This window comes from Paraburkholderia sp. (genome assembly GCF_050742655.1).
GTDB lineage: Bacteria > Pseudomonadota > Gammaproteobacteria > Burkholderiales > Burkholderiaceae > Paraburkholderia.
Genome location: NZ_JBOIGG010000021.1, coordinates 55,372 through 111,263 on the forward strand (window position 1 = coordinate 55,372; position 55,892 = coordinate 111,263).

The following is a 55,892-nucleotide window of genomic DNA, read 5'->3' on the forward strand; positions in this document are numbered from 1 at the left end:
CGGATCGTCGAGCATGTACGCGAGGTCGTCGGACTCGACGGTCAGCGTGAAACTCATCGGGCTCGACTCGGTCCCGTCAGCCGGCGTGTACGTGCCGACCATCGTTTCGGTGAAGCGCAAGCCGATCTTCGGTGCGGGCGGCGGCGCCGTGTGTCCCGCCGACTCATAGTCGATCTGCCAGCCGTGTGCTGCTGCGAGCAGCGCGCAGTTGCGCTCGGCGAGCGCGGAGATCGTCAGCAGCGGATTCACGCCGAGCGAGATCGGCATCACCGCGCCGTCCATCACGTAGAGACCCGGATGGACTGCGTTGCCCGATGTGCCCGAGAACACGCGGCCCGCCTGATCGACGACGCCTTGCGCCGCATCGTCGGCCATCGCGCAGCCGCCGAGCGGATGCACGGTGACGAGGCCGTCGCCGAGCAGGTCGGTGGACATCGGGTTGCGCACGTAGGTGCCGCCGAGCGCGCTCGATGCAGCGTCGAGCACCTTCTCGACGGTCGCGTAGATCGGCTGCCTGCTCGCATTCGGCCAGCGGATCCGCGGTCGCTCGTTTTCGACGACGATCTGTCCGCTCTCGTCGTCATGCGCCATCACGAGGTAGGTCTGCGTGTTGCGCATTGCGCCGCGATACGGGCCGCGCAGCACGCTATCGACGATGCGTGCTTCGGGTACAGGCGCAGCGTCGTCGGCGTCGGTGTTGGAAGCGGCCGTACGCAGTGCCGGAATCGCGATGCCTTCGGCCGGCGCGGCGATACCGAGCACGGCCATCATCGCAGCTCCGATCGGCGCCGCGAGCGTGCCTTCCTCGATCACGAAGCCGTCGCGTACGTTGGGCGTGTTGCGATGGTCGATGATGCCGGCGATGGTCGGCCCGACCGCCGGAATGTCGGTCTCCTTGCCCCAGCCGATGCCGTTGATGTCGTGGTCGGTGTTGACCGCGAACGCGAGCACGTCGCCGTTGCCGGTGAGGTGCTGGCCGACCTGCGTCGACACCGGCAGACCGGCTTCCTGCGAGCGCAGCAGGATCGCGGTCGAACCGAGCGTGCCGGCCGACAGGATCACGATGTCGGCGGTGACGAACAGATCGGGCGCATCGTAGATGTCGCGGCCGAGCCCGACCGGCTGATAGCGCACGCACCAGCGCTGCGTGGCTTCGTCGCGCACGACCGAATGCACGGTGACGGCCGTGAAAATCTGCGCGCCGTGTGCGACGGCGTCGGGCAGATAGTTCATGTGAGTGGAGTTCTTTGCGTCGTGATTGCAGCCGGAATTGCAGTCGCCGCATCCGGTGCAGGCCTTCTGCACGACGCCGGCCGCATTCGGGCCATCCTTGAAGGTGACGGTGACGGGCGGCCGGTAGAAGCGGTCTTCCATGCCGAGCCGTGCGGCCGCGAATTCGAGCGCGTCGAGCTTCGGTAGACGCGGAAAGTCCGCGGGTACCGGCGACGGCTGCAGCATCGCGGTCGCGCGTACGTAGCCGGCATCGCGGCCGGCCTGGTCGGCGCGCAGCGCGGCCGGCCAGCGCGGATCGTCCCATAGCCGCGAGTCGGGCGGCAGCGCGACGTTCGCATTGATCAGCGACGTGCCGCCGAGACCGCAGCCCACCACGACGTTCACTTCCGGATTGACGTGCACTTCGAGCAGCGCGAGCGGCGAGCCGATTTGCCCGACGCCGGTGTTGTACTGCACCTGCGTCAAGCCTTCGAGCGGCGTCGCCGGGTATTCGCCGGCCATGAATTCGCGGCCGCGTTCGAGCAGACACACGTCGCGCCCCGCGCGTGCCATCCGGCTCGCAGCGATGGCGCCCCCGTACCCCGAGCCGATCACGACGATTTCGTAGTGCGATTTCATCGTGTCGACGGCACTGGACAAGCGGTTCATTCGACCACCTTTGTAGTAAGTCAGGGCGGGGGAAACCCTGATAGTCCCGGAGTGGGGCAGGCGCGACGCTCCGCGGCCTGTCTAACCTGCTTGACGTAGCTATCGTGACGTGCGCAGCGAGGCAAAAGCAAGCGCCACCTGCGCCATTTACGCGGCAGCTTCGATCATTTCATCTTCGCTGGATTCGGCCGCGAGCAGGTTCAGCGCGACGAGGATCGCTCTGCGATTGTCGCTGTCGATGTCGATGCCGAGCACGTCGATGAGCCAGCGGCCGATCTTGGTATTCGAAAAATCGTGGGCGTCGGCCGTCTTCTTCATCGTAACGCCGAGTTTCACCGCGCGGTAATGATATGAGGGCACCCGATGCCGAGCCGCCACTGCCGACAGTCCGCCCTTGCAGCCCGAGCACCAGCCGAGGCTGCCCGCCAGCACGATCCGCTCCGGCTCGTCGAGCCCGGCGATGAACGTGCGCGCGGCTTGCCGCACGCGCCGTTCGTCGAGGCCGTACTGCATCAGCACGCTTTCGACCGGATCTTCGAGCGCATGGGCCTGCAGGTCGATCTCCTGCTCCATGCCTTCGTCTTCCATCGATACGTTGCGCTGATGGCTCGCGCTGCGCAGGCAGTCGATCAGATAACGTCTGAAGTATGCGCACAGCGCGTAGCTGTTGGACGGCGCGCTTTCGGCGCAGGCGTTCGATTCGGTATGGCCCGGCGCGAGCCGCAGCACCTTGGTATAGATGAACTGCGCAACCAGTTCGTCCTTGTCCTCGCCGAGCGCCGACAGCTCCTGCGGGTGGTACGCACGCAGCGCACGCTGCACGAGTTCGACCATCGACACCATCTCGTTGTCCGACAGGCGGGTGCGGCGTCGCCATAGTTCGGGCAGGATCGCGTCGTCGAGATTGCGCGCGAACTCGCGGCTCGGAACTGCGCCCATAAAAGCCTCCGTATTGGTCAGGGCAAAGAGCGCGGTGAGCGGGAAGTCCGCCTGGGAGCCGGTCGCCGGGAAGCAGGCGAGGGTGGCAGGAAACCGGTCCGCAAAGACCGTATGCCGCGCTGAAAGTGGAGCCAGTATGGTTTTTGGTTGCGCCCGCGCCTATATGGATTAAGTGATAGCTGACGGGTAAACTGTCGGGTAAACCGTCGCCCCGCCGTCGCCCCGCACCGGCGCTCGCCGTCCCCACGGCTGGTGCCCTGGCGCCTGCGGGCACGCTGCCGCGCAGCCCGGCGCCAGCCCGATCAACAATGAACATTGCCGGACCCGACAAGGAGACCGCATGATGCGGGCCGATCCTATCCAGCGTGCGGTCGACGAAGATCTTGTCCGCGTGCTGTACGCGCAGGACCCGATCGCCTTTTTCAGTCACTGGTTTTCGATCGTCGTGCTGGTCGCCGTCTACTGGCACCAGATGCCCGAGCCGCGTCTGTTCGCCGCGTGCTTCACCTTCTACGGCCTGGCGAACTGCGCGGGTCTCGGGATGTGGATATGGAACCGGCGCCGGCCGCTTGCGCTCAGTTCGCGCGGCTGGATCCGGCTGCATGCGCTGCGCAGCGTGCTGCTGTACAGCGCGCCGGGTCTCGCGATCTGGTTCGCGTTCCAGACCCACCAGCCCGAACTGCCGCTGCTGCACACCGTGCTGATCGTGACGCTCGCGGCGGGCGTGTTCATGTCGAACGGCTTCGACCGGCTCAACTTCACGACGTCGGTGCCGTTGCTGCTGGTGCCTGCGATCGTCCTGCACTTCGGCAGCCACACGTTCGACCGTACCGTGCTCGCGATCGTCCTCGCGTTCTTCTTCTGCGCGATCAACGTGTACGCGATCAGCTACCGCAAGCTGTTTCATCAGGTGGTCGAGGCGCGCGTGGACCAGCAGTACCTCGCCGAATCGCTCGCCGAGCAGAAGCACGTCGCCGAGGAAGCGAGCCTCGCGAAAACACGCTTCTTCGCGGCCGCGAGCCATGACTTGCGTCAGCCGTTGCACGCGATCGGCCTGCTCGCCGCGTCGCTGAACGACCCGGCCGCGTCGCGCGAACAGCACGAGAAGACGGCCGCGCACATCGTCAACAACGTCGACGCACTGAACCAGCTGTTCAACCAGGTGCTGGACCTCGCGCGTATCGAGAGCGGCGTCACCCAGGTGATCCGTATGCACTTCCGGCTCTCCGAGCTGTTCGAGCGGGTCGGCAACCAGTACTGGCCGCAGGCCGCCGCGAAGGGGCTGGCGCTGCGGATCGCGCCGACCTCGATCGTGCTGCACGACGACCCGGTGCTGCTGGAGCGCGTGCTGAGCAACCTGCTGTCGAACGCGGTGCGCTACACCGAGCAGGGCGCGATCTGGATGGGGTTCCGCCGCGCCGGCCGGCGCGCGGGCGGCGTGATCGAAGTGCGCGATTCGGGTATCGGCATTCCGCCGGACGAGCAGGAGCACATCTTCGAGGAGTTCTATCAGGTTGCCAATCCGCAGCGCGACGCGCGCCAGGGGCACGGGCTCGGCCTGCCGACCGTGAAGCGGCTGATCGGCCTGCTCGGTAGCGAGCTGCAGCTGCGCTCGCTGCCGGGACGCGGCTCGGTGTTCCGCTTCGGCGTGCCGCTGGGCGACGCGGCGCGGATCGTCGCGGGACTCGGCGATGTAGCGCCGGTGGTGTCGTCGACGCAGGGGCGGCGCATGCTGTGCATCGACGACGAACCGTCGATTCTCGATGGCCTCGCGAGCCTGCTCGGCCGCTGGGGCTGCATCGTGCGCGGCGTGCGCGACGAGGCCGAGGCGCTGCGCGTGCTCGCGTCCGGCTTCGAGCCCGACGCGGTGCTGTGCGATTACCAGCTGGCGAACCATCGTACCGGCGCGCAGGCGCTCGCCGCGGTGCACGATGCGCTGGTTCAACGAGGGCGTCCGGAAGTCGTCAGGCTGCTGATTACCGGCGACATGTCGTCGCTCGAACTGGAAGCCCTGTCGGCGCAGGGCATTCCGGTGCTGCACAAGCCGGTTACGCCGGCGCGGCTGCGGCGCACGCTCGAGTTGTTGTGGCAGCAGGCCGACACGATGGCGGATGTGGAACCGGCGGGGGCGAGCGCATCCGCTGACATGCCGCTCTTACCGCAGACCGGTGCAGCGCAGCCGGTCGACCTGGGCCGGCCGGGCTACGCGTCTTGACGGATGAGTCCGTTGGGATGAAGGCCGCCAAACGCGGCGGCGACCTTAAAGCGTTCTGCCCGCTTCGAGCCAGCCGTTGATCACCGCGATCGCGGTCGAGCGGTTGTGCACGCCGAGCGCGCGGAAGATCACCGACAGATGCACCTTCACGGTCCCCTCGGCGACACCGAGTTCGCGCGCGATCATCTTGTTGGTCCAGCCGCGGTGCACGAGGCGCATGATGTCCTGCTGCCGCGGCGACAGGTTTTCCAGTAGATGTTGCTGATGCGGCTGCAATGCCGGGACGGGTGCCGTCAGCGGTTCGGTGAGCGACGGCGGCACTTCGACGGCCGCAGCGGTCGTGCTTTCGCGGCTGCCGAGCAGGCTGAGCGCCTCCATCGGCACATACGCGCCGCCGGACAGCACGAGTTCGATCGCCTTCAGCATCACACTGGCGGGCTGGCGTTTCGGCACGAAGCCGAGCGCGCCAGCGGCGAGCACGGCGCGCATTTCGTCGGGCGATTCTTCGGCGGACAGTACGACGACCGGCAGCGCCGGGTTCGCCTTCAGCAGAATGGCGAGCGACGGTGCGCCGCCCATGCCGGGCATGTTCAGGTCGACGATCGCCAGATCGTGGTCCGCGTCGGGCCGCGCCGCGGCGGCGAGCGTTTCCCAGCTGTCGGCTTCGTCGAACTGTGCGTCCGGGTCGAGGCCGCGCAAAAGGCCTTTGACACCCTGGCGGATCAGTTCATGATCGTCGGCCACTAGAAACTTCATGATGTCTCCGCGAGTCGGCGTTACCGGGTTATGTACGACTGTTGTTGTGCCGTTGCTGCCCGCTTTCTGTCTTGCGACCGCGACGCTGTCGATGCAGCGCACGCGTTGCGCACGGCATCGTCGCTCCGGCTTGGCACCGGTGCTCCGCGCCTCGCGTCGCGGTACAGCCCCTCGCGGTACAGCCCGTTTCCTTCACTACATGTGCGACGACGTGCATCGATTGCATGCCCGCCGCCTATCCGGCCCCGGGAGCCGGCCTCCCCTTTGGACCGGCTCCCGGCCTGGCGGCGCGGATACTCCCAGATACCCGGTCAAGCGGTCTTGCGATCCGCTTCCGGACGGCGGTCCCCGGTATTGTTGGCGTTCCCCGGTTTGACTGCAACAGTTTCCGATCGTACGGTGGTCTCCTCACGCGGTCGGTCCGATGCGTTGTCGTTCCATGCGGTGCGGTGCCGTTCGTGCCGTCGCTCGTCGCGCTTACCCCCGTCCCCCTTCGGCGGGTCCCGTCGACCGGCGGCTGCCGTTCGCAAGAACCTGTCTTCTAGACGAATCGCAAACGGCGATTTTTCAAGCAGGTTGCTTCGGACGCGAAGAAAATGGATGAAGAGCGGGCGACGCGGCTCGCGATTGCGGTGCCGGTTACCCGACCGCGAACAGCGTCGCGTTCATCAGCACCTTGAACGCGAGGCCGAGCAGCATCGCCGCGCCCACGCCGCCGCACCACAGCGCGACGAACCACACCCAGCGCGGCAACTTCAACGTGGCGACTGTAGCAATCGCGGCGACCGGCGCCGCGAACTTAGTGATAATGCGCGTCGCCATGGCGCACCTTCCCGCGAAATACCCAGTAGCCGAGTGCCGTGTAGGTGAGGATCACCGGCAGGATCACCGCCGCGCCGACGAGCGTGAACAGCTGGCTCGAGCGCGGCGCGGCTGCTTCCCACAGCGTCACGCTCGATGGAATCGCGTACGGCCACAACGACACCAGCAACCCCAGGTAGCCGAGCAGCACGAGCCCGAGCGCGGCGAAGAACGGCGTCATGTGATGCCGGCCGCGCACCGCGCGATGCATGATGAACACGCAGCCCGCGACGAGGAACGGCACCGGCAACAGACGATGCAGCAGTCCGTCGTGGAACCAGCGCGCGGCGATCTGCGGGTCCTGCAGTGGTGTCCACAGACTGACGAGCGCGATGAAGCCGAGCAGCACAATGGTCAGCGGCCACACCACGCGATGCAGTCGCCGTTGCAGATCGCCTTCGGTCTTCGCGATCAGCCAGCAGCAGCCGAGCAGTGCGTAGGTCGCGACGAGTCCGAGGCCGGTCAGCAGGCTGAACGGCGTGAGCCAGTCGAACGCGTTGCCCGCAAAGCTGCCGTCGACGACCGGGATGCCCTGCAGGAACGCGCCCAGTGCGACACCTTGAAAGAACGCCGCGCCGGTCGATCCACCGATGAACGCGAGATCCCACAGATGCCGCGTGCGGTTCGCTTTCGAGCGGATCTCGAACGACACGCCGCGAAAGATCAGACATGCGAGCATGAAGATGAGCGGCAGATACAGCGCGGACAGCACGGTCGAGTAGACCGTTGGGAACACGGCGAACAGTCCCGCGCCGCCGAGCACGAGCCAGGTTTCGTTGCCGTCCCACACGGGCGCGACCGTGTTCATCATCAGCGTGCGTTCTTTCTCATCGGGAAAGAACGGAAACAGAATGCCGATACCGAGGTCGAAACCGTCCAGCACGACGTACATAAAAAGGCCGAGCGCGATGATCGCGGCCCAGACTACGGTGATATCCATGGCAATCTCCAGAAGCGGGCGAGGTCAGGCGGCGGACAGCGGGCGGCGCGCGGTTTGTGCGGTATCCCCAACCCGCGGATCGTGCGGGCCGTGCTGTTCTGCACCGGGCAGTGCAGGGCCGCCGCGCATCAGCTTGAGCATGTAGTAGATGCCGGTGCCGAACACGAGGAAGTAGACGACCACGAACGCCATCAGCGAAATGCCGACCTGTTGCGCGGTGAGTGGCGACACGGCTTGCGACGTGCGCATCACGCCGTACACGACCCACGGCTGACGGCCGACTTCGGTCGTGATCCAGCCGGCGAGCAGTGTGACGAAACCGCTCGGGCCCATCGCCACTGTCAGCCGCTGAAACCACTTTGCGTCGTACAGACGGCCGCGCCGGCGCAGCACCCACGCCGTGATTGCGAGCACGATCATCAGCACGCCCAGGCCGGCCATCACGCGGAAGCTCCAGAACACGACGGTCGAATTGGGCCGGTCCTGTGGCGGGAATTCCTTCAGGCCGCGAATCTCGCCGTCCCAGCTATGCGTGAGGATCAGGCTGCCGAGGTGCGGGATCGACACCGCGTATTTCGTCGTTTCTGCCTTCATGTCGGGGATGCCGAACAGGTTCAGCGGCGTGCCGCCTTTCTCGGTTTCCCACAGGCCTTCGATCGCCGCGATCTTCGCCGGCTGATACTTGCGCGTGTTGAGCCCGTGCTGATCGCCGACGAATGCCTGAACCGGCGCGAGGATCAGCAGCATCCACAGCGCCATCGAAAACATCTTCTTCACTGCCGGATCGCGGCGACCCTTCAGCAGATGCCACGCGCCGACCGCGGCCACGACCAGCGCCGCGACGATGAACGCGGCGATCGCCATATGCGCGAGCCGGTACGGGAACGACGGATTGAAGATGATCTTGAACCAGTCGAGCGGTACGACGTGGCCGTCGACGACCTTGAAGCCCTGCGGCGTCTGCATCCAGCTGTTCGACGCGAGAATCCAGAAGGTCGAGATCAGCGTGCCGATCGCGACCATCAGCGTCGCTGCGAAGTGCGCGCGCGGACCGACGCGCTGCCAGCCGAACAGCATGATGCCGAGGAAGCCCGCTTCGAGAAAGAACGCGGTCATCACTTCGTACATCAGCAGCGGCCCGGTGATCGGACCCGCGAACGCGGAGAAGCCCGACCAGTTGGTGCCGAACTCGTAGCTCATCACGACGCCGGACACGACGCCCATCCCGAAGGCGACTGCGAAGATCTTCGACCAGAACAGGCAAAGATCCTTGTAGTACGCCTTCCCGGTGCGCAGCCAGCGCCATTCGAGCACAGCGATGAAGCTGGCGAGACCGATGCTCAGCGCCGGAAAAACGATGTGGAAAGAAACAGTAAAAGCGAACTGGAGGCGCGCCAGATCGAATGCCGAAAGTGCAGTGTTCATGTGCGTGATACCGGAAACTGACTACGCGCGTCGACCGCTGTCGGTGCGCACTGCCTGCAGCAGATGTCGCAAGATTAGGGGAAGGCGCGTGTTCGTGCTGCACCGCGCTGCGCGGCGAAAAGACGCATCAGAGTGGCGTTTTGACCGCTGAAAAATGCCGTAAACGCTTGATCGGTTGTTGGTTTTTTTATTTGACCGGGCGAGGGCGGTGCATGCGTCGTTGCGTGCGAAGTGCGGCAATACACCGCGCTGCAACAGACGGTGTCAAATGAGCGAGAGTGCCCGGCGACTGCGGATTGGGATTAGAGCAGGCAGGCGATGCCGGGTTCGGTTAGCGTCGACGATCCAGAAGCAGTAACCCAAGCGCAATGGAGTGTGTGTATGGGAAAGATCAAAACCGCTCGCTTCGACGCAGCGGACTACCTCGATAGCGAAGAAGCGATTGCCGCGTACATCAACGCGGCGCTCGAAGATGGAAATCCCGATCTGCTCATTGCAGCGATCGGCGATGTGGCACGCGCACGAGGTATCGCGAAAGTGGCTGCGGACGCTGGCCTGGGGCGGGAGAGTCTGTATAAGACGCTGGCACCAGGGTCCAAGCCGCGCTTCGATACTGTGGTGAAGCTTCTCCAGGCGCTTGGCGTTCAACTGACAGTCACGCCCGGCGAAGCCCACGTTTGAATGAACCGCTTTGGAAGCTTTCCGGCGAGGGTCCGGCGGCGTGGGGTGAACCTTACCGGCTATCGCTCCACAACTTGCCGCCCGTCGCCCAGTTTTCACGCTTCACGTCGGTGAGAATGATGTCGACGCTGTTCGGCTCGACGCCTAGCGACTCGCATGTCGCGCGCGTGATCGCCTCGACGAACTCGCGTTTCTGCTCGATGCTGCGGCCTTCGAACAGTTCGATGTGAAACGTGGGCATAACGGCTCTCCTTCGGAGCAAAAAAAGTGGGACGTCACTCGCGGTACGACGGATCGAGCCGGTCGAGTCTGCGCAGCAGCGCAGGCCATTCGAGTGCACCTTCGATCGCGCCGCCGTCGAGCAGCTGTTCCGCGGTGCGCGCCGCGACCGCTTCGGACGGCAGCACGAAGTCCGCGTGTTCCGGGTCGCGTGCCTGCGCGAGCAGCTGGATTTCGCAGGCCTTCACGAGTGTTGCCATCAGTACGTACGCTTCGGCGATCGTGCGGCCGACTGTCAGTGTGCCGTGATTGCGCAACAGCATCGCGGGCTTGTCCGCGAGATGCGCGACGAGCCGCTCGCCTTCGACCGGTGTGAACGCGAGGCTCTCGTAGTCGTGATACGCGAGCTGGCCGTGAAAGCGCAGCGCGTGTTGCGACGCGGGCAGCAGTCCCGCGCGCTGGATCGACACCGCGATGCCCGCGGTATTGTGCAGATGCATCACGCAGAACGCGTCCGCGCGCGCCGCATGCACGGCGGCGTGCAGTGCGAAGCCGGTCACGTTCACCGCGTGCTCGCTCGCGCCGACGATGTGTCCGGCGAGATCGATCTTCACGAGGTTCGATGCGCAGACCTCGTCGAACGCGAAGCCGAACGGGTTGATCAGGAAGTGGCCCGGCTCGCCCGGCACGCTCGCGGAGATGTGCGTATAGATCAGGTCGTCCCAGCCGTTGAGGGCAACGAGCCGGTAGGCGGCGGCGAGATCGATGCGCGTGCGGTGCTCGGCGCCGGTCATCGGGCCCGTGGCGGCGACTCGGCCGGCGGGCGTGTGGGCAAACGACATGTCTGTCTCCTCGTGGCGCTTTCAGTCTTGTTTCCAGCGGCTTCGCGTGTTTCCGGCGCGCCGTTCACGATCCGCGAACGGTACAGCATCTGCAGGCTCCACGTCGCGATGATGAACGGCGCGGTCATCGTGGGCCAGCCTGGTGTGTTCCAGTAGCTTGTTATCTGTTGCAGCGCGGCGGCGAGCGCGGCACCGGCAAGCGCGTAGCGGAAACCGCGGTCCACGAGAGCGAGCGCCGCCAGCGCACCGTTGAATCCTAACAGGCCGGCATCGAAAGACGATAGCGGCGCGCCGCACAGCCGCTGTACCACGCTCGCCAGCACGGCACCGGCGAGCGCGGCGCACGCATGACGGCGCGACGCCGCCGCGATACCGGTAAGCACGAGCAACCCCGGCCACGCGCCGGACGCGAACGCAGTCTGCGCGAGGCTGCCGAGCACCGTGTCAGCGATGCCAAGGGAGGCTGCCAGTGGATGCAACGATGCTGCGGTGACGGACACAGGCACAGGCTCACGCAGCAACGCGAGCCAGCCCCACGTGATGACGACGCACGGGCTCGAGTACGCGCAGAGGCCGTAGGTGTGCAGCCGGCGTGACCACGGCCCATGCAGCGCGGCCGCGGCGGTCGCGGCGAGGATCGCGAGCGCGGTTGCGGTGGCGGGGTCCTTGACGAACGAGAACACGGCCAGCGCGGCCAGTGCGCCGTTGAAGCCATTCAACCCGGCACGCGTGCGCACATCGTCGTGGTCCGTGAGCGTCGCGACGACGTTGGCCGTTACCGCGCCGATCGCGGCCCCGCACGCGAGCCGCAGGTCGCAGACCAGTAGCGCGGCGAGCACGCACGCACCAGTAAACGCGTTCGGCTGGAGGACAATCTGGCCGACGCTGCACAACAGCGTGCGCAGTGCGGCGGTGTCGGTATCGTGAACGGCGGCGTGCATGGAACGGAAAGAGGGCGTGCTGCATCGCCAGGTGAAAGCGCGAGCATAGGGCAACGGCGTGCGATCCGGCATCGTGGCGCAAGAATACTGGCTATTTGCCGGGCTTTTGGTGGCGCCACGGCAAGCAGCACCTGACGCTGTGCAGTCGCGCTACCATGAACACCCGTTCTGTGAGACGAGCATCGCGGCTCATAACCGAAGTAACCGAAGTAACCGAAGTAACCGAAGGAGGCAACGTCATGCGCGAAGTACGTTGGGCATCGGAAGAGGGCGACGGCATCGAACACCTGACGTTCGACGCGCGGCCCGATGGCTTTTTCGTCGAGAGCGCGGTGGTCGGGCAGCGCTACGGCAAAGCGTACGGGCTCTACTACACGGTGCGCTGCGACTCGCAGTGGCGCGTGCTGCACACGTTCCTGAAAGTGGCGGGTGGCGGCGAACTCGAACTGCACGGCGATGGCGCGGGCCACTGGCGCGATGGCCACGGCCTCACGCTGACCGCGCTCGAGGGTTGCGTCGATATCGACATCGCGGCGACGCCGTTTACGAACACGCTACCGATCCGTCGTCTGCAGCTTGCACCCGGCGAGCGCCAGCCGATCGCGGTCGCGTACATCGGCACGCCCGATCTGCAGGTCACGCGCGTCGACCAGGCGTACACGTGCATCGACAGGGATCGCGAGTATCGATACGACGGGATTTTCCGCAATTTCTCGGCGAATCTGCGAGTCGACGACGATGGGCTCGTCATCGACTATCCGACGCTGTTCAGACGCCTGCAGTCCGTGCGTTGACTGCGCCGCCTTCGCTACCTTCGCCGTCGCGGCGCACCGCGTGCTGCTCGACGAAACGGCCGATACCCGTCGCGATACGCAGCGGATCGCGCAAAACGACCCAGTGGCTGGCATCGAGTTCTTCGCGCGTATAGGTGCCGAGCCAGCGTTCGAGTCCGAGCGACAGCGGCGGACCGACGTAACGGTCGCGCATCGGCACGAGAAACTGCACCGGCGCATGCGCATGGCGCGCACGCGGATGCAGCAGACGATCGATGAAATTCGCGCGGTACAGGTTCAGCCCGTTCAGCGCGTTGCGCAGCTGCGCGGGGTCGCTCGACGGACGGATGCCCTCGGTTACGCGCAGCCATAGCGGCCACATACGTGCGCCGCCCGCGCGCCACACCAGCTCCGGCACCAGCGGCAGATGAAAGAAGAAGATGTACCAGGACTTCAGCACCTGACGCAGCGCGCCGGGCTGCTTCGTCGCGCCGTCGGTTTTTGCTCCGCCACCCGAGCCACGCAGTCCATTCGACGCATGATCGAGACACGGTCCAGAGATCGACGTGTACGACGCGATGCGTCCCGCGAACGCGGGATCAGTCACGGATTCCCAGCTCTGGATCGATCCCCAGTCGTGGCCGACGAGGTGAAACGGTCGCGTGCCGCAGGTCGCGTTAGCGACTGCGGCGAGATCCGCGGCGAGCCTTTCGAGCCGGTACGCGCGGCGTGCGCCAGGGCCTTCCGGCGCGCCCGATGCGCCCGCGCCGCGCACGTCGTAGGCAATCACGCGATAGCGCGTGTCGAGTTGCGCGCGGACCGGCTCCCACACCGTGGCCGAATCCGGATAGCCGTGCACGAGGATGATCGGCGGCGCGTCGCGCGGGCCGCTCACGTACACGGCGAGCCGCACGTCGCCCGCATCGACGACGAGCGTATCGCGAATCATGCTGCGACCCGCACGTGGCGGCCCGTGGCCTTCAGCGGCGGATGTCCGGCGTTCGCCGCATCGACCGCGGCGACGAGCCCGTCGATGCGCGTGAGTTGCGCGCGGTTGTCGTGATCCCACGGATGGAAACCCGGCCGGAAGAAGCTTGCCCATTCGCGCGCGATGCGCGGGAACACGCCATGTCGCGGGCCGTACAGGAACTTCACCACTTCCCACATGCCACGCAGATGGCCACCGCGTTTGCGGTCGGCGATCATCAGCCGCACGTGGTAGTCGAACACGATCAGCCAGAACACGACGGTGACACTCAGCATCGTGCCGGTGCGCAGCAGATAGCGTCCGAGTCCCGGCTTCACGACGGTGTTCCATACGTCGAACGACACGGACTTGTGCTCGGTTTCCTCGAGCGCGTGCCACGTCCACATCTGGTGATAGCCCTCGACCGATCCGGCGATACGCGTCTCGTCCTCGAGCAGCAGCCCCGCGAGCATCGCCGTGTAGTGCTCGAGCGCGACGGTCATCGCGAGCTGGCCTGCAGGCGGCAGTATCTTGCGATTGAAGTTGAGGAACGCGGCGAGGCGCCGGTCGAGCTTGTGAGCGGGCAGGCCGGCCGCGTCGAGCAGATCGTTGTATTCGATGTGCTCGCGCGTGTGCATCGCTTCCTGACCGATGAAGCCGAGCACCTGCTTCTTCAGCACCGGATCGGCGATGCGGTCGCGGTAGTGGCGCACGCTGTCCATGAAGAAGCGTTCGCCAGCCGGAAACAGCAGCGACAGGGCGTTGAAAAAGTGCGTGACGTGCGAACCCTTGGCATGCCAGTCGGACGCCCGCTCGGGCGGCAGTGCGAACCGGAGGTCGCGGCGAATCGGCATCATGGTCCTACTCCTTTAGCGTGTTTCGCGTGTTTCGTTTCATTGTGTTCGTAGCGTTGCGGCGGGGGTTACCACGCGTCTTGCCACGCGCGTTGCCACACCTCACGCGCGCCGGCTCGTCACCGTCGCGTCCGAACGCGCGCGCTTCTGCGCGATGCGTTTCATGCGGCGGGTCTGCAGCACGACGAGCGCCTGGTACGCGGAGGGCAGCGTGCGCGCGAGCCAGTCGGCGGCGCGCGCATCGCGGCCGATCAGCACGCGGCGTTTGTTCTTGCGCACACCTTCGAGAATCACACGAGCAGCTTCGTCGGCGGTCGTGATGAAGAACTTCTCGAAGTCGTCCTTGCCCTGCTGTTCGTTTTCGATCATGAAGCCGACCATGTTCTGCGAGATGCGGCTCGACTGCGCGATCGCCGTGCGGATCCCGCCCGGATGCACGCAGGTCGCGGAGACGCCGCAGTTCATCAGGTCGAGTTCCTGCCGCAGCGATTCGGTGAAGCCGCGCACGGCGAACTTGGTCGCGTTGTAGCCGCTCATGCCTGGCTGCGCGAACAGGCCGAACACGCTCGACGTATTGACGATGTGTCCGTTGCCCGACGCCTTCAGATGCGGCAAAAAAGCCTTCGTGCCATGCACGACGCCCCAGAAGTTGATTCCGACGATCCACTCGAGATCGCTGTATTCCATGCCGTCGATCGTGCTCGACAGTGCGACGCCCGCGTTGTTGAACACGAGGTTCACGCGGTCGTGCTGCGCGACGGTCTCCGCGGCCCAGTCGAACATCGCGGCGCGGTCGGAGACGTCGAGCACACGCGTCGTCACGCGCAGCGGTGCGCCGACCACATTTGGCGCTGCCGCCTGCGCGAGCTGCGCGGTTTCCGCGAGGCTTGCCGCGTTGCGGTCCGCGAGCGAGAGGTGGCATCCTTCGCGCGCGAGCGCGATGGCGAGCGAGCGTCCCATGCCCGAACCGGCTCCGGTGATGGCGGCAACTCTATCGGTGAAGGTTTTCATGCTTGTCTCTCCCTGAATGCCTTGTCGTTATATGTGTGGGTCAGGTCGCTTCGGCCGACGCAGTCGCGGCGCTGCCGTGAACCGATGCCGTCGCGTGGACGGGCAGTGCAGTGGGTTGCGCAGTCGGCGCGTACGCGAAGTAATCGTCCATGCTGAACGTGCCGGTGGCCTGGCGGAAGCGCCACGTGAAGCCTGGCCACAGCGTCGTGTTCTTGCCGGTGTTCGGATCGAGATACCAGCTCTTGCAACCACCCGTCGACCAGATCGCGCGACCGAGCTGCTGCTGGATGCGCTCGTTGTACGCGCGCTCGACCTGCGGCCGCACTTCGATCGCTGCAGCGCGTTCGCTGCGCATCGTGTTCAGCGCGCGCAGGATGTACTCCACCTGCGACTCGATCATGTACACCATCGAGTTGTGACCGAGACCGGTGTTCGGGCCGACGATCATGAAGAAGTTCGGATAACCTGGCAGTGTCGTGCCGAGATAAGCGTGCGCGCCGTCGCGCCACGTATCGACGATATCGACGCCACCACGTCCTCGCACGACGCCGCGCGGGAACGGATCGGCGACCTGGAAGCCAGTGCCGAAGATCACGCAGTCGACCGGATGGCGTACGCCGTCGGCGGTGACCACCGCGTCGCGCTCGATCCGCTCGATGCCAGTCGTCTCGACCGATACGTTCGCACGCGACAGTGCCGGGAAGTAGTCGTTCGAGATCAGCACGCGCTTGCAGCCTATCGTGTAGTCGGGCGTGAGCGTCGCGCGCAGCTGCGGGTCGGGCACCTGGCGGCGCAGATGCCGCTCGGCGATTTTCTGCACGGCCTTCATCAGCGACGGATGCACGGCAAAACCGAGCGCACGCGATTCGAGCATCCAGTAGAGACCCGAGCGCATGATCTTCTGTGTGAACGGCAGATTCCTGAACAGCCACTGCTCGAGCGGTTTTATCGCGCGGTCGGCCTTCGGCATGATCCACGGCGGCGTGCGCTGGAACAGTTCGAGCTGCGCGACGCGCGGGGCGATCTGCGGGACGAACTGGATGGCGCTCGCGCCGGTGCCGATCACCGCGACCCGCTTGCCTTCGAGCGGATACGCGTGATCCCACTGTTGCGAATGGAAGATCTTGCCCTCGAACGTGTCGAGGCCGGGAATGTTCGGCACCGCCGCACGCGACAGGCCACCCATGCCCGACACCAGCACGCGCGCCGACCACTGCTGGCCGTTCGCGAACGCGAGCTGCCAGCGATGCCGCGTTTCGTCGTAGACCGCGCTGACAAGCTCATGCCCGAAACGCAGATGACGCCGCACGCCGAAGCGGTCGGTACATTCCTCGAGATACGAGCGGATTTCCGGTTGCCGCGCGAACATCCGCGTCCAGCGCGGATTCGGGGCATACGAGAACGAGTAGACGTGCGACTGCACATCGCATGCGCAGCCCGGATAGTGATTGTCGCGCCACGTGCCGCCGACCGATTCGGCCTTCTCGGCGATCATGAAGTCGGTCTGGCCGCCCTGGCGCAGCCGGATCGCCATCCCGAGACCCGCGAAGCCGGAGCCGATGATCGCGATGTCGGTATCGATGGACGCGGCGTCGTCCGGAGGCATCGTTCGCGCATTCATCCGGTCTGTCTCCTTTATCCACTCATAACTGTTACATTGAATGATGTAACGATAAAGGCGAAGGCCGCCCGGCGCAAGAGGCGGTTTAGACGGCTGACTCTATGGGGGAAGGAAGGCGGAGAGCCTTGCCCGGCGGGGCGAGAGCGGCGGCCGGGTGACTTGGGGTTACTTTTTCTTGCCCTTGCCGGGCGATGCGCCGGGTTCGTCGGGTTCGCCGGGGAGAGGGGAGTGCGGATGGCCAAGCTTTTCCATGATGCCGGCGACGCGGTCGCCGAGGTAGTCGCCGGACGCTTCTTCCAGTGCACGGTTCATCTCGGTTTCGACCAGCACCATGCTGAGCGGCCGGATGTGCCAGATTGCTTCGACCAGCGCGGGCACGTCGGCGGCTGGCGGCAGCGCGCCGTCTTCGTAACGGTCGAGCTGCCGGACGACCAGATCGACCATCGTCTTGGCGATCGCGTTGAAGTGAGGGCGCGATTCGCGCATCGCTTCGAGCAGGTCGGCGGTCGGCACGCCTTCGCGCGCCATCGTCGCGCCCGCGTTCAGCGTGGCCGGACTGCGCGCGACGAACGACAGTCCTTCGCGTTCGAGCAGCCCGAGTTCGACGGCCTTCGCGAGCACGGCCGGCGACGCCTTGCCGCCGAACAGTTGCACGAGTTCGAGCAGCGAGTATTTCTTCGGACGCTCGCGCGACCAGCGGCTGCCGATCGCCGTTTCGAGCCCGAGGATCGAACGCAGATCGTGGCCTTCGTCGATGGCCTTGATCAGATCCTGAATGTTCGCGAGCGTGTAGCCGCGCGCGAGCAGGTGATTGATCAGCTTGAGACGCGACACGTGCGTGTCGTCGTAGACGCCGACGCGGCCGCGTTTTTCCGGCGGCGCCAGCAGACCGCGGTCCTGATACGCGCGCACGTTGCGGACAGTGGTGTCGCTCACGCGCGCGAGTTCATCGACGGTGTACTCGTTGCGCGGTGCCGCGAGGGGTTGCTCGACGGGAAGGGACGTTTTGGCCATGCTGAGATCTTACCGTGCGAGACACGTGGACAACAGCACAGCACGCAACAAAGCGCGTCTATAGCGTCTGGCCCGCCTCGTGCACGGCCTGCGCGATCGCATCGGCGACGGTCTGCACACGCGGCGAGCGGCGCACATCCGGATGCACGACGAGCCAGATCTCGCGCTCGACATCGCAGGGCGGATCGGAGTCGAGCACCGTCAGTGCGTCGTCGCCGTTCGCGATGAAGCCCGGCAGCAGGCCGATTCCTGCTCCGGCACGGCATGCCCGATAGATCGACACGAGGTCGTTCGCGACCAGCGCGAACGGCCGGTCGCCTGCGAACTGCACGAGCCGTTGCTGCTGCGGAGCGTCGGCGAGCACTTCGTTGTAGCCGACGAACATCCACTCTGAAGGGGGCCGGGTGAGCCACTCGGGGGTCGCGCGCAATGCGAAGCGGATCGTGCCGAGACGCCGCGACGCGAGCCCCGGTTCGTGCGGACGTGTGAGCCGCACCGCAAGATCCGCTTCACGCCGGAACAGATTCGCTACGCGCGATTCGCCGACGATGTCGAGCTGGACGCCCGGCCATGCGCGACGCATCGCCGCGAGTCGCGGCACGAGGAAGTGGCTGCCGAAGACCGGCGGCAGCGACAGCCGCACGGTGCCATGCAGCGCGGACGCGCCGCGCGACGCTCGCTCGAACGCCTGCGCTTCCTCCTCGATCCGTGCCGCACGCTCGATGAGCCGTTCGCCTTCTTCGGTCAGCGGCCAGCCTCGCGGCAGCCGGTCGAAGAGCCGCACGCCGAGCGTCTGCTCCATCGCGTCGATGCGCCGCGCGACCGTCGAATGCTGAACGCCCAGCGTTCGCGCGGCCGCCGACAGACTGCCGCCCCGTGCCGCGGCGAGGAAATAGCGGATGTCGTCCCACTGCAGCCCGGACGCAGCCGGCTTCGGGCTATCTGTTGAATTTTGCACAGTACCTGACGATTTATCTGGAATTCCAATCGATTATGCACGAAGCCTATGATCGCTCCACGTCAATCGAAGGAGCGAAGCAATGGGACAGCGGGACGCGTATCAGATCGGTATCGAGACCTATGGCGACGCAGGCGTGCTACGGCAGTTCGCGCATCCGGTGCCGCTGCCTGCCGCCGGTGAAGTGCAGATACGGCAGACGGCGGTGGGTGTGAATTTCGTCGACATCTATTTTCGTTCGGGACGGCATCGTCTGCCGCAGTTGCCGGCGGTGCTCGGCGTGGAGGCGGCGGGTGTCGTCGAGGCATTGGGCGATGGGGTCGACGGTGTGCAGGTCGGCGATCGGGTCGCGTACGGCGGAATGCCACCGGGCAGCTATACGAACCGGCGCAACCTGCCGGCCGAACGCGTGGTGCCGGTGCCCGACGGCGTGTCCGACGATACGGCCGCGGCGGCGCTCGTGCGCGGCGCGACCGCGTGGATGCTGCTGCATCGCGTGCGCGAACTGAAGCCCGGCGACACGCTGCTCGTGCACGCGGCTGCCGGCGGTCTCGGGCTGATTCTCGTGCAGTGGGCGAAGGTGCTCGGCGCGCGGGTGATCGGCACTGTCGGCTCGCGCGACAAGGCCGCGCTCGCCCGCGCTCATGGTCTCGATGAAGCGGTGCTGTATCGCGAAGAGGATTTTGTCGAGGCGGCCCGCGCGTTCGGCGGTGGCGCGGGCGTTGATTACGCGGTGGACGGCATCGGCGGCGACACGTTGCATCGCACGCTCGGCGCGGTGAAGCCGTTCGGGATGGTCGCGAGCATCGGCGCGGTCGCGGGCGATGCCGGCCCGATATCGCTCGACGAACTCGGCCCCGCGCGCTCGATTGCACTCGCGCGACCCAGCGTGCTCGGTCTGATGCGTGACACGGTGCAGTATCGGCACGCGGCGCAGCAGGCACTCGGGCGCGTCGCGCAGGGACTACGCGTCGAGATCGGCAAGCGTCTGCCGCTCGAACGCGCGGCAGACGCGCATCGGCGGATGGAGCAGGGCGAGACGACCGGCTCCGTGATCCTGATTCCGTGAGCCGCGCTTGCGTATCACTCTACCCGCGTATCACGGATGCGAGTACAGGCTCTGTTCGGGCAACCGGCGCGTAACGTGCCGGCGATGCTTCTTCACCCGCTGCCTTGCGTGGCGCTTCGCGGGCTTCGCGGCTTTTTGCGGCGGTTGAGCCTGCGGCGCCTGCTGTGCCTGTGCGGGCTGCGGTGCGGATTGTGGTGCAGGCTGCGGCGCGGACTTCGGCACTGGCTGCAGCGTCGATTGTCCTTCGCCGAAGCGGTAGGTCTGCGAGGTTTGCGCGTGTGTGACGAGCGGGACTGTCGACAACGCGAATACTGCCAGTGCAAGGTAGCGCGAAAGATAAGGCGAAAGCTTCACGGGTGCTCCTGTTCGACAAAGACGTGCAGGATACCGTACCGCAATCGCCGCCCGATTCCGTGTCACGCAATACCGGCATCCACGTCGACGCCGATCGCTTGCGCGGCGGCGCGCCGGTAACCGCCGGTCGCGAGCAGCAGGCTGCGCGTGTAGTCGTGCGACACGCGCTGCGCACGCACCGCATCGATATCGAGTTGCTCGACGATCTCGCCGTTGCGCATCACTGCGACCCGCTGACACAGAAAGCCGGTGACCGCGAGGTTGTGGCTGACGAGCACCATCGTCAGCCCACGCTCGCGATGCAGCTTGCGCAGCAGGTTGAGGATCTCGGCCTGCACGGAAACGTCGAGCGCGGACGTCGGTTCGTCGAGCAGCAGCACGCGCGGCTCGACGATCAGCGCGCGGGCGATCGCGACGCGCTGTCGCTGGCCTCCTGATAGTTGATGCGGATAGCGGAAGCGGAACGCCGGCCCGAGCCCGACCTCGCGCAACGCGTCTGCAATGCGCGCGTCGCCGTTCTGGATGCCCGCGATCGACAGCGGTTCGCGCAGCGTCTGATCGACGGTGAAGCGCGGATGCAGCGAGCCGTACGGATCCTGAAACACCATCCGCACGTCGTGGCCCGGCGGGTGCGCCGTTCCCTGTGCGTCGCGTTCGCTACGTTCATGTGTACCGATCCGCATACGGCCCTCGGCGAGCGGCACCAGTCCCGTCAGCGCACGCAGGATCGTCGTCTTGCCCGACCCCGATTCGCCGACGAGTCCGAACGCTTCGCCGTCCGCGACCTGGAAGCTCGCGTCGCGCACCGCGTCGGCCCAGCCGGTCGGCGTGCGAAAGCGCACAGTGGCGTGTTCGACGTCGATCATCGTGTAGCACCTTCAAGAGGTTCAAGCCATGCCGGGTCGCGTTGCAGTACCGGCAGTTCGTCCGGCGGTGACATGAGCGGCGGATTCGCAGCCAGCAGCCCGCGCGTGTACGGATGCTGCGCGTGCACGAGGTCGCGCGCCGCGCAGGTTTCGACCACGCGCCCCGCGTACATCACGACGACGCGGTCGCAGAACGACATCACGAGCGGCAGGTCGTGGCTGATGAAGATGAGCCCGGTACCGTGCCGGCCGATCATCTCGTCGAGCACCGCGAGCACCTGCATCGACACGAGTACGTCGAGCGCGGAGGTCGGTTCGTCGGCGACCAGCAGACGCGGCCCCGACGAGACCATCATCGCGATCATCACGCGCTGTCCCATGCCGCCCGACAGTTCGTGCGGGTAGGCATCGGCAACCCGCTCCGGATGACGGATGTGTACCGCCTCGAGCGCCGCGACGATCTTCTCGCGCATCGCTTTCCTGCCGAGCGACGGTTCGCGCAGCGCGAACGCCTCGCGCATCTGCTGCGCGACGGTCATTACCGGATTCAGCGAGTATTTCGGGTCCTGCAGGATCATGCCCATCTGCGCGCCGCACAGCTTGCGGCGTCGTCGTGCGGACAGCGCGAGCAGGTCCTCGCCGTCGAACACCATCCGGCCCGCGCACCATTGTGCGGCGGGCGGCAGCAGACCGAGCAGCGCGCGTCCGGTCAGCGATTTGCCCGAACCCGATTCGCCGACGATGCCGAGCCGTTCGCCGTGGCCGAGCGTTAGCGAGAGACCGCGCACGGCCGGTGCGAGTGTGCCGTCGTGAGTCCGAAAGCCGATCCGCAGATCGTCGATCTCGCAGAGCGGCATAGAGGTTGAAGTTTCCATATCAATCCCCGTGCCGCGGATCGAAGACGTCGCGCAGACCGTCGCCGAGCAGGTTGAACGCGAGACTCACGAGCAGGATCGCGAAGCCGGGAACGGTCGATGCCCACCACGCGTCGAGCAGCACGCCGCGGCCCGACGCGACCATGAAGCCCCATTCGGGACTGGGCGGCTGCGCGCCGAGGCCGAGAAAACCCAGCCCCGCGACGGTCAAAATGATGCCAGCCATGTCGAGCGTCGCGCGCACGATCACCGACGACATGCACAGCGGCACGATGTAGCGCAGCAGGATGCGTGCGCGCGACGCGCCTTGCAGTCGCGCGACGTGAATGAAATCGGCATGCGCGAGGCGCAGCGTTTCGGCGCGCGAGAGCCGCGCATAGGCTGGCCACGCGGTGATCGAAATCGCGATCACCGCGTTGATCACGCCGGGTCCGAGCGCGGCGGCGAACGCGAGCGCGAGGACGATCTTCGGAAACGCGAGTGCGATGTCGGTGATGCGCATCAGCACGGTGTCGACCCAACCGCCGAAGAAGCCTGCCGTCGTGCCGACTGCAAGGCCGATCGGCACGACCACGATTGCGACGAGAATCGCGATGGACAGCGTGAGCCGCGATCCGTAGATGAGCCGCGACAGAATGTCGCGGCCGAGCTGGTCGGTGCCGAGCCAGTGCGATGGCGAACCGGGCGGCAACAGACGGTCGGAGAGCACCTGCTGCAATGGATCATGCGGTGCGATTAGCGGACCGATCGCCGCGACGACGATCAGCAGCGCGAGGATCGCGAAGCCGAACATCGATAGCGGGTTGCGCGCGAACCGTCGCCAGCGCCTCCATGCGAGCCCGAGTGCGGCCTGGCGACGCGACGCGGGTGAGTCGCTTTGCAGCCAGTCGACGAGGCGGGTGTTCTTCGTGGCAATCGGGCTGGTCATCATCGATCAACGGGCGCGCGGATCGAACACGCGGTATAGCGCGTCGGTCAGCAGGTTGAGCGCGATGAACGTCGCGCCGATCACGAGCGTGCTGCCGAGTACCGCGTTCATGTCGGCGTTCAGCAGCGCGCCGGTCAGATACGAGCCGATGCCAGGCCACGCGAATACGATCTCGGTCAGCACGGATCCTTCGAGCAGATAGCTGTACGTGAGCGCGATCACGGTTAGCAGCGGCACGGCGATGTTGCCGAACGCGTGCCGCCAGATCACGCGGCGTTCGGGCAAGCCCTTCGCGCGCGCGGTCGTGATGTATTCCTCGCTCAACTGGTCGAGCATGAACGAGCGCGTCATCCGGCTCAGGTACGCGACCGAGTAGTAGCCGAGAATCGCCGCGGGCAGCGCGATGTGCGACAGCGCGTTGACGAACACGTCCCATTCGCCGGCGAGCGCCGCGTCGATCAGCAGGCTGCCGGTGCGCGTGTCGACCATGCCGTCGTACAGCGGATCGATGCGGCCCGGTCCCGATACCCAGTGCAGCTTCGCGTAGAACAGCAGCAGACCCATCAGCCCGAGCCAGAACACCGGCACCGAACTGCCGATCAGCCCGACGAAGCGCGCGACGTGATCGATCCAGCGGTTGTGCCGGACCGCGGCCAGCACACCGAGCGGCACACCGACGATCACGCCGAGCAGCGTCGACAGCGTTGCGAGTTCGAGCGTCGCGGGGAACACGCGGCGGATGTCGTCGATGACCGGATGCGCGGTCAGCAGCGACATGCCGAAATTGCCGTGCAGCACGTCGCGCATGTAGATCAGGAACTGCACCGCGAGCGGCCGGTCGAGTCCGAGTTCGAGCCGTGTCGCGGCGTACGCCTGCGCGGACGCGCGATCGCCGAGCACCGCGAGCACCGGATCGAGCGGAATCTTGCGGCCGATCACGAACGTTACCGCGAGCAGCCCCAGGAACGTGACGGCGAGCGTCGCGACCCAGCGAAGGATGCGCAGTGTCCAGCGCACGACGCCCGCGCGTCGCGCGGAGACGCCGCGGACGGGGCTGGCCGCGGGAAGGGGAGTCGACATGGCGTTCCCTGGGTTTCAGAGGGGCGAGGCTACTGCTTCTTCAGATCGCGATACGACACGAGGTCGTTGATCGGTCCGACCTCGAGGCCCGTGACGCCGGGCCGCACGGCTACCTGCGCAACCTGCTGGAACATGATCACGAACGGCGACTGCGCGAGCATTTCCTTCTGCATCGCCTGGTACAGTTGTGCGCGTTTGTCCGTCGACGACTCGGCGAGTGCCTCGTTCGTTTCTCGGGTCAGCTGCGGAATGTCCCACGCGTTGCGCCACGCGAGCATCTTGTAGCTCGACTTATCCGAGTTGTCCGGATTCCAGGCGAAGCCCTGCGCGTTGCTGTGCGGATCGATGTAATCCGCCGACCATTCGCCGATGTAGATGTCGTGCTGGCGCGCGCGATATTTCGCGAGCGTCTGCTTGTTGTCGCCCGGAATGATCTCGACCTTGATGCCGGCCAACGCGAAGTTGGCCTGTACCGCCTGCGCGATTTCGTTGTATGGGTAGTCGTTGCGCACGTCCATCTTCACGGTGAAACCGCCCGCGAGGCCTGCTTTCGCGAGCAGCGCCTTCGCCTTCGCGACGTCCTGCTGGTACGGGTTCGTATTCAGCGCGCCGAGAAAGCCTTCGGGCAGGAAGGTCTCGTGCACTTTGTAGGTCGTCTTCACGACGTTTTGCTGAATACCCCTGTAGTCGACCAGCCACTTCAACGCCTGCTGCACTTCGGGTTTCGCGAGATTCGGGTTTTTCACGTTCAGGCCGAGGTACATCAGCGTCGCCTGCGGTACTGCGGTGACGCGGATCTTGCCGCTCTTCGTCAGCGCGGCGAGGTCGTCGGGGCTCAGATTGCGCGCGGCGTCGGCGTCGCCGTTCTCGATCAGCAGACGCTGGCTCGCTGCTTCAGGTACATGACGCAGCACGATGCGCTTCATCGCGAGCGGCAGACGGTATCCGTCGAAACGCTGCAGCACGATGCTGTCGTTTGCGGTCCACTTGACGAGCTTGTACGCGCCCGAACCCGCCTCGTTGGTCTTCAGCCACCCGTTGCCGAAGTCGTTGTCCTTCTGGTGCGACATCAGCAGCTTCTCGTCCAGCACTGACGCGGGCCACGAACCGAGGATGTTGAGCACGAAGGTCGGCGCGTACTTCTGGTCGGTCTGCACGGTGATGGTCGTGTCGTCGACCTTCTTCACACGCTGCAGTACGTTGTCCTTCGTGAGGCCAATGCCCTGCAATACCGCGGCCGGTCCCTTGTCGAGCAGCACGGCGCGCTGGATCGACCACGCGACGTCCTCCGCGCTCAGCGGATTGCCCGAGTGGAACTTCAGGCCGGGGCGGAGGTGGAACGTGAACGTGAGGCCATCGGGGCTCACGCTCCACGACTGCGCGACGTCGCCGTTGAATTTCGACGGGTCGCGCAGATCGACGCGCACGAGCCGGTCGTAGGTGTTCGCGACGTATTCCTCGGGCACCAGTTCGTAGACTTCGCCGGGATCGAGCGACGTGAATTCGTCGAGCAGCGTTGCCATCACGAAGATGTCTTTCGGCGTCGCGGCGCGGGCCGGACCGCCCGTCGCCGACAGCGCGAGAACCGATGCGACCGCCGCGGCGGTCAGTGCAGTGCGCAATACCCGTTTCATGCTGGCTCCGTGAGGATGATGAAAACCGTTTGATCGCTGCGGCTACATCAGCCGCAGCGGCCCGCTTTCGCTGTTGTCGATGAGCGGCAGCGCGAGCGAGCCCGGCAGTTCGTAGTGCCACCACTCGCTCTTGATGTGCGTGAAGCCGGCCGCGTGCATCACGCCGAGCAGCAGCAGGCGATTGCGCTGCACCGCCTCGGGCAGCCCGGGGTGAAAGTGTTCGGATTCGATCGTCATCGCGTCGAAGGCAGTGCCCATGTCGAGCGCGCGGCCCGATGCATCGACGAGCGTCAGATCGAGCGCGGTGCCGCGGCTGTGATTCGAGCCTCGCACGAGATCGGCGACATAGGTCGGGTCGGGCAGGAAGTCCCACAAGACTTGTTGCGCCTGCGGCGGCCGGTACGCGTCGAAGATGCGCAGCGTCATGCCGGTCTGCCGCGCGATGGCGACCGCTTTGCGCAGGCAGGCTTCGGCCGGTTCGAGCAGCAGACAGTGCGCCGCCTTGTAGATCGGCTTGCCGGTGAAGTTGTGCGGCGTCGCGTAGACGAGGTCGAGGTCGGCGCCGTGGTTCGCGGAAGTGATTTCGATCAGTCGGGAAGCGGTCATGGAAAAGTAATCGGAGTTTTTGGGAGCTGTGCTAAAGCGGGCCGAGATCGAACTGCTTCAGTTCGCCCTGCAACTCGCGGTTGCGCGCGATGCGTCCATCGATCGTTGGACCGAGCCGCTCGACGATCGTGGTGATCAGCAGGTTGAACAGACACGTGAACGGCGCGAGCGAATCCCAGAACTGGCCGACGTCGGTTTTCACCTGCAGCAGGTCGCACGGGAATTCGCGTGCCCACGGGCAGTAGAGATCGGTCACGAGCGCGAACGGCAAATCGCGGCGCGACGCCGCTTCGCAGTAGTGCCGTGCGATGCGCGAATACGCGCGCGTGTCGGTGACGACGAGGTACGGCGCGTCGAACCCGGAGTTCAGCGAGTCGACGTACGAGCCCGACATGCCGTCGGAGTAGAACACGCGCGGCCGGATGTATTCGAGGTAGCTGTGGAACGCGTTGCCGATGCCGCGGGTCGACTGGATGCCGAGGATGTAGACCGCGTCGGCCGTCGCGATGCGTTCGGCGACCTGCGCGAACATCGGCGACTGCGCGAGCTGGTACACGTGACGGGTCGCGTCGAGTTCGAGATCGAGTGAGTGCGCGAGCGCGGCGTCGCGGAAGGGGCCGGGTGTGCTTGCCGTGCCGAGTTGTGTGGAGAGGCGGCGGTACTCGTCGAGCCGGTCGGTGATCATCCACGGGCGCTGCTGCGCGCCGCGCAGTTCGCGCTTCAGGTCGTCGAGATTGCGGTAGCCGACGCTGCGCAGAAAGCGCCCGACCGAAATGCCACTGGTGCCCGTCTGCTGCGCGATCTGGCCGGCCGTCTCGAGCCCGAGGCGGTCGACGTTCGCGAGCATGTAGCTCGCGATGCGCTTCGAGGTCGGCGTCAACGCGGCAAAACGGGCTTCGACGGTCTGGGCGAATGCGGTCGACATGACGGGGTGGCTGGTTATCCGGTTGTCATTTCGTTTTGAGATGTCATGCATCTAACAGAGCCAATAAATTCAGCGCCAGCTTAAAGATTCAATTAAGTATGCGGAATCAATAGTTTTGGTCTTGTTCAGCGTGGCGCCAGCGCGCGACATACCGCATCACGAAGCGCACGCGTTCGTCGACCGGCACGAAAGGTGAGACTGTCCAGGAGCCGCGCGTGAGCGGTCCGCACAACGCATCCGGAGCGGTAAAGGTGAGCGTTCCCAGGAGGTGGAGTTCGCGCGATCGCTGCGGCACGCGTGCGGTGAGACGATCCAGGAGAGCACGTGATGCAGCCAAAACGGCGCGAGGCCCATCCGGCCAGGCGTTGCGGCCGGTTTGGGCTGCGCGGCTAGCGTGTCGTTCGGATTGCGTTCAGCGCGAAAGGTGAGACGTTCCAGGAGAACTGGGAGGCCAGTTCGGAGCGAAAGGTGAGCGCGTCCAGGAGACGGGCAGTGAAGCTGAACAGCGCAGAAAAAACGCGAAAGGTGAGACTGTCCAGGAGGTGCCGCGCATGACGCGCGATGGTGCGCGTCATGCGCATGTTAAGCGATCCCGCGTTGCGTGGTTAGCCGGGTTCGCCAAGTCATCAGCCCCGCACAGGCACGCTGCGCGCGAACCTCCGCGCACCGGCCACGCACGCAACGACGGCCACCGTCACCGCGATCATCGCCGGCGGCACCGGCTCGTGCAGCAGCAGGGACGCGAGCAGCAGACCAAAGAACGGCTGCAGCAATTGCAGTTGACCGACCCCGGCGATGCCACCCAGCGCGAGCCCGCGATACCAGAACACGAAGCCGATCAGCATGCTGAACAGCGACACGTACGCGAGGCCCCACAGCGCCGCGTGACTCACGCCGTCGAGCGTCGCGGGCCGCATCCACCACGCGAGCGGCAGCATCGCGGGCAGCGACAGCACCAGCGCCCACGAAATAACCTGCCAGCCACCGAGATGCCGCGACAGTCGCGCGCCCTCCGCATAACCGAGGCCGCAGACGACGATCGCCGCAAGCATCAGCGCATCGCCGACGGGCGATGCATTGACGCCGTTGCGGATCGCGAACGCGACGACCGCCGCGCTGCCGAGCGCCGAGAAAAACCAGAACGCGGGCTGCGGCCGTTCGGCGCCGCGCAGCACGCCGAAGATTGCCGTCGCGAGCGGCAGCAGACCGACGAACACGATCGCGTGCGCCGACGTGATGTGACGCAACGCGAGCGCGGTCAGCAGCGGAAAGCCGACCACCACGCCGAGCGCGACGATCAAGAGCGGCACGATATCGCGGCGCATCGGCCGGCTCCCGCGGAACACGACGAGCAGCCCGAGCGCGAGTACGCCGGCGATCGCCGCACGCGCGAGCGTCAGGAACAGCGGGTCGAGCCCTTGCACGGCCAGCCGCGTGGCGGGCAGCGAGCCGCTGAAAATCAGCACACCAAGGAATCCGCTTAGCCAGCCGTTTGTCGTCTTGTCCATCGAGATGTTCCTGTTTGCCTGTCGTGCCTGTCGAGGCCGAAACCGAAACAGCAAGCATCCGCCGTCGCGACGAAAAAGGTAAGCTACGCTTGAAGACAATTCATTCGAACTGTACTTACGAAGGAGCAGTACAGATGGCGGAAGACATGCCGGACACCGCGACCGCGACCGCTTCCGGTACCCGGGTGCGCACGGTGATGGACGCATTGCGCGAGCGGATCGCGAACCGCTCGCTGATGCCGGGCGCGCGCGTGCCGTCGCTGCGCACGATGACGGGCAGCCTCGGCGTATCGAAATCGACGGTGGTCGAAGCGTACGACCGGCTGGTTGCCGAAGGCGTGCTGGTCGCGCGGCGCGGGTCGGGGTTTTTCGTGTCGGGGCATGCTCCGCCGTTCACGCTCGCGGATCTCGGACCGCGGCTCGATCGCGCGGTCGATCCGCTGTGGCTCACGCGGCAATCGCTCGAGGCCGACGACCACGCGCTGAAGCCGGGCTGCGGCTGGTTGCCCGCATCGTGGCTACCGGAGGACGGCGTGCGCCGCGCGTTGCGCGCGATTGCGCGCGACCCGGCCGCGCCGCTCGCCGAGTACGCGGTGCCGTCGGGTCTGCCGGCGCTGCGTCAACAGCTCGCGTGGCGTCTCGCGCAGCACGGCACTGAAGCGCCGCCCGAACAGATCGTGCTGACCGACTGCGGCACCCAGGCGCTCGATCTCGTGTGCCGCTTCCTGCTCGAACCGGGCGACACCGTGCTGATCGACGATCCGTGCTACTTCAATTTTCATGCGCTGCTGCGTGCGCATCGCGTGCGCGTCGTCGGGGTGCCGTATACGCCGAACGGGCCGGATCTCGTGAGTTTCGAGCGCGCCCTCGTCGAGCATCGGCCGCGGCTCTACGTCACGAACTCGGCGCTGCACAATCCGACCGGTGCGACGCTCGCGCCCGCGGTCGCGCATCGTGTGCTGAAGCTGGCCGGCGAGCACGATCTGCTGATCGTCGAGGACGATATCTTTGCTGACTTCGAAGATGATTTCGCGCCGCGTCTGGCGGCGTTCGACGGGTTGTCGCGGGTCGTGTCGATCGGCAGTTTCTCGAAGACGCTGTCGGCGGCCGTACGCTGCGGCTATATCGCCGCACGGGCCGACTGGATCGAACCGCTCGTCGACCTGAAGCTCGCGACGTCGTTCGGCAACGGCCAGTTGACGGCGAGCGTCGTGCATCGGCTGCTGGTGGACGGCACGTACCGGCGGCATCTCGAGACGCTACGTGCAAAGCTCGCCGATGCGATGGGTGAGACCGTGCGCCGGCTCACCGCGGCCGGCGTCGAGATATGGACGCGGCCGCGCGGCGGCCTGTTCGTGTGGGCGGGCCTGCCCGACGGACTCGATGCGGCCAACGTCGCGCGCCATGCACTCGGCGCGAACGTCGTGTTCGCGCCGGGCAACGTGTTCAGCGTGTCGCAGAGCGCGGGCAGCTTTCTGCGTTTCAACGTGTCGCAGTGCAATCGTCCGAAGGTCTACGACACGCTGCAGCGCGCGATGGAAGCGGCCGCGAAATCCCGCGTGCGCACCTGACGCAAGCCGTCACTGCTTGCGCAGCGGGTGATCCTCGAGCAGCCACGACAGCGCGAACGCCAGCGCCATCACGCATGCAGCAACGACATACACCGTGTGCAGCGCACCTGCAAAGGCCTGCAGGTAATCGCTACGCAACGCGGCGGGCAACTGATGGATCGTCGTCGGGCTGAGCGCGTGCGGCAGTTCGGTGCCGGCCGGGATGATCTGTTCGAGCCGCGCGGTGAGGCCGTTCGAGAACACGGCGCCGAACACGGCCACGCCGACCGAGCCGCCGATCGAGCGGAACAGCGTCGCGCCCGATGTCCCGACACCGAGGTGCTGCGGCGCGACGCTGTTCTGCACCGCGAGGATCAGCACCTGCATCACCATGCCGAGCCCGCAGCCGAGCAGCGCCATGTACGCGTACATCACGGAGAGCGGCGCATCGATCTTCAGCGTGGCGAGCAGCGCCATCGCGATGCCGGCGAGCAGCGTGCCGACGATCGGGAACATCCGGTACTTGCCGATCCGGCTGATCAGACGACCGGCGACCACCGACATCGCGAGCATGCCGCCCATCATCGGCAGTAGCTGCATGCCGGCCTCCGTCGGCGTCGAGCCCTTGACCACCTGCAGATACAGCGGCAGGAACGTCACGGAGCCGAACAGCGACACGCCGACGATGAACCCAATCAGGCTCGACAGCACGAACGTGCGCTCGCGGAAGAGGGCGAGCGGCATGATCGGTTCGACCGCGAGCCTTTCTTCGTAGATGAAGCCACCGATCGAGATCAGCCCCATCGCGAGCGCGCACCACAGTTCCGCCGACGACCACGGCAGCGTCGTGCCGCCGAGGCTCGTGAACAGGATGATGCAGGTGAGCGCGGTGGCGAGGAACGCGGCGCCCATGTAGTCGATCGTGTGCCTGATGTGTGCGGTGTGCGGCTTGAACACCGCGCCGATCACGCCGAGCGCGGCCACGCCGAGCGGCACGTTGATGTAGAAGATCCAGCGCCACGACAGATGCTCGACGAGAAAGCCGCCGAGCAGCGGACCGATCACCGTCGCGAGACCGAACACGCCACCGAATACACCCTGATAGCGACCGCGTTCGGCGGGCGGCACGACGTCGGCGATCGCCGCCATCGTGATGACGAGCAGACCGCCGCCGCCGAGTCCCTGCAGTGCGCGCAGCAGGATCAGCTGGGTCATATTCTGCGCGACGCCGCACAGCGCCGAGCCGACGAGGAAGATGCCGATCGCCGCCTGCAACACGACCTTGCGGCCGTACAGATCGCCGAACTTGCCGTACAGCGGCACGACGATCGTCGACGTCAGCAGGTACGCGGTGACGACCCACGACAGGTTCTGCAATCCGCCCAGATCGCCGACGATGGTGGGCAGCGCGGTCGACACGATGGTCTGATCGAGCGCGGCGAGCAACATGACGAGCAGCAGCGCCGGAAACAGCAGGCGCAACGGCGGATGCCCGTGGCCGCCGGCAGCGGCCACGGGTGAAGGAACGGCAGCATCAGCACTCATGGCAGGATGAGTCTTGAATTTAATTAACACGGAGATTAATATATTCGAAGATCGGAAGATCGTCAAATGGAACGTATGATTGAAGGTATGACCACGAAAAGCACGACCGGCACGACCGCCGCACGGCCCGCCGCCAGACAGAAACAATCCAAACCCGAACCCGCACCCGCGCGCCGGCCTGGTCGGCCAGCGGGCAGCGCGCGCGGGCCTGAGCAGCGGGCCCGGCTGCTCGACGTCGCGCTGACGCTGTTCGCGCAGCGCGGCATCCTTGACACCACGCTGGGCGAGATCGCCCGCGAGGCTGGCTTCACGCCGGCGATGGTGCATTACTACTTCAAGACCCGCGACCAGTTGCTCGACGTGCTGATCGACGAGCGTTTCGTGCCGCTGCGCGCCGAACTGGGCAGTCCGTTTCGCGAGCATCCGGACGACCCGGTCGCGGCGATCGCGTACCTGGCGCAACGGCTCATCGATGTCTCGACGCGCCATCCGTGGTTCCCGCCGCTATGGGTGCGCGAAGTGATCAGCGAAGGTGGTCTGTTGAAGCAGCGCATGCACGAACGCTTCGGCACCGCGCACCAGCGGGCCGCGCTCGCCGCGATCAGGAAGTGGCAGCGGGAAGGGCGGCTCGACCGTGACCTCGAGCCTTCGCTGGTGTTCACATCGGTGCTCGGGTTGACGATCGTGCCGCTCGCGATGTCGAAGAAGTGGCGCAACGATCCATTGCGCAAGTCGCTGAGCCCGGACGACATCGCGCGTCACGCGGTCGCGCTGCTGACGCACGGCGTTGCGCCGCGCTAGCCGCTATTACCTTTTGCTGTCCGCGAACAACCGCTCGGTCAGAAAATCGACGAACACGCGCAGCTTCGGCGACAGCTGTTTGCTCGACGGCCACAGCACCGAGAACTGTCCTTCGTGTTCCAGACAGGCGTCGAGCACCGTGCGCAGCGTGCCGTTGCGCAGGTCGTCGCGGACGAGGAAGTCGGGCATGTAGCCGATGCCGAGACTGAGCACCGTCGCGCCGCGCAGCGCTTCCATGTTGTTAAAGGTGAGCGCGACCGGGAGCATGTTCATCAGGTTCGCGGGCTGATCGCGGAAGTGCCAGTCCTGCAGCTTGCCGGTGGTCGGAAAACGAAACCGCAGGCACGCGTGCTTCGCGAGATCGGCGGGGACTTTCGGTACGCCGCGCCGCTCGAGATAGTCGGGCGTCGCACACAGCACGAAGCGAAACGGTCCGAGGCGACGCGCGGTCAACTGCGAATCGGCGAGGTCGCCGCTGCGGATCGCCGCGTCGAAGCCGCCTTCGATCACGTCGACGATCCGGTCGTTGAAATCCAGCTCAAGCTCCACATCCGGATAACGCGCGGTGAATTCCGGCACGACTGGCAACAGAAAGCGGTAGCCGATCGTCGGCAGTGTCACGCGCAGCCGGCCGCGCGGGGCGGCGTTGGCCTGCAGCATCATCGTCTCGGCGTCGGTCAGCGCGTCGAGAATACGACGGCAACGTTCGTAGAAGCGCTCGCCGTCGTCGGTAACGCTGACGCGGCGCGTGCTCCGCTGCAGCAACCGCACGCCGAGATGCGCCTCGAGCCGCGCGACGCTCTTGCCCACCGCCGACGCCGACAGTCCGAGCCGCTGCGCAGCGCCGACGAAGCTTTGCGCTTCGACGGTATGCACGAACGCGACGATGCCGGTGAGATTTTCCATAGCGCTGCCTCGCGGAAAGCTTTAACCAGATTGAGGAATTTAATTCCGTAGTAATTGTACTTTGAAGTCGTTTATCGATTGGATGTCCGTAATTAGACTGGCCAGCGTCGAGCCACTCTTTTATGGAAAAAACGCCATGACTTCATCGATCGATCGATCCGAGGCGGCACGCCGGCTGGTGCTGCTCGGGGTGTGCTGCGCGGCCGTCGTGCTACCGCTCAGCTTCTCGGCGGGCGCCATCGCGACGCCTGCGATCGGCCGCGCGCTGGGCGGCGGCCCGGTCGCGCTGAACTGGATCACCAACGCGTTCATGCTCGCGTTCGGCAGTTGCCTGATGGCTGCCGGCGCGCTGTCCGACCAGTTCGGCCGGCGCCGCGTATTTTTGTCGGGCATCGCGGCATTCGCGGTGTTTTCGCTGCTGCTCGCGGCGGCGCCCAGCATCGTGTGGGTCAATCTGTTGCGCGGTGCTCAGGGTATTGCAGCGGCCGGCGCGTTGGCGGGCGGATCGGCCGCGCTCGCGCAGGAGTTCGAAGGCCGTGCGCAGGCGCGCGCCTTCAGCCTGCTCGGCACGACGTTCGGCGTCGGGCTCGCATTCGGGCCGGTGCTCGCGGGCGGCCTGATCGAATGGTTCGGCTGGCGCGCGGTGTTCGCGTCGACCGCGGTGCTCGGTACCGTCGCGTTGTCGCTTGCGGCGCCGCGGATGCGCGAGACGCGCAATCCATCAGCGGGGCGGATGGACTGGCCGGGCATCGTCAGCTTCACGGCGATGCTGTGCCTGTTCACGGTCGCGATTCTCGAAGCGCCGGCCATCGGCTGGACGCATCCGGCGATCTGCGCGCTGTTCGCGGCGGCGGCGTTCGCGCTCGTCGCGTTTATCGCGATCGAGCGCCGCACCGCGCATCCGATGCTCGACCTGTCGCTGTTCCGCTACCGTCGCTTCATCGGCGTGCAGATGCTGCCGATCGCGACCTGCTACTGCTTCGTCGTGCTGCTGGTGCTGCTGCCGATCCGCTTCGTTGGCATCGATGGGCACACGCCGTTCGCCGCGGGCCTGATGATGCTGGCGCTGTGCGGCCCGATGTTGTTCGTGCCGCTGCTCGCGGTGCGGCTCACGCGTCACGCGTCGCCGGGTGCGGTGTCGGCGAGCGGACTGCTGGTATCGGCGGCTGCGCTTGTATGGCTTGGTCGCGTGCCTGCCGATACGCCGTTCGCGATCCTGCTGCCGATGGTCGTGATCGGAATGGGTGCCGGCTTGCCGTGGGGTTTGATGGACGGTCTGTCGGTGAGCGTCGTGCCGAAGGAGCGCGCGGGCATGGCCACCGGTATTTTCAGCACGACACGCGTGGCCGGCGAAGGGCTCGCGCTCGCGATGGTTAGCGCGGCACTCGCCGCACTGGTCGGGTTGCGTCTGCGGGCCGCGCTGGCCTCGACATTGGGTATTGAAAGCAATCCGGACAACGGTCTTGCCGCCGCCGCACAGCAACTTGCCACCGGCGATCTGGCCGGTGCGGCGGCGCGTCTGCCTGGCTTGCCGGTCGGTGTACTACGCGAGCACTACGCCGATGCGTTTCGCTCGCTCACAGACGGGCTGGCGTTCGTGACCGTGCTGGCTGCGCTCGCGACGCTGTACTACCTGCGTAGTGATGCGCGGACCGCGACGCGCATGCCTGCGAATGCATTGCCCGACGAGCATTGACGTGCAGTCTGAAAACACCCAGACCTAAAGATTTGTAAGTTCGTGCCGTAAAAAAGCGAACGACTGCTGCAAACGTTTGCCGCGCGACCGTGCCGCTACCTGCCGGCGTCCCCGCGCGGCACGTTTGCGAGGAGCCGCCTGTCTTCCGGGTTTCCCGGGCTTTCCGGTACGAACTACACATCACTCATGCACATCCGCTCGTGGCGCGGCGCCGGTATCGGCGCAAAACTCGCTTTCTTTTCATGTGCGCTGGTCGCGCTGATTTTCGCCGTATTCACGTGGGCGCTGACCCATTCGGCTGCGACCCAGGTCAACGACGAAGCGCTTGCCAGAATGCGTAGCGAGGACCGCGCGGTCGCGCAGACGATCGCGCTCTACAACCGCGGCCTGATCGCCGAAGCCGACCGCTTCATGACGCTGTTCGCGAGCTTTCTGCCGGGCCCGTACGCGCTCGACGAAACGCAGAAGGTCGACATCGGCGGCGCGGCGACGCCCACGTTCAAGGCCGGCGATCGCCCGCTGAATCTCGACTTCACGATTCCCGACCAGTTCTTCGAGCGCAGCGGCGCGATCTCGACCGTGTTCGCGCGCACCGGCGACGACTTCATCCGCGTGACGACGTCGCTTAAGAAGCAGGACGGCACACGCGCGATCGGCACGCTGCTCGACCGCAATGCGCCCGCGTATGCGCGCATCGTCGCGGGCCAGCCGTTCAGCGGCCTCGCGACACTGTTTGGCAAGCAGTACATCACGCAGTACCGGCCGGTGACTGACACGAGTGGTCGCGTGATCGGCGCGCTGTTCGTCGGCGTCGACGTCAGCGGCGAAATCGCGGCCGTGCAGGACGACATCCGCGGACTGAAGATCGGCGCGAGCGGCTATTACTTTGTGATCGATGCATCGAAAGGCGCGGGCCGTGGCCAGTTCCTCGTGCATCCCGCGGCGGCCGGCAAGCACGCCGATGACGCGAACGGCCCGTACAGCCAGATGCTCGAAACGGGCAACGGCGAGCTGTCGTATGCGTCGGCGGACGGCACGCTCGGCGAAACAGGCGCGCGCGACAAGCGCACCGTGTTCGTCACCGTGCCCGAGTGGCAGTGGCTGGTTGGCGGTGTTGCGTATCGCGACGAACTGATGGCCGGCATCGACGCGACGCGCAACCGCTTCCTGCTGATCGGCTTCGTGCTGGTGCTCGCATTCGCGGCCGCGTTCGTGTTCGCGGTGCGCGCGCTCGTCACGCGGCCGCTCGATGCCGCGGCGAAAGCGTCGGAGCGTTTCGCGGCCGGCGATCTAAGCGTGCGGGTCGCGAACGGGCAGGAGCGTGGCGACGAGATTGGCCGCCTGATGCTCGCGATCGACGGCATCGGCCGTGGTCTCGCGAAGATCGTCGCGCAGGTGCGCGGCGCGTCGGCCGACATGACCGACGGCACCGAACGGATCGCGACCGGCAGCGGCGACATCGCCGCACGGATCGCGACGCAGGCGAGCAGCCTGGAGGAAACGGCCGCGAGCATGGAGCAACTGACGTCGACGGTCCAGCAGAACGCGGCGCACGCGGCGCAGGCCAACACGCTCGTCGAGAGCGCGGCGCAAGCGGCGCTCGACGGCGGCGCGGCGGTCGAGCGCGTCGTGTCGACGATGGGCGAGATCAACCGGTCGGCGCAGAAGATCGCCGACATCACGGCGGTGATCGAAGGTATCGCGTTCCAGACCAACATCCTCGCGCTAAACGCGGCCGTCGAATCGGCGCGCGCGGGCGAGCACGGCAAGGGCTTCGCGGTGGTGGCCGGCGAAGTGCGCGCGCTCGCGCAGCGCAGCGCCGCCGCGGTGAAGGAGATCGACGCGCTGATCGCCGATTCGGTCGGCAAGGTCGATGTGGGTTACCGGATCGCTGGCGATGCACGCACGACGATGCAGGCGATCGTCGAACGAGTGGAGAAGGTGCGCACGATCATGGCCGACATCGGCGTCGCATCGCGTGAGCAGTCGGGCGGCATCGAACAGGTGAACCTCGCTGTCACGCAGATCGGCGAAGCGACGCAGCAGAACGCGTCGCTCGTCGGCGCGGCCGAGCATGCGGCCGCGGATCTGCGCGAGCAGGCGGCGCGGCTCGCGCAGGCGGTGAGTGCGTTCCGGCTGGATTAGCGTAATCAGCGAGAGCGAGCATACGTGCGGTAGCGATACGGCGTCGCGCCGCGCACCTCGACGCTGTCGATCATCACGAAGTCGGCGGGCAGCGCGGGGAAATGCGCGTCACCATCCACCTGCAGATCGATTTCAGTCAGGTGCACGAGGTCCGCGTACGGCATGAACATCGCGTAGATCTGCTGGCCGCCCGCGATCAGCGCCTGCGGTCGCGGGTCCGCTGCAATCGCCGCCGACGCTTCGGCGAACGACGCGACGCATCGCGCACCCGCAATATCGCGAGCCTGCGTGCCAATCACGACGACGTCGCGATCCGGCAGCGGCCTGCCGATCGATTCATACGTCTTGCGTCCCATCACGACGAGTTGCCGCACGGTCAGTTCGCGGAAACGCTTCTGCTCGCCGGGAATCTTCCACGGGATATCGTTTCCGCTACCGATCACGCGATTGACCGCCGTCGCGGCGACCATCACGATCTGCTTGCCTTCCAGCATCGTTGCCTCGGGTTGCGTGGACCGGCGATTATTTTACGGCGCGACGCCATGCCGCGTCGCACCGTCGCCGCTACTTCATCGCCGACGCATTCTTCACCGCACACTGCGCAACCACCTTCTCGCCATCGCTGAACATAAACATCAGCGGCACCGTCGAGCCGACCTTCAGCGGCTTGCGCGGCTGTTCGAGCATCACGTGATAGTTGCCCGGCGCGAACGCCAGCGTGCCGCCGGCCGGCACGGCCACATGGTCGATCATCGCCATCGACGACGTGCTGCCGTTGCTCTGCGTCTGATGCAGCATCGCCATGCCGAACGCGTCGCTCGTCACGCCGGTCAGGTCGATGGACTTGTCGCTCATGTTCATTGCACTGAAGTAGCCGCCCGACGGCAGGTTGCCCGGCAGTGCGCGAATCCAGCAGTCCGAGACCATCATCGCGGACGGGGCGGCGGCGAGCGCGGGGACGGTCGTGCCGCACAGCGTGGCGACCAGCAAGGTTTTCATCGAAAGGTTCATGGTGTTGCTCTCCGGGAAATAAATGCCATGGTACGGTCAAGACGCGATGGGGTCAGGCGTGCGGCCGAACACGAGACGATCAGCAAGCCACACGACGACGAGCGTCGCGCCCATCAACGGAAATACGATGCCGAGCAGTACGAGCCCGGCCTGCCAGCCACGCATCGGCGGCGCCGCGCGTTCGCGTGCCGGCGCGGCGAGCACGCCCTGCGTACGTTGCACGCGTGACGGTCGACGCATCCACCACATCGCGAAGCCGGTCACGGCCATCGTTGCAAGCCCAAGCGACAGCACCGTGCACACGATCTGGTTCGCCAGCCCAAAGTAGCGCCCCATGTGCAGCGACGTGCCGTACGACACGGCCTTCGACACCGCACCGTAGTCGCGATAGCGGATGTCCTTCAACACCGCGCCGCTGTACTGGTCGAGATAGAGCGTGCGCTCCTGCTGCGGATCGGACGGGAAGTACGATACCGCGAAGACGCCATCCGGCGACGTCGGCAGCGCAATGTCGTAGCCGCCGGTCAGGCCGAGCGCGCGCAGCGACTCGACGACTCGTGCGAGCGGCCATGCTGTCCCTGCAGCGACGGGCTCGGCGTCTTTAGCTGCCGCAGGCGCATCGGGCGAGTGCGGCACCGGCACCGCGCCCGTGGCCCATGGCACGTTCGACAGCGGCAGATCGTCCATCGTCATGCCGGGCATCGAGTCCATATCCGACGACGCATGCTGCGTAGCAGGCATCGCAGTCGCACCTGGCCGCGTCGAATGCAGCGTGGACCCACCCCATGCACCTGGCGGCGAGCCGAGGTTAACACTCGTCGCAAGCGATTTGAGCTGCTTGCCCCACGAGCCCGTCCACGGCAACCCGGTCAGCACGAACGCCACCGCGCCCACGGCGAGCCAGATCCCGAGCGCCGCATGAAGACTCTTCCAGCGCGCGCGGCCGGGCAGCGACAGACGCGGCAGCAGCGCGCCACGCAATGTCGCACCCGCTCGCGGCCACCACAGCGCGATGCCAGTCGCGATCATCACGAGCGTCCAGCACGCGACCAGCTCCATCAGCAGCTCGCCCGGTTTGCCGAGCAGCAGCTTGCGATGGATCATCCGGTCGACCTGCATGAAGCGGCGCTCGACCGACAGCGTGCCGAGTACCGTACCGTCGTACGGATTCAGATAGACGCTCTCCTTGCCGCCGTGCGGCACGCGGAACACGAACTCGGCGCTGCGATCGGGCGCCGTCGCGATGCGTGCGGCGACGGCCGTCGAGCCAGGCGGCAGCGCGGCGCGTGCTTTCGCGAGCAGCGCGTCTTCGGTCAGACGTGGCGTCGATTGCGGCGTGACGATCAGTCGATGCGGGTACAGCAGCGGTTCGATCTGCGGCTGAAAACAGTACACCGTGCCCGTGATCGCGAGGATCACGAGGAACGGCATCACGAACAGGCCTGCGTAGAAGTGCCAGCGCCATAGCGTCCGGTAGCCGCGGCCTGGCAGAGTCGCAGTGGATGAAACAACGGAGCGACTCGAATCGCGCATCGAAGAAGTAGACATGGCGTGCTCCTCGTTCACATCCGCAGCCGGCCTTCGACATAGAAGGTGCGGCCCGGGTAAGGGTGATAGACGAAATAGCGGGCGTCGAAAATGTTGTCGACGCCGATGCCGATCTCGCTCTGCTTCGTCGGCCGGAACGTGAACTTCGCGTCCGCGACGATGTACGTGCTGGTGCCGCCGAACACGTTCGGGTTCGTGTCGGCGTTGGTCAGCGTGTTGTACTGGCGACCCGAATAGCGCGCGGCAAGCGTCACCGCCGAGCGGTCGTCGATGCGGTACGTCGCCGCGACGTTCGCGCGCCATAGCGGAATGCGGTAGAAGTATTTGCCGACCGTTGCGGGGTTCTGCGCGTTGGCGAGAATCTTCGACTGCGTGTACGCGATGCTCGCGATCAGATCGAGTCCGCGCAGCCCGACGTCCTGCCCCTGGTAGCTCGTTTCGATGCCGCGCGAGCGCACCTCGCCGATGTTCTGGAAACTGGTCACGTTCGGGATCACCGTCGTGTCGGTCTGGCTGAAGATCGTGTTCTTCACGTCGTCCTGAAACAGCGACAACCGAAACAGTCCGTTCCAGTGCGCCCATTCGGCGGTCAGCTCTTTCGAGAGGTCGTCCTCGGGCTTCAGGTTCGGATTGTTGTTGACGATCGACGAGCCGGTGATTTGCCCCTGGAACAGTTCGCTGGCGGTCGGGAAGCGGTACGCGCGACCAATCGACGCACGCAGCGTCAAGTCGTCGGTGACGTCGAACGACAGCGACGCCTTTGGCGAAAAGTGATGCTGGTCCGCGCCCGCATACGGCAGACGCGTGCTGCCAAGCGACTGCGCACCGTCGTACGCACGCCAGTCCTCGTAACGCACGCCGTAGACGAACTTCCAGCGCGGCAGAAAGCGCCATGCGTCCTGCGCATACACGGCCTGTGTCTGTGTGCGTCCCGCGAACGCGTTCGCGAGACTGCCGTTCGAGCCATCGCGCCACGCGGACGTGTTGTAGGTCTCGTTGTCGATGACGTAGTTGTCGTAGTGATAACCGAAGGTCAGCGCATGGTTCAGGAGACCCGCGTCGGGCACGGCTGGCGTGTAGGTCGCTTTCAGGTCGAGTGTTTTCCAGCCGGTGCCGTCGCCGAACGTGACGAGGCCCGGCCCGTTGCCTGGACCGCCCGCGCTCGCGGTACGCGCAACGCTGTCGCTGACGTCGTAGTACGACGCGATCGCTTCGCCGTTCCAGCCGGTCGCATGACGTGTTTTCAGCGACGCGCCGTACAGCCAGTTCTCGCTGTGACCGAGGCTCGGTGCGAGCGCGGCGGCCGGGATGTTGTACTCGTAGCCGCCGATCGCGACCTTGCCGCTGTACACCGGATTGCCGTTTGCGTCGAACAGGAACGTCGAGGTCTGGCTGTCGTACGTCTGGTGCCAGTAGCCGAGCGTGAAGCCGCCTTGCAGCGTCGGCGTGAAGTCGTACTGCATCTTCAGCTTGAACTGGTCCTGCACCGTGTGCTCGATGCCTTCGCCGTTCACGCCGAGCACCGCGGTCGGGACGCCGGTCTGGTTGTTGTAGAACGATGCGCCGCTGACGGGCACGTCGCCCGGCTTTGCGGGGGTCGTCGATTTCGCGAGCGTCGCGAACTGCAGCGGCTGGCTCGTGTTCTCGAGGTGATTCACGCCGAGCGTGAACGAGAACTTGCCGATCCGGTTGCCGATCGACGCGCTCGCCTCGCTGCCGTTGAAGTTGCGGTTCACGCCGAACAGGCTGAAGTGCTGCGTGAACGCTTTCACGTCGGCATCGGCTTCAAATCTGGTCGGCATACGCGTGGTGATCAGCACCGTCGCGCCGAGCGAATTGCCCGGATAGAGCGCGGAAAACGGACCGTAGATCACATCGACCTGGCGGATCTCCGAGGGCGCGACCATCGACCAGCGCGGTGGAAACGAATAGCTGTTGCCGAGCAGGTTCGACAGCAGCAGGCCGTCCGCATAGACGAGGCCGCGCGCGCTTTGCGTGTTGCTCGTGCCGCGCACCGCGATGATCGAATTGAGGTCGCCGATGAAGCGCTTGCGCACCGCGAGGTTCGGCAGGTACTTCAGCACGTCTTCGGTATTGACGACGTTCCAGTTTTCGAACTGGCTGCGCGTGATCGTTTCGCTGGACGCGGGCAGGTTCGGATCGAGCACGGGGCGCGTGGCCGTGCCGCTTCCGCTGCCTGCTGTGACGACGACTACGGGCAGCGTGGCGGTAGACGTAGCGGATGAGGCCGCGGGGTCAGACGTACCGGGACTCTCCGCAAATGCGGATGAGGACGCGAGCGCGAACGGTGTCGCGCACGACAGGGGCAACAGCCCGAGCGTCGCGCAGCGTGCGCCGTGGCGCGCGCGTCGCGACAGGCTTCGCAAGGCGAAGTGCAGCATGGACATTCCTGATGGTCGTTGGAAGAACAGCCGCGCGCGCCTTCAATGGGCGCGTCGGAAGCGGCTGACCGTGGCGATCAGGAAGCGAAGGGTGGGTCGCGGGGGCGCCCGGACGGGAAGGCGCCGAGCGGAGTGAAGCGGGTGGACAGCAGGGGGACCGCGGCGAGCACGATCAGCGTGAGCACCGGGGCGACGACCGGTGCGACCGACGGCATCGCGGCGTGGGTGCAGAGCAGATCGCAGTAGCCGCAGGCGGCGAGCGGGTCAGCGGCATGCTGGCTGCCACCGTCTGGCTGGGTAGCCGAACAGATCGCGGCGACCGGCTCGTTCGCACGCGCCGACATCACCAGCTGGCTGATCACCGGCACGAACACGATCAGGCACATGGCAAGAATGCCAAGCCATGCGGTCAGGTGTTTGCGAGTGTCGAGGATCATGGTGAAGGACGCGATTGCGCGTCGCAGTGTATCACTCGAATTGGTGGTGGACCAGTCGAGGGCGATCGCGCTCGTCGTGTCCGCTGCTGTCACGCTACGTCAGCACCAGGCGGTTTGCTGTCGGCACGGTCGTTGCCGCCTTCAGGCACCTTTGCCTGCGCGACATCCGGTTTGGTCCGTGTGTCGTCGTGCAGCAACGCAGTTGAAAAGAAGCAGCCCATGACGGCCGACAGGATAATGAAAATCGAGGCCGCATCGACCAGTAGCCCGAAATACCTGAAAAGCACGAGACCGCTCGAAAGAATCAGCAGATTCAGGGTGATGCCCAGAATGGCGGATGCCTTGGGTACAGCACTCATGAATACCGCAAGCCGCGAGTGAGTGCTTGGCACATACCAGATGATCAGCAGGCCGAACACCATGATGAAGGCGGTTTCTGCCCATTTCAGCCAGGCGGGGCGACGGAGGAAATGTCCCTCGAAAATCGTCTCGATGACCTGAGCCTGAATTTCGATACCCGGCACCAGTTCCCCTAGCGGGGTCGTGCGCATGTCGGTCAGGCCGGTGCCGGTCAGTCCGACCAGCACCAGCTTGTTCCGGATGCGGTCGGCATCGACCTTTCCCTGCAGGATGTCGTTTGCGGACACGTAGCGGTTCTGCGTCGACCGGATGGACGCGAAATGCAGCCACATGTCACCGTCGGGCTGCGTGGGCACCTGCACGTCCGCGACACCCACCGCCTGCACGCCCGATGCCTCGGCGAACACGTCGATCGCCGATGAGCCCGTGGCGACGCGGAGCATTTCTATCGGCAGACTGGGGACCAGTTTCTCGCCCAAACCCATGATGAGGGGAACACGCCGGACCACGCCTTGCTCCAGCGCAACGTTTAGCATCGCCTGCCCGTGTGCCGCCGTCTGCAATTCCGGCAGGCTGGCGAGCACATAATCGAACCGTTCCACACGGTGCAGTGGGTCGGTGCCATGCACGAGGATCGGAGCGCTTCGCATATCGGTGCTGGTGGAGACGGCTGCATGATCGAACGCCGCGGCACCCAGTACGGTCGGCGCCTCGCGTAACGATCTGGCGAGAATGGCTTCGTGACTGGGAAGGGCCCGCAAGCCGGCGGCGAGAGACGCCGCCGTTTTCGGCAGATTGTCGGCGACCTTGTCGGGCGAGGTTTGATCCGGCTCCGGCATGTAAATGTCGAGACCGATCGCCAGCGGTTTCTGTGCCGCAATGGCATCGACCAGACCCGCGAGTCGATTGCGTGGCCACGGCCATTGACCGACGGCTGCCAGCGTTTTCTCGTCGATCTGGACAATGGTCACAGGCTGCGCGGCTGGAATGCGTGGAAAGCGACGTTGATAGTGGTCGAACAGAAGTTGCCGGGCGATTCCGAAGGAGTTCGGCGTCACGTTGTCGAGCACGTCCACGAAAGCGGGACGTGCTACGTCGCTGGGCCATTCGCTGCACAGATTGAGCAGGCCCAGGCAGAACAGCACCGCGAGTGCCACCGGACGCCCTTTGCGCGCCCTCAGCAACCCTTTGATGAAGACAAGCACCAGGCGGCTATAGCGTTTCATGAAGGTAAAGCCATTCAATGTCGATGACTGGCGCGGTAACGGATCGCCCCGATCATTGAATGTCGATGACTACGCGTCGGTTCATCGGATTGGGAACACCATCTGCCGTGGGCACCAGTGGATCGCGCTTGCCCCGGCCAGCAGTCTCTATTTGTCGGGCAGGAATACCTTGTTTGATCAGGAACGCCGCAACGCTCTGCGCCCGCCGCCTGGACAGCCTGTCATTGAACGCCAGAGAACCTGCCTGATCGGTATGACCCACTACCACGAGGTGAGGCGCTGGCCAGGTCGCGAGGACGGCTTTCAGTTTTTCAACCGTGGCGACTGACTCCGGGGCCAATACGGTGGAGGAGTCAAAGCGATAATTGATCGTAAATGTCATCGGGCGCGGAGGCCGGGCAGCGAGTAGCTCGCCATAGCGCGCCTGCACACTCGATTGGCTACCCATCGTCTTTTCCATGGTGCCATCCCTGGAGACGTTAACCCCGGCGTAGGCCTGGTCGATTGTTTGCTCGCCAGTGGCACTGTGGACGATGACCGCTCCGGCTTTGCCATCCGGATCCGGCAATAAAACAATTCTGTCCACCGTCGAACTACACCCGGACAGGAAAGCCAGTACGGCGAGTGTCGCGCCGAATACCAGCCGATGACTTCGGATTAAAGCCTTCAACGGACAGGTCCCCCTTTATCACCGACTTCGATGATGAATTCAGTGCCACGCACACCTAGCGTGGTGGTCGGTGTGCTGTAACGCACGGCATCCGGATTCGCCTTTGCCAGCTTTCCGTCAATCACGGCGAGGGACCCGCGTTTGATGGAGGCGTCGAGCACCCCGTCATAGGTCGTCGTGTCGAACGAGAAATTGTTGAGGTCGAGGATGGAATTGGGGCCTTCGGAAAGCAGGGTATTGTCACGCAGGGTGATGCCGAGAGTAGATTCCGGGCCGGTCACAATGCGATCGTTGCTGTAGATCTCGCTGCCGACGGCTGCGTCCGAACTTGTGCCCGCCCGATCGACATGCGCTGTTCCCTTCAGGGTCTTGATGACGCCTGCAGCATCGGCGGCCACTGCGGCATTGGCGACAGTCATGCATCCGCAGGCGAGAATCAAGGCGTATTTGATGGCGTGGATAGGCATGGCCGGCACCTGATGGCGTACTAACCGTTATTTTCCGCGAGGCAGCGCGGGTCTCCAATGTCGACGTTGCGATGAGCGACGCAACCACGACGCCACGGCTACTGCGCCGACGTCAGGGATTGATGCCGTAATGGGCGGGGGTAACCCGCTTTCGGTATTCGACACTTCGAGCATATTGAAGCAGAAAGCTTATCGTCACTGTTTTGCCATGAAGCAACGCGAACTCCACGGAACAATTTCTTCCGGATTTTTTAGCGGATTTTATAGTTTTAATGGGCAATGTCGCGCCATTTAAGCACTGTTAAAAAACCTTTGCAATAGCGCAGCCAGCCAGTACGCAGTGGGCGCCAGAAAGGCACGCCATTGTTTGGGCCATGTCCGTCGGTACTGTAGCGGCAGAGGGCATCGACGGATCCGTTCAGTCGGCGTCGCCAGTGACTTTACGAGTTGCCTGTCGGATCGATCTTTTTACTACTCATTAGCCTTTTGATTTCGCGTTCACGAGCGGCAAGCCGGCGCACATGCGGCGAGGCGAGATCATTCTGCATGTGCGCCTGCATGGAACGTACCATCGAGGCAATGCGGGCTCGGTGCTTCAGCCGAAGGGCATTGCGCCGGGTCGCGATCCGATCACGGACTTTCTCGAATACGCGACGTGATGCAAGCAACTTGACGCACGCGGAACGTTCAGCGCAACGAGGACGCGAAATCGTCGAGCTGCGTGATGCAGGTGTTCCAGCCGTCAAAGAAGCCGAGCGTTTCATGACGTTCGCGAGTGGCATCGTCGGGGTGCATGACGCGAGCTTCGTAACGGGTGCCCGCGCCTTCGTCGGCCATCGTGATCACGGCAGTGAAACCGAGCCACGGTGTATTCGGCCGCCAGTCCGCGACGAGCATCGACGTGAACGCGAGGCGCGCTTGCGGCACGATCTCGAGGAAGCAGCCGGGGTTGTCGCTCGTGCCGCCGTCGGGGCCACTCATCAAGGTATGGAAGGCGCCGCCGGGCCGCAGGTCAAAGGCGAGCACGTCGGTGGTCCATGGCCGCGGACACCACCATTCCTTGAGCAGATCGGGCTCGGTCCACGCGCGCCATAACGTCGCACGCGGCGCGCGCAGCACGCGCGAGATGACGAGGTCGCGGGTTTCAGCGTGACCGGCGTGGCTTGCTGGCATGAGGTTGCTCCTGTTGGTGAAGGCGTTCGACAAAACTGGCCATGCGGTCGGATCGTGCCTCCCACATCGCTCGCTGCGCGGCTATCCATTGCTCGGCTTCAGACAATCTTCCGCTCATCAGCTCGCAGGTGCGCGTGCGCCCCGTCTTCCGCGTCCGGATCAGCCCGCTGCGTTCGAGCAATGAAACGTGCTTCATGAACGACGGCAGCGCCATGTCGAACGGTGCGGCAAGCATGGAGACGCTTTGCTCGCCACGGCCCAGCGCACTGACGATCGCGCAGCGGGTCGGGTCGGCGAGGGCATGGAAGATGCCGCTGACGTCGGTTGAATAGTTAGCCATATGGCTAAGTATAGAACAAATGCGGCGGGAGGGGAAACCCGGTAAGCCGGACCGACGGACATGTAGATCGTCCGCAAGACAATCCGCTTTTGCTATCGCTTCATCCGATACTTGAATTGTGGTGGTCGCGAACGGCTCGTATATTGGCCGTCATCCGCAGATAAATACAGTATTGGAGACAGCATGAACCGGATCGATCTGGAGGGACGCGTCGTCGTGATCACAGGCGGCGCGCGCGGCATCGGCTATGCGGTCGCGCAGCGCGCGCTGCGCTCGGGCGCGGCGGTGTCGCTGTGGGACGTCGACGCCGACCGGCTCGCGAGCAGCGAGCGCGAATTGGCCAAACTCGTGGCCGAGCCAGGTGACGTGTCATCGGCGACGGTCGAGCTCACCGACGAACGCTCGGTGGCCGCCGCGACCGCTGCAACCATCGCGCGGCATCAACGGATCGACGTGCTGATCAACTGCGCGGGCATCACCGGCGGCAACGGCAAGACGTGGGAGCTCGAGCCCGACCTCTGGCGCCGCGTGATCGATGTCAATCTGATCGGCCCGTTTCTCACGTCGCGCGCGATCGTCCCGCAGATGCTCAAGCAAGGCTACGGGCGCATCGTCAACATCGCGTCGGTGGCGGGCAAGGAGGGCAATCCGAACGCGTCGCACTACAGCGCATCGAAGGCCGGGCTGATCGGTCTCACGAAGTCGCTCGGCAAGGAACTCGCGACCAGCAACATCCTCGTCAACGCCGTGACGCCGGCTGCAGCGAAGACCGAGATCTTCGATTCGATGGCGCAGGAGCACATCGACTACATGCTGTCGAAAATCCCGATGAACCGTTTCCTGTTGCCCGACGAGGCCGCGTCGCTGATTCTCTGGCTCGCGTCGGAGGACTGCGCGTTCAGCACAGGCGCGGTGTTCGATCTGTCAGGCGGCCGCGCGACTTACTAAGACCAGGCGAGAACTCGCCCGCCGTTATCGCAGCCATCGAACGTACACCACCAGGCGTCCCGCCCGGAGCCCTCATGAACGCGCAAGTGAACGCGCAACCCGCCGTCACAGCGGCCCCGCTCGAAGCCACCGTCAGCCATGTGATGCGGCGTCTGCTGCCGTTTCTGCTGCTGATGTACGTGCTCGCGTTTCTCGACCGCGCGAACATCGGCTTCGCGCAAAAGGCGCTGCAGCACGACACGGGTTTGTCCGACGCAGCGTTTGCATTTGGCGCCGGCGTGTTCTTCATCGGCTATGCGCTGTTCGAGGTGCCGAGCAACCTGCTGCTGCATCGCGTCGGCGCGCGCATCTGGATGTGCAGAATCATGGTCACGTGGGGCATCGTGTCGGCGGCGATGGCGTTTGCGCACACGCCGACCGCGTTCTACTGGCTGCGTTTCCTGCTCGGCGTCGCGGAGGCCGGCTTCTTCCCCGGCATCATCTATTACCTCACGCACTGGTTCCCGCAGGCGGCTCGAGCGCGTGCGGTCGGTGTGTTCTATTTCGGCGCGCCGCTCGCGTTTATTTTCGGTAGCCCGCTGTCAGGTCTGCTGCTCGATCTGCACGGCGCGTTCGGGCTCGCGGGCTGGCAGTGGCTGTTTCTCATCGAAGGCGGCCTCGCGTCGGCGGTTGGCGTGTGGGCGTTCCGTTTTCTCGACAATCGCCCCGACGACGCGCGCTGGCTCGATGCCGGTGAGCGCGATGTGCTGCGCGCGGCACTGGCCAGCGATGCGCAGGCTGCCTCTATACACGGGCCACGCAGCGTGCTTGCCGCGCTGTTCGATCGTCGCGTGCTGATGCTGTCGCTGATCTATCTGCTGATCCAGATCAGCGTGTACGGCGTGATCTTCTATCTGCCGCAACAGGTCGCAGCGTTGCTCGGCACGAAGGTTGGCCTGCGCGTCGGACTCGTCACCGCGCTGCCGTGGCTGTGCGCGGTCGCGGTCACTGCGTGGGTGCCGCGCCGCGCCGATCGTCGTGGCGGTCATCGCGGCTGGGCTGTCGCGTTGCTGGTGCTGGCAGGACTTGGCATCGGCGTGTCGGGGCTCACGCACAGCCCGCTCGTCGGGTTGCTCGCGCTGTGTTGCGCGGCGAGCGGCTTCATCGCCGCGCAGCCGCTGTTCTGGACTTTGCCCACACGCTATCTGACGGGCGCTGCAGCCGCGGGCGGCATCGCATTGATCAATTCGCTCGGCGGACTCGGCGGCTTCATCGCGCCGACGCTGCGCACGGTCGCGGAGCACGCGTGGCAATCGACGTCCGCGGGACTCGTCGTGCTCGGCGCGGCGAGCCTGCTGGCCGCGCTGCTGATCGGCGTGACCGGGCGCGAACGGCGCGCGGAGACGGCGTCAGCGTTGCACCGGTCCGCATAGCGCGGCGGGTGATACGAAACACTACGAGACACCAAAAGACTGCACTACGGAGTTCATCGACATGGTCATGCCAACCATCCGGCACGTGCGTGCCTTCATCGTTCGCGGCGGCGGCGCCGACTATCACGACCAGGCCGACGGCCACTGGATCGACGATCACATCGCGACGCCGATGGCGCGCTATCCCGAGTACCGGCAGAGCCGGCAGTCGTTCGGCATCAACGTGCTGGGTACGCTCGTCGTCGAGATCGAGGCGAGCGACGGCACCGTCGGCTTCGGCGTGACGACCGGCGGCGAGATCGGCGCGTTCATCGTCGAGCGGCATCTCGCGCGTTTTCTCGAAGGGCAGCTTGTCACCGACATCGAGAAGATGTGGGATCAGATGTACTACGCGACGCTCTACTACGGCCGCAAGGGCATCGTGCTGAACACAATTTCGGGCGTCGATCTTGCTCTGTGGGACCTGCTCGCGAAGGTCCGCAAGGAGCCCGTGTACCAGCTGCTGGGCGGCCCGGTACGCGACGAGCTGACGTTCTACGCGACCGGCGCACGGCCCGATCTCGCGAAGGAGATGGGCTTTATCGGTGGCAAGCTGCCGCTGCAGCACGGTCCCGCGGAAGGCGAGGAGGGACTCCGCAAGAACATCGAGAAGCTCGCGGAGATGCGCAGCCGCGTCGGCGACGACTTCTGGCTGATGGTCGACTGCTGGATGAGTCTCGACGTGCGCTACGCGACGCGGCTCGCGCACGCGGCGCACGAATACGGGATCAAGTGGCTCGAGGAATGTCTGCCACCCGACGACTACTGGGGTTACGCCGAACTGCGCCGCAACGTGCCGCGCGGCATGATGGTGTCGACCGGCGAACACGAGGCGACGCGCTGGGGCTTCCGGATGCTGCTCGAAATGGAGTGCTGCGATTTCATCCAGCCGGACGTCGGCTGGTGCGGTGGCATCACCGAGTTGATCCGCATTTCCGCGCTCGCGGACGCGCACAACACGATGGTCGTGCCGCACGGGTCGTCGGTGTACAGCTATCACTTCGTCGTCACGCGGCACAACTCGCCGTTCGCCGAGTTCCTGATGATGGCGCCGAAAGCCGACGAAGTTGTGCCGATGTTCACGCCGCTTTTGCTCGACGAGCCGGTGCCCGTGAACGGCCGGATGAAGGTGCCGGACACACCGGGCTTCGGCGTGCGGCTCAATCCGGATTGCGCGCTCGTACGGCCGTATCAACACTAACCACGCGAGGAGGCACGCAGTGCTGCTCAAGGACAAGGCGGTCATCGTGACAGGGGGATCGCGCGGCATCGGCCGGGCGATCGCGGTCGCGTGCGCGGCGCAGGGTGCGGACGTCGCGATCAACTACTGGGGCGACAACGATGCATCGTACGGCCGGCGTTCGGCAATCGGCGAAGTGCTTGCCGAGATCGAACAGCTCGGACGTCGCGCGATCGCCGTCGAGGGCAACGTCGCGGCGCCGCAGACGGGTATCGATCTCGTGCGCCAGACCGTCGATGCGTTCGGCAAGGTCGACGTGCTCGCGAGCAACGCAGGTATCTGCCCGTTCCACGCGTTTCTCGACATGCCGCCATCGGTGCTCGAACGCACGGTCGGCGTGAACCTGAACGGCGCGTTCTACGTAACGCAGGCGGCCGCGCGGCAGATGAAAGAGCAGGGCCACGGCGGCGCGATCGTCGCGACGAGTTCGATCAGTGCACTGGTGGGCGGCGGCATGCAGACGCACTACACGCCGACGAAAGCCGGCGTGCATTCGCTGATGCAGTCGTGCGCGATTGCGCTCGGGCCATACGGAATTCGCTGCAATTCGGTGATGCCCGGCACGATCGCGACCGACCTGAATGCGGAAGATCTCGCCGACGAAACGAAGAAAGCGTACTTCGAAAAGCGCATTCCGCTCGGTCGTCTCGGCACGCCGGAGGATGTCGCGGACTGCGTGGTGTTTCTCGCGTCGGACAAGGCCCGCTACGTGACCGGCGCGGCGTTGCTGGTGGACGGCGGGCTGTTCGTGAATCTGCAATGAATGAGGTAGAACGCCTAGCGGGGCGTGTCGAACGGCTGCGAAAAGCGCCGCAGCAGACCGACGAAATGCTCGGCGGGCTCGGCGAGTGCTTCGCCCTTGCGCGTGAGGATGCCGAAGCCGGGCAGGCTCTTGCCGATCTCGATCGGCAGCGCGACCAGCAGTTTGCCGCGCACGTGATCGCGCACGACGGACTCGGGCAGCATCGCGACCGCGTCGAAGTTTTCGAGCAGTTGCAGCGTCGCGAAGATCGACGCGCATTCGGTGAGATTGACCGGCGTCGCGAGGCCGGCGCGCGCGAGTTCCTCTTCGAACAGCACGCGCGCGGGGCTGGTCAGCGGTTGCGCGACCCACGGCCAGTCGATCAGTTCGCGCAACGCGACGCTACGCGTGGACGCGAGCGGATGCCGTGTGCGGACCACGAGCACGAGCGTTTCGCGCGCAAGCGGTTCGAAGCCGAAGTCGTTGTGCTGCAGCGGCGACGTCAGACGGCCAAGCGCGAGATCGACTTCGCGGCGGTGCAGCAGTTGCACGACCTGGTCGCTGGTTTCGCCGAGGATTCGCACGTTCAGCAGCGGCCGTTCGGTCTTCAGCGATGCGACGGCCATTGCGAGCAGATCGGGCGCGGCGCCCATGATCGCGCCGACCGTAAGCTGGCCGTGACCGCCTTTGCGCTTGACGTCGAGGTCTTCGGCAAAGCGCGTGAGTTCCGCGAGCGCGCGCCGCGCGTACGCGAGCGTGACGACGCCAAGTGGCGTCGGCTGCATGCCGCGCGCGTTGCGCTCGAACAGCAGGAAGCCGAACGCTTCCTCGATGTCGCCGAGCATCCGGCTCGCGCTTGGCTGCGCGACGTTGATCGCGTCGGCGGCCTGATGGACGTTGCGTGCGTCGTCGAGCGCGACGAGCAGTGCGAGGTGCTTGAACTTGAGACGATTGACGAGAGCGACCGTTGAGGCTTGGTGATTCATGGGATCTGGGATGGGAACTGCGCGATTCGGTTTCTGGATCGACCAATCCCAACAACGGATTGAGACGCTATCGACCGCGGAATTATAGTCGGTTGAGGCGCTTCGTCGAGAGAGCGCCGGAAACAGAAACAGAGACTAGAAGAGATTGGAGACAAACCCCCATGGAAACGATCGCTTTCCGGATGACGCTCAACCCCGGCATGCGCGAAGAATACGCGCGCAGGCACCGCGAGATCTGGCCGGAACTCGTCGATGCGCTGCACAGCGCGGGCGTGCGCGACTACCGTATCTTTCTCGACGAATCGACCGACGCGCTGTTCGCCGTGCTCACGCGCACCGACGATCACACGATGGACGCGCTGCCCGATCTGCCCGTGATGCGCAAATGGTGGGACGCGATGGCCGACATCATGCACACGGCGCCGAATCATGCGCCGCTTCAGCAGCCGCTCGTGCCGGTCTTCGAGCTTTCTGCGGGGAACCGCTAATAGGGTCGACCGCCGGAGTAAGCGCATGGGACCAGAGTAAGCGCTAAAGCGCCAACTCTGGTCGACAGCGCCAACTCCGACATGGGACCAGAGTAAGCGCTAAAGCGCTAACTCTGGTCGACACAGGAGAGCTTCATGCAAGTAGTCGATCCGCACATCCATCTATGGGACCTGCAGACACATCGCTACCCGTGGCTCGAAAACCCCGGCGTGTCGTTCGTCGGCGATGCACGCGCGTTGCGCCACGACTACCGGCTCGAACATCTGCTCGCCGACGCAGCCGAGATCGACGTTCTGAAGATCGTGCACGTCGAAGCGAATCACGATCCCGCGAACCCTGTCGAGGAAACGCGCTGGCTGCAACAGATTGCAGACACGCCCGCCTCGCGTGGAATGCCGAACGGCATCGTCGCGTGGGTGGACCTCGCGGCGGCAGACGCGGAAGCGGTGCTCGAAGCGCACGCGTCGTTCGCGAATACGCGCGGCGTGCGGCAGATCCTCAACGTGCACGGAAACAAGCTGTACGACTACGTGGGCCGGCATTTCATGCGCGAGCCCGTGTGGCGCGAGCGGTTCTCGTTGCTGCGTCACTACGGTTTGTCGTTCGATCTGCAGCTGTACCCATCGCAGATGGACGACGCGGCCGCACTCGCACGTGTACATCCGGACACGCAGTTCGTCGTCAATCACGCAGGGATGTTCGTCGACCGCGACAGCGTGGCCGGTTATCGCGGGTGGCGCGATGGACTGCGGACGCTGGCCGCCTGTCCGAACGTCGCAGTGAAGATCAGCGGGCTTGCGATGTTCGATCATCGCTGGACCGTCGAAAGTCTGCGTCCGTATGTGCTCGAAACGATCGATGCGTTCGGCGCCTCGCGCGCAATGTTCGCGTCGAACTTCCCGGTGGACCGGTTGTTCGGCACGTACGCGGCGCTGTGGCACGCGTACGCCGCGATCGTCGCGGGTGCGAGCGACGACGAACGCGCGGCGCTGTTTGTCCGCAACGCGGAACGTGTTTATCGAATCTGAAAACTGCATCTGAACACCGCATTCAAAAACACAATCAGCCGCACAACAAAGGAGACAAGCCAGTGCAGCAACCGACCCCCGCCGTGCCGCGGCTCGAACTGATCCACGCGAGCAAGTCGTTCGGCCGCGTGCGCGCACTCAGCGACGGCGAACTCGTGCTGCGTAGCGGCGAGGTCCACGCGCTGCTCGGCGAGAACGGCGCGGGCAAGTCGACGCTCGTGAAGATTCTCGCGGGCGTGCATCGCGCGGACACGGGCGAACTGCGCATCGACGGCGAGCCACGTGAATTCACGACGCCGGCGCAGGCGCGCGATGCGGGCATCGCGGTGATCTATCAGGAGCCGACGCTGTTCTTCGATCTGTCGATCGCGGAAAACATCTATATGGGCCGGCAGCCGGTGGATCGTCTAGGGCGCATCCGCTACGACGAGATGCATCGCGAGGTCGATACGTTGCTCGCGTCGCTGGGCGTCGATCTGCACGCGGACCGTCTGGTGCGCGGCCTGTCGATCGCCGATCAGCAGGTGATCGAGATCGCGAAGGCGCTGTCGCTGAACGCGAACGTGCTGATCATGGACGAGCCGACCGCGGCGCTGTCGTTGCCCGAAGTCGAGCGACTGTTTGCGATCGTGCGGCGGCTGCGCGATCGCGACGTCGCGATCCTGTTCATCACGCACCGGCTCGACGAAGTGTTCACGCTCACGCAGCACGTGACGATCATGCGCGACGGTGCCAAGGTATTCGACGCGCCGACCGCCGACCTCACCACTGCCGCGATCGTCGCGAAGATGGTCGGCCGCGATCTCGCGACGTTCTATCCGAAGGCCGACGTGCCGCCCGGCGACGTGCGGCTCGCGGTGCGCGGCCTGACGCGCACGGGCGTGTTCCGCGACGTGTCGTTCGAGGTGCGCGCAGGCGAGATCGTCGCGCTCGCGGGGCTGGTCGGCGCGGGCCGCAGCGAAGTGGCGCGCGCGATCTTCGGCATCGATCCGCTCGATGGGGGCGAAATCCGCATCGCGGGCAAACGGCTCGCGCCGGGACGTCCTGCTACGGCGGTCGCGGCGGGTCTCGCGCTCGTGCCCGAAGACCGGCGGCAGCAGGGCCTCGCGCTCGAACTGAGCATCGCGCGCAACGCGTCGATGACGGTGCTCGGACGGCTCGTGCGCTTCGGTCTGATCTCGGCGCGCCGCGAAACCGAACTCGCGACCCGCTGGGGCACGCGGCTGCAACTGAAGGCAAGCGACCCGGCTGCGCCGGCCGGCACGCTGTCGGGCGGCAACCAGCAGAAGGTCGTGCTCGGCAAATGGCTCGCGACGCATCCACAGGTGCTGATCATCGACGAACCGACGCGCGGTATCGACGTCGGCGCGAAAGCGGAGGTCTACGGCGCGCTCGCCGAACTGGTGCGCGAGGGCATGGCGGTGCTGATGATCTCGAGCGAACTGCCCGAAGTACTCGGCATGGCCGACCGCGTGCTGGTGATGCACGAAGGCCGGATCAGTGCGGAGATCGCGCGTGCGGACGCGACCGAGGAACGCATCATGAGCGCGGCGCTCGGGCAGAGCGGCGCGCCGCTGGGGCACGCGGCATGATGCGCAATTCGACCACGCGTCCGGCCGCACTCGATCCGCAAAACGGAGCTACCCATCAACGCGCGCGTCGCGGCGGCGCAAGTGGCTTCGCGGCTGCACTCGCCGCAAGCCGCGAGACGACGTTGTTCGTCGTGCTGATCCTGTTGATCGCCGGCACAGCGCTCGCGAAACCGCAGTTCCTGAATCTACAGAATCTCCGCGACGTGCTGCTCAATGTATCGATCATCAGCCTGCTGACCGCGGGGATGACGGTCGTGATCCTGATGCGTCACATCGATCTGTCGGTGGGCTCGACGGTCGGTGTCAGCGCTTACGCGGTGGGCAGCCTGTACGTCGCGTTCCCGCACATGCCGGTGCTCGTCGCGCTCGCGGCGGGGCTCGCGATCGGTCTCGTCG

At 65.4% G+C, this 55,892-nt stretch carries 53 protein-coding genes and 1 pseudogene (2 of these 54 only partly in view); 17 read left to right on the top strand and 37 right to left on the bottom strand.

All coding sequences use genetic code 11. The annotated features are described in order from the left end of the window. Both ACREXZ_RS25440 and ACREXZ_RS25445 read right to left on the bottom strand, forming a co-directional pair. Positions 1-1,881, bottom strand: the 5' portion of a protein-coding gene (locus tag ACREXZ_RS25440) for a GMC oxidoreductase (RefSeq protein WP_431766890.1). 1,509 nt of this gene lie to the left of the window's left edge; 1,881 of the gene's 3,390 nt are visible here — the first part of the coding sequence; the start codon lies at positions 1,879-1,881; its stop codon lies off the left edge, out of view. Between the two features lie 147 nt (positions 1,882-2,028). After that, positions 2,029-2,820, bottom strand: coding sequence for a hypothetical protein (locus tag ACREXZ_RS25445; protein ID WP_431766891.1), 792 nt, complete (start codon positions 2,818-2,820; stop codon positions 2,029-2,031). A 343-nt stretch (positions 2,821-3,163) separates the two neighbouring features. On the opposite strand from ACREXZ_RS25445, the gene ACREXZ_RS25450 reads away from it, so the two are divergent. Beyond that, positions 3,164-5,035, top strand: coding sequence for a hybrid sensor histidine kinase/response regulator (locus ACREXZ_RS25450; RefSeq protein WP_431766963.1), 1,872 nt, complete (start codon positions 3,164-3,166; stop codon positions 5,033-5,035). A 45-nt stretch (positions 5,036-5,080) separates the two neighbouring features. Here the strand turns inward: ACREXZ_RS25450 and ACREXZ_RS25455 are convergent, their stop codons facing one another. From ACREXZ_RS25455 to ACREXZ_RS25470, 4 genes are all read right to left on the bottom strand, one after another. Then, entirely contained in the window at positions 5,081-5,791 is a 711-nt protein-coding gene (locus ACREXZ_RS25455; RefSeq protein WP_431766892.1) for a response regulator, read from the bottom strand. A 639-nt stretch (positions 5,792-6,430) separates the two neighbouring features. After that, positions 6,431-6,613 carry a hypothetical protein gene (locus ACREXZ_RS25460; RefSeq protein ID WP_431766893.1) on the bottom strand — a complete coding sequence of 61 codons (183 nt, stop codon included), beginning with the start codon at positions 6,611-6,613 and terminating at the stop codon, positions 6,431-6,433. Then, positions 6,591-7,592 carry a cytochrome d ubiquinol oxidase subunit II gene (gene cydB, locus ACREXZ_RS25465; protein ID WP_431766894.1) on the bottom strand — a complete coding sequence of 334 codons (1,002 nt, stop codon included), beginning with the start codon at positions 7,590-7,592 and terminating at the stop codon, positions 6,591-6,593. The genes ACREXZ_RS25460 and cydB overlap by 23 nt, the downstream gene beginning before the upstream one ends. 24 nt (positions 7,593-7,616) lie before the next feature. Beyond that, complete coding sequence (locus ACREXZ_RS25470) at positions 7,617-9,017, bottom strand: cytochrome ubiquinol oxidase subunit I (protein ID WP_431766895.1); 1,401 nt, start codon at positions 9,015-9,017, stop codon at positions 7,617-7,619. A 381-nt stretch (positions 9,018-9,398) separates the two neighbouring features. Between ACREXZ_RS25470 and ACREXZ_RS25475 the strand changes: the two genes are divergently transcribed. After that, a complete protein-coding gene (locus ACREXZ_RS25475; RefSeq protein ID WP_431766896.1) occupies positions 9,399-9,698 on the top strand; it encodes an addiction module antidote protein in 300 nt (99 codons plus the stop codon). Between the two features lie 52 nt (positions 9,699-9,750). Here ACREXZ_RS25475 and ACREXZ_RS25480 read toward each other — a convergent pair whose 3' ends face one another. From ACREXZ_RS25480 to ACREXZ_RS25490, 3 genes are read right to left on the bottom strand one after another with little or no spacing between them, the layout of a single operon-like run. After that, positions 9,751-9,939 (bottom strand): 4-oxalocrotonate tautomerase, encoded by a 189-nt coding sequence (locus ACREXZ_RS25480; RefSeq protein WP_431766897.1) that lies wholly within the window; start codon positions 9,937-9,939, stop codon positions 9,751-9,753. A gap of 34 nt (positions 9,940-9,973) precedes the next feature. Further along, positions 9,974-10,759 (bottom strand): class II aldolase/adducin family protein, encoded by a 786-nt coding sequence (locus tag ACREXZ_RS25485; RefSeq protein ID WP_431766898.1) that lies wholly within the window; start codon positions 10,757-10,759, stop codon positions 9,974-9,976. After that, on the bottom strand, positions 10,708-11,700 hold the full coding sequence (locus ACREXZ_RS25490; RefSeq protein WP_431766899.1) for an urea transporter: 993 nt from the start codon (positions 11,698-11,700) through the stop codon (positions 10,708-10,710). Before ACREXZ_RS25490 ends, ACREXZ_RS25485 begins: the two co-directional genes overlap by 52 nt. A 239-nt stretch (positions 11,701-11,939) precedes the next feature. Between ACREXZ_RS25490 and ACREXZ_RS25495 the strand changes: the two genes are divergently transcribed. Beyond that, a complete protein-coding gene (locus ACREXZ_RS25495) occupies positions 11,940-12,494 on the top strand; it encodes a putative glycolipid-binding domain-containing protein (RefSeq protein ID WP_431766900.1) in 555 nt (184 codons plus the stop codon). Here the strand turns inward: ACREXZ_RS25495 and ACREXZ_RS25500 are convergent. The 6 genes from ACREXZ_RS25500 to ACREXZ_RS25525 form a co-directional block, all read right to left on the bottom strand. Further along, positions 12,469-13,422: an alpha/beta fold hydrolase gene (locus ACREXZ_RS25500; RefSeq protein ID WP_431766901.1), complete on the bottom strand. Its 954-nt coding sequence runs from the start codon at positions 13,420-13,422 to the stop codon at positions 12,469-12,471. The genes ACREXZ_RS25495 and ACREXZ_RS25500 overlap by 26 nt on opposite strands. After that, complete coding sequence (locus ACREXZ_RS25505) at positions 13,419-14,297, bottom strand: metal-dependent hydrolase (protein WP_431766902.1); 879 nt, start codon at positions 14,295-14,297, stop codon at positions 13,419-13,421. Before ACREXZ_RS25505 ends, ACREXZ_RS25500 begins: the two co-directional genes overlap by 4 nt. A 99-nt stretch (positions 14,298-14,396) precedes the next feature. Further along, on the bottom strand, positions 14,397-15,305 hold the full coding sequence (locus tag ACREXZ_RS25510; protein WP_431766903.1) for an SDR family NAD(P)-dependent oxidoreductase: 909 nt from the start codon (positions 15,303-15,305) through the stop codon (positions 14,397-14,399). Between the two features lie 40 nt (positions 15,306-15,345). Next, on the bottom strand, positions 15,346-16,926 hold the full coding sequence (locus ACREXZ_RS25515) for a flavin-containing monooxygenase (protein ID WP_431766904.1): 1,581 nt from the start codon (positions 16,924-16,926) through the stop codon (positions 15,346-15,348). A gap of 165 nt (positions 16,927-17,091) precedes the next feature. Next, a complete protein-coding gene (locus ACREXZ_RS25520; RefSeq protein WP_431766905.1) occupies positions 17,092-17,940 on the bottom strand; it encodes a MerR family transcriptional regulator in 849 nt (282 codons plus the stop codon). A 58-nt stretch (positions 17,941-17,998) separates the two neighbouring features. Continuing rightward, positions 17,999-18,856, bottom strand: a complete 858-nt coding sequence (locus ACREXZ_RS25525) for a LysR family transcriptional regulator (protein ID WP_431766964.1) — start codon at positions 18,854-18,856, stop codon at positions 17,999-18,001. A gap of 124 nt (positions 18,857-18,980) precedes the next feature. On the opposite strand from ACREXZ_RS25525, the gene ACREXZ_RS25530 reads away from it, so the two are divergent. After that, complete coding sequence (locus ACREXZ_RS25530; RefSeq protein WP_431766906.1) at positions 18,981-19,967, top strand: quinone oxidoreductase family protein; 987 nt, start codon at positions 18,981-18,983, stop codon at positions 19,965-19,967. Between the two features lie 30 nt (positions 19,968-19,997). Here the strand turns inward: ACREXZ_RS25530 and ACREXZ_RS25535 are convergent, their stop codons facing one another. The 9 genes from ACREXZ_RS25535 to ACREXZ_RS25575 all read right to left on the bottom strand — a co-directional run bounded on the left by ACREXZ_RS25535 (position 19,998) and on the right by ACREXZ_RS25575 (position 28,743). Next, complete coding sequence (locus ACREXZ_RS25535) at positions 19,998-20,321, bottom strand: hypothetical protein (RefSeq protein ID WP_431766907.1); 324 nt, start codon at positions 20,319-20,321, stop codon at positions 19,998-20,000. Positions 20,322-20,383: 62 nt separating this feature from the next. Next, entirely contained in the window at positions 20,384-21,187 is an 804-nt protein-coding gene (locus ACREXZ_RS25540; RefSeq protein ID WP_431766908.1) for an ABC transporter ATP-binding protein, read from the bottom strand. Then, positions 21,184-22,062: an ABC transporter ATP-binding protein gene (locus tag ACREXZ_RS25545; protein ID WP_431766909.1), complete on the bottom strand. Its 879-nt coding sequence runs from the start codon at positions 22,060-22,062 to the stop codon at positions 21,184-21,186. Before ACREXZ_RS25545 ends, ACREXZ_RS25540 begins: the two co-directional genes overlap by 4 nt. 1 nt (position 22,063) lies before the next feature. Beyond that, entirely contained in the window at positions 22,064-22,990 is a 927-nt protein-coding gene (gene nikC / locus ACREXZ_RS25550) for a nickel transporter permease (protein WP_431766965.1), read from the bottom strand. 6 nt (positions 22,991-22,996) lie between these two features. Continuing rightward, complete coding sequence (locus tag ACREXZ_RS25555; RefSeq protein ID WP_431766910.1) at positions 22,997-24,070, bottom strand: ABC transporter permease; 1,074 nt, start codon at positions 24,068-24,070, stop codon at positions 22,997-22,999. A 29-nt stretch (positions 24,071-24,099) separates the two neighbouring features. Beyond that, on the bottom strand, positions 24,100-25,704 hold the full coding sequence (locus ACREXZ_RS25560; protein ID WP_431766911.1) for an ABC transporter substrate-binding protein: 1,605 nt from the start codon (positions 25,702-25,704) through the stop codon (positions 24,100-24,102). Positions 25,705-25,746: 42 nt separating this feature from the next. Next, complete coding sequence (gene ddpX / locus ACREXZ_RS25565; RefSeq protein WP_431766912.1) at positions 25,747-26,310, bottom strand: D-alanyl-D-alanine dipeptidase; 564 nt, start codon at positions 26,308-26,310, stop codon at positions 25,747-25,749. Positions 26,311-26,341: 31 nt separating this feature from the next. Beyond that, complete coding sequence (gene sapR, locus ACREXZ_RS25570; RefSeq protein ID WP_431766913.1) at positions 26,342-27,235, bottom strand: sap1 transcriptional regulator SapR; 894 nt, start codon at positions 27,233-27,235, stop codon at positions 26,342-26,344. Positions 27,236-27,861: 626 nt separating this feature from the next. Then, positions 27,862-28,743 carry a DMT family transporter gene (locus ACREXZ_RS25575; RefSeq protein ID WP_431766914.1) on the bottom strand — a complete coding sequence of 294 codons (882 nt, stop codon included), beginning with the start codon at positions 28,741-28,743 and terminating at the stop codon, positions 27,862-27,864. 134 nt (positions 28,744-28,877) lie between these two features. Between ACREXZ_RS25575 and ACREXZ_RS25580 the strand changes: the two genes are divergently transcribed. Further along, positions 28,878-30,314, top strand: a complete 1,437-nt coding sequence (locus ACREXZ_RS25580; RefSeq protein WP_431766915.1) for a PLP-dependent aminotransferase family protein — start codon at positions 28,878-28,880, stop codon at positions 30,312-30,314. Positions 30,315-30,323: 9 nt separating this feature from the next. Here the strand turns inward: ACREXZ_RS25580 and ACREXZ_RS25585 are convergent, their stop codons facing one another. Then, positions 30,324-31,838, bottom strand: a complete 1,515-nt coding sequence (locus tag ACREXZ_RS25585) for an MDR family MFS transporter (RefSeq protein WP_431766916.1) — start codon at positions 31,836-31,838, stop codon at positions 30,324-30,326. Between the two features lie 87 nt (positions 31,839-31,925). Between ACREXZ_RS25585 and ACREXZ_RS25590 the strand changes: the two genes are divergently transcribed. Then, entirely contained in the window at positions 31,926-32,639 is a 714-nt protein-coding gene (locus tag ACREXZ_RS25590) for a TetR/AcrR family transcriptional regulator (RefSeq protein ID WP_431766917.1), read from the top strand. Positions 32,640-32,645: 6 nt separating this feature from the next. On the opposite strand, the gene ACREXZ_RS25595 is transcribed toward ACREXZ_RS25590, so the two are convergent. Further along, complete coding sequence (locus tag ACREXZ_RS25595) at positions 32,646-33,545, bottom strand: LysR family transcriptional regulator (protein ID WP_431766918.1); 900 nt, start codon at positions 33,543-33,545, stop codon at positions 32,646-32,648. Positions 33,546-33,681: 136 nt separating this feature from the next. Between ACREXZ_RS25595 and ACREXZ_RS25600 the strand changes: the two genes are divergently transcribed. Then, positions 33,682-35,241 carry an MFS transporter gene (locus ACREXZ_RS25600; protein WP_431766919.1) on the top strand — a complete coding sequence of 520 codons (1,560 nt, stop codon included), beginning with the start codon at positions 33,682-33,684 and terminating at the stop codon, positions 35,239-35,241. 186 nt (positions 35,242-35,427) lie between these two features. After that, positions 35,428-37,386 carry a methyl-accepting chemotaxis protein gene (locus ACREXZ_RS25605; RefSeq protein WP_431766920.1) on the top strand — a complete coding sequence of 653 codons (1,959 nt, stop codon included), beginning with the start codon at positions 35,428-35,430 and terminating at the stop codon, positions 37,384-37,386. Between the two features lie 5 nt (positions 37,387-37,391). On the opposite strand, the gene ACREXZ_RS25610 is transcribed toward ACREXZ_RS25605, so the two are convergent. The 8 genes from ACREXZ_RS25610 to ACREXZ_RS25645 all read right to left on the bottom strand — a co-directional run bounded on the left by ACREXZ_RS25610 (position 37,392) and on the right by ACREXZ_RS25645 (position 45,507). Next, a complete protein-coding gene (locus ACREXZ_RS25610; protein WP_431766921.1) occupies positions 37,392-37,880 on the bottom strand; it encodes a dihydrofolate reductase in 489 nt (162 codons plus the stop codon). 70 nt (positions 37,881-37,950) lie between these two features. Then, on the bottom strand, positions 37,951-38,397 hold the full coding sequence (locus ACREXZ_RS25615; protein ID WP_431766922.1) for a copper chaperone PCu(A)C: 447 nt from the start codon (positions 38,395-38,397) through the stop codon (positions 37,951-37,953). A 36-nt stretch (positions 38,398-38,433) separates the two neighbouring features. Next, positions 38,434-39,945, bottom strand: a complete 1,512-nt coding sequence (locus tag ACREXZ_RS25620) for a PepSY-associated TM helix domain-containing protein (RefSeq protein ID WP_431766923.1) — start codon at positions 39,943-39,945, stop codon at positions 38,434-38,436. A gap of 14 nt (positions 39,946-39,959) precedes the next feature. Further along, entirely contained in the window at positions 39,960-42,347 is a 2,388-nt protein-coding gene (locus tag ACREXZ_RS25625) for a TonB-dependent receptor (RefSeq protein ID WP_431766924.1), read from the bottom strand. A gap of 77 nt (positions 42,348-42,424) precedes the next feature. After that, a complete protein-coding gene (locus tag ACREXZ_RS25630; RefSeq protein ID WP_431766925.1) occupies positions 42,425-42,784 on the bottom strand; it encodes a DUF2946 domain-containing protein in 360 nt (119 codons plus the stop codon). 89 nt (positions 42,785-42,873) lie between these two features. Continuing rightward, a complete protein-coding gene (locus tag ACREXZ_RS25635; protein WP_431766926.1) occupies positions 42,874-44,370 on the bottom strand; it encodes a CHASE2 domain-containing protein in 1,497 nt (498 codons plus the stop codon). Between the two features lie 52 nt (positions 44,371-44,422). Continuing rightward, positions 44,423-45,040: an OmpA family protein gene (locus ACREXZ_RS25640; RefSeq protein ID WP_431766927.1), complete on the bottom strand. Its 618-nt coding sequence runs from the start codon at positions 45,038-45,040 to the stop codon at positions 44,423-44,425. Further along, positions 45,037-45,507, bottom strand: coding sequence for a FecR family protein (locus ACREXZ_RS25645; RefSeq protein ID WP_431766928.1), 471 nt, complete (start codon positions 45,505-45,507; stop codon positions 45,037-45,039). Before ACREXZ_RS25645 ends, ACREXZ_RS25640 begins: the two co-directional genes overlap by 4 nt. Positions 45,508-46,019: 512 nt before the next feature. On the opposite strand from ACREXZ_RS25645, the pseudogene ACREXZ_RS25650 reads away from it, so the two are divergent. Then, positions 46,020-46,166, top strand: a pseudogene (locus tag ACREXZ_RS25650) (DinB family protein); the annotation flags it as partial. 28 nt (positions 46,167-46,194) lie between these two features. On the opposite strand, the gene ACREXZ_RS25655 reads toward ACREXZ_RS25650, so the two are convergent. Further along, positions 46,195-46,680, bottom strand: coding sequence for an SRPBCC family protein (locus ACREXZ_RS25655; protein ID WP_431766929.1), 486 nt, complete (start codon positions 46,678-46,680; stop codon positions 46,195-46,197). Continuing rightward, positions 46,652-47,020 carry an ArsR/SmtB family transcription factor gene (locus tag ACREXZ_RS25660; protein WP_431766930.1) on the bottom strand — a complete coding sequence of 123 codons (369 nt, stop codon included), beginning with the start codon at positions 47,018-47,020 and terminating at the stop codon, positions 46,652-46,654. Before ACREXZ_RS25660 ends, ACREXZ_RS25655 begins: the two co-directional genes overlap by 29 nt. Before the next feature lie 183 nt (positions 47,021-47,203). On the opposite strand from ACREXZ_RS25660, the gene ACREXZ_RS25665 reads away from it, so the two are divergent. The 4 genes from ACREXZ_RS25665 (at position 47,204) to ACREXZ_RS25680 (ending at position 51,422) form a co-directional block, all read left to right on the top strand. Beyond that, positions 47,204-47,968 (top strand): SDR family NAD(P)-dependent oxidoreductase, encoded by a 765-nt coding sequence (locus tag ACREXZ_RS25665; protein WP_431766931.1) that lies wholly within the window; start codon positions 47,204-47,206, stop codon positions 47,966-47,968. A 74-nt stretch (positions 47,969-48,042) separates the two neighbouring features. Continuing rightward, positions 48,043-49,380: an MFS transporter gene (locus tag ACREXZ_RS25670; protein WP_431766932.1), complete on the top strand. Its 1,338-nt coding sequence runs from the start codon at positions 48,043-48,045 to the stop codon at positions 49,378-49,380. A 61-nt stretch (positions 49,381-49,441) separates the two neighbouring features. Next, the gene (rhmD, locus tag ACREXZ_RS25675) at positions 49,442-50,620 is read left to right on the top strand and encodes an L-rhamnonate dehydratase (protein WP_431766933.1); all 1,179 of its coding nucleotides are present in this window, start codon (positions 49,442-49,444) and stop codon (positions 50,618-50,620) included. 19 nt (positions 50,621-50,639) lie between these two features. Further along, positions 50,640-51,422 (top strand): SDR family NAD(P)-dependent oxidoreductase, encoded by a 783-nt coding sequence (locus ACREXZ_RS25680; protein WP_431766934.1) that lies wholly within the window; start codon positions 50,640-50,642, stop codon positions 51,420-51,422. A gap of 14 nt (positions 51,423-51,436) precedes the next feature. On the opposite strand, the gene ACREXZ_RS25685 is transcribed toward ACREXZ_RS25680, so the two are convergent. Next, positions 51,437-52,387, bottom strand: coding sequence for a LysR family transcriptional regulator (locus ACREXZ_RS25685; protein ID WP_431766935.1), 951 nt, complete (start codon positions 52,385-52,387; stop codon positions 51,437-51,439). Between the two features lie 161 nt (positions 52,388-52,548). Here ACREXZ_RS25685 and ACREXZ_RS25690 point away from each other — a divergent pair, with 161 nt between their 5' ends. The 4 genes from ACREXZ_RS25690 to ACREXZ_RS25705 form a co-directional block, all read left to right on the top strand. After that, the gene (locus ACREXZ_RS25690) at positions 52,549-52,875 is read left to right on the top strand and encodes an L-rhamnose mutarotase (protein ID WP_431766936.1); all 327 of its coding nucleotides are present in this window, start codon (positions 52,549-52,551) and stop codon (positions 52,873-52,875) included. Positions 52,876-53,010: 135 nt separating this feature from the next. Further along, entirely contained in the window at positions 53,011-53,904 is an 894-nt protein-coding gene (locus tag ACREXZ_RS25695) for an amidohydrolase family protein (RefSeq protein WP_431766937.1), read from the top strand. A gap of 62 nt (positions 53,905-53,966) precedes the next feature. Further along, positions 53,967-55,496, top strand: coding sequence for a sugar ABC transporter ATP-binding protein (locus tag ACREXZ_RS25700; RefSeq protein ID WP_431766938.1), 1,530 nt, complete (start codon positions 53,967-53,969; stop codon positions 55,494-55,496). Then, positions 55,493-55,892, top strand: the 5' end (the start) of a protein-coding gene (locus ACREXZ_RS25705; protein WP_431766939.1) for an ABC transporter permease. It continues 671 nt past the right edge of the window; the window shows 400 of its 1,071 coding nt (coding positions 1-400); it begins with the start codon at positions 55,493-55,495; its stop codon lies off the right edge, out of view. The genes ACREXZ_RS25700 and ACREXZ_RS25705 overlap by 4 nt, the downstream gene beginning before the upstream one ends.

Excerpts from the sequence above, each read along its gene's own strand:
- ACREXZ_RS25545 (WP_431766909.1), bottom strand. The coding sequence starts at position 22,062 with ATGGAAACTTCAACCTCTATGCCGCTCTGCGAGATCGACGATCTGCGG.
- ACREXZ_RS25530 (WP_431766906.1), top strand. The coding sequence starts at position 18,981 with ATGGGACAGCGGGACGCGTATCAGATCGGTATCGAGACCTATGGCGAC.
- ACREXZ_RS25510 (WP_431766903.1), bottom strand. The coding sequence starts at position 15,305 with ATGAAAACCTTCACCGATAGAGTTGCCGCCATCACCGGAGCCGGTTCG.
- ACREXZ_RS25660 (WP_431766930.1), bottom strand. The coding sequence starts at position 47,020 with ATGGCTAACTATTCAACCGACGTCAGCGGCATCTTCCATGCCCTCGCC.
- ACREXZ_RS25595 (WP_431766918.1), bottom strand. The coding sequence starts at position 33,545 with ATGGAAAATCTCACCGGCATCGTCGCGTTCGTGCATACCGTCGAAGCG.
- ACREXZ_RS25600 (WP_431766919.1), top strand. The coding sequence starts at position 33,682 with ATGACTTCATCGATCGATCGATCCGAGGCGGCACGCCGGCTGGTGCTG.
- ACREXZ_RS25540 (WP_431766908.1), bottom strand. The coding sequence starts at position 21,187 with ATGATCGACGTCGAACACGCCACTGTGCGCTTTCGCACGCCGACCGGC.
- ACREXZ_RS25480 (WP_431766897.1), bottom strand. The coding sequence starts at position 9,939 with ATGCCCACGTTTCACATCGAACTGTTCGAAGGCCGCAGCATCGAGCAG.
- ACREXZ_RS25625 (WP_431766924.1), bottom strand. The coding sequence starts at position 42,347 with ATGCTGCACTTCGCCTTGCGAAGCCTGTCGCGACGCGCGCGCCACGGC.
- ACREXZ_RS25490 (WP_431766899.1), bottom strand. The coding sequence starts at position 11,700 with ATGCACGCCGCCGTTCACGATACCGACACCGCCGCACTGCGCACGCTG.
- ACREXZ_RS25690 (WP_431766936.1), top strand. The coding sequence starts at position 52,549 with ATGGAAACGATCGCTTTCCGGATGACGCTCAACCCCGGCATGCGCGAA.
- ACREXZ_RS25520 (WP_431766905.1), bottom strand. The coding sequence starts at position 17,940 with ATGGCCAAAACGTCCCTTCCCGTCGAGCAACCCCTCGCGGCACCGCGC.
- ACREXZ_RS25655 (WP_431766929.1), bottom strand. The coding sequence starts at position 46,680 with ATGCCAGCAAGCCACGCCGGTCACGCTGAAACCCGCGACCTCGTCATC.
- ACREXZ_RS25665 (WP_431766931.1), top strand. The coding sequence starts at position 47,204 with ATGAACCGGATCGATCTGGAGGGACGCGTCGTCGTGATCACAGGCGGC.
- ACREXZ_RS25605 (WP_431766920.1), top strand. The coding sequence starts at position 35,428 with ATGCACATCCGCTCGTGGCGCGGCGCCGGTATCGGCGCAAAACTCGCT.
- ACREXZ_RS25455 (WP_431766892.1), bottom strand. The coding sequence starts at position 5,791 with ATGAAGTTTCTAGTGGCCGACGATCATGAACTGATCCGCCAGGGTGTC.
- ACREXZ_RS25485 (WP_431766898.1), bottom strand. The coding sequence starts at position 10,759 with ATGTCGTTTGCCCACACGCCCGCCGGCCGAGTCGCCGCCACGGGCCCG.
- ACREXZ_RS25670 (WP_431766932.1), top strand. The coding sequence starts at position 48,043 with ATGAACGCGCAAGTGAACGCGCAACCCGCCGTCACAGCGGCCCCGCTC.
- ACREXZ_RS25610 (WP_431766921.1), bottom strand. The coding sequence starts at position 37,880 with ATGCTGGAAGGCAAGCAGATCGTGATGGTCGCCGCGACGGCGGTCAAT.
- rhmD (WP_431766933.1), top strand. The coding sequence starts at position 49,442 with ATGGTCATGCCAACCATCCGGCACGTGCGTGCCTTCATCGTTCGCGGC.
- ACREXZ_RS25645 (WP_431766928.1), bottom strand. The coding sequence starts at position 45,507 with ATGCCTATCCACGCCATCAAATACGCCTTGATTCTCGCCTGCGGATGC.
- ACREXZ_RS25475 (WP_431766896.1), top strand. The coding sequence starts at position 9,399 with ATGGGAAAGATCAAAACCGCTCGCTTCGACGCAGCGGACTACCTCGAT.
- ACREXZ_RS25445 (WP_431766891.1), bottom strand. The coding sequence starts at position 2,820 with ATGGGCGCAGTTCCGAGCCGCGAGTTCGCGCGCAATCTCGACGACGCG.
- ACREXZ_RS25630 (WP_431766925.1), bottom strand. The coding sequence starts at position 42,784 with ATGATCCTCGACACTCGCAAACACCTGACCGCATGGCTTGGCATTCTT.
- ACREXZ_RS25695 (WP_431766937.1), top strand. The coding sequence starts at position 53,011 with ATGCAAGTAGTCGATCCGCACATCCATCTATGGGACCTGCAGACACAT.
- ACREXZ_RS25505 (WP_431766902.1), bottom strand. The coding sequence starts at position 14,297 with ATGATGCCGATTCGCCGCGACCTCCGGTTCGCACTGCCGCCCGAGCGG.
- ACREXZ_RS25500 (WP_431766901.1), bottom strand. The coding sequence starts at position 13,422 with ATGATTCGCGATACGCTCGTCGTCGATGCGGGCGACGTGCGGCTCGCC.
- ACREXZ_RS25470 (WP_431766895.1), bottom strand. The coding sequence starts at position 9,017 with ATGAACACTGCACTTTCGGCATTCGATCTGGCGCGCCTCCAGTTCGCT.
- ACREXZ_RS25620 (WP_431766923.1), bottom strand. The coding sequence starts at position 39,945 with ATGTCTACTTCTTCGATGCGCGATTCGAGTCGCTCCGTTGTTTCATCC.
- ACREXZ_RS25560 (WP_431766911.1), bottom strand. The coding sequence starts at position 25,704 with ATGAAACGGGTATTGCGCACTGCACTGACCGCCGCGGCGGTCGCATCG.
- ACREXZ_RS25635 (WP_431766926.1), bottom strand. The coding sequence starts at position 44,370 with ATGAAACGCTATAGCCGCCTGGTGCTTGTCTTCATCAAAGGGTTGCTG.
- ACREXZ_RS25580 (WP_431766915.1), top strand. The coding sequence starts at position 28,878 with ATGGCGGAAGACATGCCGGACACCGCGACCGCGACCGCTTCCGGTACC.
- ACREXZ_RS25585 (WP_431766916.1), bottom strand. The coding sequence starts at position 31,838 with ATGAGTGCTGATGCTGCCGTTCCTTCACCCGTGGCCGCTGCCGGCGGC.
- ACREXZ_RS25575 (WP_431766914.1), bottom strand. The coding sequence starts at position 28,743 with ATGGACAAGACGACAAACGGCTGGCTAAGCGGATTCCTTGGTGTGCTG.
- sapR (WP_431766913.1), bottom strand. The coding sequence starts at position 27,235 with ATGTCGACCGCATTCGCCCAGACCGTCGAAGCCCGTTTTGCCGCGTTG.
- ACREXZ_RS25495 (WP_431766900.1), top strand. The coding sequence starts at position 11,940 with ATGCGCGAAGTACGTTGGGCATCGGAAGAGGGCGACGGCATCGAACAC.
- ddpX (WP_431766912.1), bottom strand. The coding sequence starts at position 26,310 with ATGACCGCTTCCCGACTGATCGAAATCACTTCCGCGAACCACGGCGCC.
- ACREXZ_RS25515 (WP_431766904.1), bottom strand. The coding sequence starts at position 16,926 with ATGAATGCGCGAACGATGCCTCCGGACGACGCCGCGTCCATCGATACC.
- ACREXZ_RS25460 (WP_431766893.1), bottom strand. The coding sequence starts at position 6,613 with ATGGCGACGCGCATTATCACTAAGTTCGCGGCGCCGGTCGCCGCGATT.
- ACREXZ_RS25450 (WP_431766963.1), top strand. The coding sequence starts at position 3,164 with ATGCGGGCCGATCCTATCCAGCGTGCGGTCGACGAAGATCTTGTCCGC.
- cydB (WP_431766894.1), bottom strand. The coding sequence starts at position 7,592 with ATGGATATCACCGTAGTCTGGGCCGCGATCATCGCGCTCGGCCTTTTT.
- ACREXZ_RS25615 (WP_431766922.1), bottom strand. The coding sequence starts at position 38,397 with ATGAACCTTTCGATGAAAACCTTGCTGGTCGCCACGCTGTGCGGCACG.
- ACREXZ_RS25555 (WP_431766910.1), bottom strand. The coding sequence starts at position 24,070 with ATGTCGACTCCCCTTCCCGCGGCCAGCCCCGTCCGCGGCGTCTCCGCG.
- nikC (WP_431766965.1), bottom strand. The coding sequence starts at position 22,990 with ATGACCAGCCCGATTGCCACGAAGAACACCCGCCTCGTCGACTGGCTG.
- ACREXZ_RS25685 (WP_431766935.1), bottom strand. The coding sequence starts at position 52,387 with ATGAATCACCAAGCCTCAACGGTCGCTCTCGTCAATCGTCTCAAGTTC.
- ACREXZ_RS25590 (WP_431766917.1), top strand. The coding sequence starts at position 31,926 with ATGACCACGAAAAGCACGACCGGCACGACCGCCGCACGGCCCGCCGCC.